Genomic DNA, 54088 nt, shown 5'->3' with positions numbered 1-54088 from the left:
ATCGCTGCCGCCAGCATCGAAGTGGTACCGGTGAGATGCGTCACGGCCTGGTGCTCAAAGCTCAGGAACCCCACCACATTCACCATGCCTGCCACCATCGCCAGTGCCCATGCACCGATGCCTGCCCATCGCGGGAGCCGGGAGATCATGACTTTGGATTTGGAAAGATCGGAAGAGGAGGGGAGCGAGGAAAGCGCGGACGAGGGACGGTAGAGAGGCTTGGCGCGGATGCAAGGGCGGGCGGAGACAGGGGGCGGATTGTCCTCACACAAAGACACGAAGGCACAAAGGGGGAGGGTTCTGGGGGCAGTCAACCCTGGCATGTCCTGAGACAGTGTTGGAGTTTCGTCCCGCATGCGGGACGGCCCCAGTAAGGGGGCAAACGGCCTTAGTGGACGCGATTGCTTGGAATGTGGTATGCCAAGTCTCTCGCCCGGCGCCTTTCTCGAGATCGATGAAACTACAGTCGGCGGCTTGACGCCGCTTTCGCCTGGTGTGCGGACACCACATCCCGAGGGTGGGTGCCAGCGAGGAATGCGCGCCTAGAAAGGCTTTCTTGCCGAGCCGAAATAGAGCCACGCCATTTTTTAATGTGCATTTAATGCGTATTTAATGTGCATTTATTGACGATTTAAAAATGTGTGCTATCCTGTATCGGTCATGGCATTTGATCCTCAGTACACCATCACAGCGCGTACTGCCAAGGCACTGATGGCTGCGGAGGCTGATCGCGTCTCAATCGAGGCTCTTCCAATTCTGCCAAGCCTCATCGCTTCCCTTCGGGAATCTGCGCGCCTGCTCTCGACCCATTATTCGACCCAGATAGAGGGGAATCGTCTGACTCTTCCTGAGGTTCAGCAAGTCATTGGCTCTAGGGCTCGTTTTCCTGGCCGAGAGCGAGATGAACGGGAAGTGAGGAACTACTATCGGGCCCTGGACAAGGCAGAAGAATTGGGCACTTCCACACCCGACCTAAGGCAACGAGATGTGCAAGTGCTTCATGGACTGGCGCTCGAAGGGAAGGCAGTCCCAACCCCCTATCGGGATGGGCAGAATGTCATTCGAAATGGCCTTGATGGAAGCATCGTTTACATGCCCCCGGAGGCGAAAGAAGTGGCCCCTCTTATGAAAGATCTCGTGGACTGGGTCAATCGTGAGATGGTTGCTCGTGAGTTGCCAGCACCTGTGATCGCCGCGCTGACACACTATCAGTTTGCAACGATTCACCCGTATTACGATGGCAATGGCCGTACGTCTCGCTTGCTGGCGACTGTTGTGATGCACCGATGCGGCTATGGCTTGAAAGGCATCTATGCTCTGGAGGAATACTATGCCCGCAATCTGGAGGCCTACTACGGCGCTCTGGCTGTCGGCCCCAGCCACAACTACCATCTTGGGCGTGCTGAGGCGGACGTCAGTGGATTTGTGCAGTACTTTTGTGAAGGTGTTGCAGAGGCGTTCTCAAAAGTCAGGTCACAAGCTGCCGCTCAACAAGCGCGGGTGGGCAGAAGCGACCAGGCTGCGATGACGTCGCACTTTAGGGAGCTACGCCCCCTGCAACGACAGGCGTGGAGTTTGTTTGCCAAACATCGTGTGGTGACTTCAGGCGAACTCGCTGTTCACTTGGGGCTGTCCGTCCAACAATCTCGCTTGCAATGCACAAAGTGGGTGGAAGAAGGCTTTTTAGCAGTTGAAGATCCGTCGAAGAAGAGTCGTACATACAGACTGGCAAGCAGGTATGAAGACGCGATCAAAGGCGGACCATAATGGGTTCCATATGGCCTGACTGTCGTTGGATAGCTCAATATCAAGGAAACTACGATTGGCAGACAAACGCGAGGTCAAGCGACCAGATCGCAAAGACACTGGCGTGAATTTGTCAAAATAGCAATCTACGGCATGCGTTAATCCTCCCTTCGCATTCCACCACGCGAAGCGTCTTGGAGTGCTGGCGGCTTGACGCCGCTTTCGCCTGGTGGAGCTGCGGCAATGACGAGATCTCGAGGTCAGCGAGGAAGGTATCGCAAAGTGTCAGGGGCGATTGCTGGTCGATCAACACCTCACGCCAAACACCGCAACATTGCCTGCTAAGGTGTTCCAGCCCCTTAACCCTCCACCTTTGCAGGCGTCTCCTCCCGCAACTCCGGATGCCGGATCTGTCCACCGGCCCGGGCGATCCACCCTCCTCCCAACATGGCCGCCGCACCCAGGGCCAGCGTGATGACGGCGAGGGGCACTGCGCAACGAGGCCATCGGAGCGGAAGAAAAATCGCCGCCAAGCCGAAGGCGGCCGCAGCATAGTAAACTGGTGCCACCAGGCCAGCCCTGCGGCTGTGCTCATCCAGCCATTCGGTGCCGGCATCGTCCGTCAGAGCGATCACCGCATCAAACGCCTGATTGCCGGTGTAGCTGACCAGCAGGACCATCGCCGAGCAAAAGACCGTCAGGGCCAGGGCGATCAATTGGGCGGGGCGTGACCGGATCACCATGGCCGCAGCCAGTGCCAGCAGCGCAATTGCCAACCCATGGATGGGCAGGTGGTTGATCATTACATGAACGTGCTCAAAGGTGAGTTTCATGGCGGTGCTTGTGGAAGTGGTATTGTCCGGCCGGATTGTCTACACCTGCTCCGTCCGGCAGGGCAGTGGTCTACCCTTGGAATCGTGATTGTGGCATTTTACCACAGAGTCCACCCATTCGACCAGCGTCAGCGTCCTGGGGCCGGTTTGTGGAACGGTACTTCCTGCTCTGGCTGCACAATTTTGGTTGTCCTCCGCCCTGTTCCGGCTATTGTCCGAGTTCCACGCCCGAGAGGGCAGTTCTGGACCTTCCCGTCTGGAGAGATTGCCGGTTTAGCTCAGTTGGTAGAGCAGCTGATTTGTAATCAGCAGGTCGTCGGTTCGAGTCCGACAACCGGCTCTCTTTAGGAATTCTGACGTTCCCGGAGAGCACACAGGATACTCCGATTTGGCAGGGGAGACCTCGCCTGAGGAAGCCCCTCGCCATTCTTTTTGTTCACACTCTGTGTTCTTTGTGACTCTGTGGTTGTTACCTCGTTCTCGATCCGCCACAGTTCATCATCAAGTCCCCGTCATTTGAGCCCCCGCCACACCGGGCCCAGCATGCTCCAGCTTGCGCCGTCCCAGTAAAACAGGTGATACTTCATACCCGACTCCGCACCGGGTTCGAGGAACTCTACCTCGAAGAACGTCACGCCGGGCTTGAGGATTCCGGCCTTCGCCAGATCCCGGGCGGCACTGGGAAACTCTGCAAACGCCACGGAACCCTCGGCGTACTGGGCAATCTCCTCTGTGGTGGCTCCGTGAACTTCGACCATCGTTTGAGCGGGCTTGGCCGCCAGGAGTTTGGCCAGAGCCGCGTCGCCGGCCTTTGGGAGTTGATCATGGAACGCCTTGATCTTCGCCCAGATCTCTGGAGTGGCTCCTCCTCCAATGGCCGATTGAAGCCGGGTCTCATCCGGCAGCAGGTCTCGCACGATGAGTGCTGCCGTCGCCGCATCCTGAGTCATGAGAGCGGCATGGTACTTCTCGAAGAGTGCCTTGAGAGAATTTGCGTTCCCAGGGGAGGCAGCCACCCCTTTGGGCGTCGTACCAGCTTGCGCTGCGGCTCCCGCCCAGGATCGAAGGGCTTCGGACGCGGATCTGTAGCCCTCACTTGATGGAGCATCCGCGACAGTGGTCACCGGCAGAAACTCCAGACTGTGGATCACTTTCTGGCTAAACCCCTTGGTCAGCAGATCTGCCTGCGTCTTGATCTCGCTAAGCTGCTTGTCTGCCATGAAGAAGGCCATCACGCCGTTTTCAGAATTCGCCGGCATCATCCCTACTGCCTTCACCCAGTAGGACTCGCTGCTGCCCGGTTTGACCATTTCCGCCACCAGACAGACCGCATCATTGCCCCGGATGCGGGTCACATAGAGGTCCAGCTGTCGCGCCTGCTCATAGTTGCTGGTGATCTGGGGGAACGCCTTGGTGGCAAGCAGGTTCGCACAAACTACCAAGCGATCTTCCGACGTGCGCTGAAGCGGGATGGTCATGGTCACAAAGCGAAGAATCTCCACCGCTTTCTTGTCTTCTGTGGCGATGCTCAACCTCGCCAGCTCCGGCACCCCGGTTTTATTGCCGCCCGGCAGGAAGTAGAGGTTGTTGTCCTTGGGCACGACCACCTTGAATGGTGCCTGCAGCGCGGGCAGGTCGTGCTTGGCAGCGTAAGCCTCGTCCAGCACAAGGGGAGTGCCCATGAAGACGCCTTCCGCCTTGAAGCCTGGTCCCCGCACCACTCCCACGGTCTCTTCTTTGAACGCCAGCTTGCCTGGTCGGCCAACCTCCACCGCCGGATCTGACTGGCCGCAGACCTGTGAAAAAGGAAGGATCAGGCACGCCAACAGGGAGCAGGTGACGGTTCGCTTCATGCCATAAAGGGTAGGCTGGAAGCGCTTTTTTGCAACGCTCTGTGGTTGGGGGGGCACCGGGTTGGGTGGAGGTGATGGCTCGCGATTTTGTGCCTCCGGCCACTTTTTGAAGAAAGTTGAATAACGATACAGCGCTCCCGTCTGATTGGCTGAAGCGCGAGTGATCCATCGAGGAAATCGGCTCCCAAGTGGGGCCAACCGACCGGAGTCGCGCGGCACACAAATCATTCTTTCAGCCACTCAGTCAACCGACCTTGCCCCCACTGCCATGAAATCCAAATTCCTCTTCGCCTTTGCCGGGATCGCCCTTGCCCTTGGAGCCCTGGCACCCACGACCGCCAAAGCCGACCACTACGATGGTGGGGGCTACTACACGACCCGCTTTGTCGGCTATGACCACTGCGGCCGCCCGGTTTACCAGCAGGTCTGGGTGCCTGTCTGCCGGCCCCGCCCTGTCTGTCCGCCCCCTGTCTACAATCCCCGTCCCATCTGCCCTCCGTCCTGGGGTGGTGGCAGCATCCACATCGACTTTGGCCATCGCAGGCACCACCACCACTGCCGCTAAGGGCAGGGGGTGAGAAGGTGCCTCTTTGAAGGCAACTTAAAAAAGGCCGCCAGCAACAGATGCTGGCGGCCTTTTTGTTCATTGAAAAGCCCTCTCGTGTTCAATCACAAGTCCACGCCAGCGGCCACAATCATCCGGAAATGATAGTTTCCTGATCCTCACGCAAACGCACCGAGGCGCAAACCATCCCTCTTCCCAATCTTGTAAATCCAATCTAATCTTGTTAATCCTGTCTCCAGAATCGTCCTCCCACCCTGACTCCGATCACAGCTTCGCCCGCCGCAGACGAAGCGCGTTGCTGATGACGGACACGGAGCTCAGGCTCATTGCCAGGCCGGCTAGCATGGGACTCAGCAGCAGGCCGAAGAAGGGGTACAACAGTCCGGCCGCCACCGGGATGCCGAGGGCGTTGTAAAGGAAGGCGAACACGAGGTTCTGCCGGATGTTCCGCATGGTGGCACGGCTGAGGTGCACCGCTTTGGCGATTGCCCGCAAGTCGCCCTTCACCAGCGTGACATCGGCACTCTGCATGGCGACGTCGGTGCCAGTACCCATGGCAATCCCCACGTTCGCCGCTGCCAGGGCTGGGGCATCATTCACCCCGTCTCCTGCCATGGCCACGGACTTGCCAGCTTTGGTGAGTTCGTTGACGTGTGAGCTCTTGCCTTCCGGCTCCACTTCGGCGTGGAACTTGTCCAGCCCCAGTTTTGCAGCCACGGCGGCGGCGGTGCGTTGATTGTCACCCGTCATCATCACGAGTTCTAGACCCAACGCATGCAGTTCCTTGATCGCCTCCGGAGTGGTTGACTTGATGGGGTCCGCCACGGCCAGAAGTCCGGCAGCGCGCCCGTCAACGGCGGCATACACGACGGTCTGTCCTTCCTCCTGAAGTTGGCGTGCCATTTCTTCCAGACTCTGGAGGTCCTGGATGCCTTCGTCTTTGAGGAACGCCGGCTTGCCCACGCGCACTTCGTGGCCATCTACGGAGCCTGCCACACCACCGCCCGTGGTGGAGCGGAACCCTGATACTGCGGGAGCAATCGCCCCTTCAGCCCGGCTTTTCCATCCTTCGACCACTGCTGCAGCCAGGGGGTGCTCGCTGCCTTGCTCCAGGGCAGCGGCCAGACGCAACACTTCGTTTTCCTCCAGCCCAGCTCCCTGGGCTGGCACTACTTTGGTCAATCGCGGGCGGCCTTCTGTGAGCGTGCCCGTCTTGTCCACCACCAGGGTGGTGATCTTCTCCAGTCGCTCCAGCGCCTCGGCATTCTTCACCAACACGCCTTCTTGTGCGCCTCTGCCGATCCCCACCATGATGGACATGGGGGTGGCCAGGCCTAATGCACAAGGGCAGGCGATGATGAGCACCGCGACCGCATTGATGATGGCATGTGCCAGGCGCGGCTCGGGACCCAGGAAGTACCACAGCACAAAGGTGAGCACGGCCACTGCCACAACCGCGGGCACAAAGATGGACGCCACCTTGTCCGCCAGTCCCTGGATGGGGGCCCGGCTGCGTTGGGCGTCCGCCACCAAGTTGACGATGCGGGCCAGCAGGGTATCACTGCCCACACGCTCGGCTTCCATCTCAAAGCCGCCCGTGCCGTTCACCGTTCCGCCGGTGACCTTGTCACCCGCTTGTTTTTCCACGGGCAGGGATTCCCCTGTGATCATGGATTCATTCACACTGGAGTGCCCGTTGAGCACACGGCCATCCACTGGCACCTTCTCACCGGGGCGCACGCGCAGGCGGTCGCCGGTCTTCACCTCATCCAGCGGTATTTCCTCGTCCCCCTGCGCAGTGATGCGTCTCGCCGTCGGCGGGGAGAGATTCAACAGCGCCTTGATGGCAGATCCCGTGCGGCTGCGGGCCCGCAGTTCCAGGACCTGTCCCAGAATCACCAGCACAATGATCACCGCGGCGGCTTCAAAGTAAACCCCCACACTGCCGTCGTGGCCGGTGCGCAGGGATTCGGGAAACCACCCAGGGGCCAGCATGGCCACCACGCTGTACATGTAGGCCGCCGCCACCCCCAGGGAAATGAGCGTCCACATGTTGAAGTTCAGGGTGATCAACGAGCGCCAGCCGCGCCGGAAGAACGGCCAGCCTGCCCACAGCACCACCGGCGTACTCAGGGCAAATTGCAGCCAGCGTGACGGTTCACTGTCGGCCCAGGATCCGTGACCTTGACCCGGCAGCAAGTGGGTCATCGCCAGGATGAACACCGGCAGGGACAGCACAGCGCTGATCCACATGCGGCGCGTCATGTCACGCAGTTCCGCGTTGTCATCCTCGGGCTCATCGGCTCCGGCCACCAACTTGGGTTCCAGGGCCATGCCGCACTTCGGGCAGTCGCCGGGATGGTCCTGCTGCACTTCCGGGTGCATGGGGCAGGTGTAGATCGTGCGCGACTCTGGCTTCCACGCCGGGTTGCGCTCCAGGGCCATGCCGCATTTGGGACAGTCGCCGGGTTTGTCCGACTCCACTCCCGGGCACATGGGGCAGAAGTACTTGGCCGAGGCGGACGGCTTCACGTCCGCGCTGGCATGATGGTGGCCATGCCCGCCACAGCATGAGGCCACCGGGGCCGGTGTCAACGGAGCCGGGGCGGACTGCTTGCCGCCACCACAGCAGGACTTGGCCGGGGCCGAGCTGGATTCGTGGTGTTGATGGCCCCTGTGGGTACCGTGGTCATGATGGCTTGGGATATGGAGTGCCGTGCCAACGAACTTCGTGCGGCAGTGCTCGCTGCAGAAGTGCCAGGTCTGGCCATCCTTCTCCGCGCTCAAGCTCGTCGCCGGATCCACCATCATGCCGCATACGGGGTCTTTCACCTTGTCCATCATTCAGTTCCTTCCATTGAGGTTGCGGTTGTCTTGGTCCCGGGCAGCAGAGTCGCACGTGCAATCCAGGCATCCGTGCGTCGCACAGCTTTGGCAGCTCAGCTCCAGTCGCTCCCTGAGTTGCTGGCGGGCACGATGATGTCGCACAACCAGGTTGTTTCTCGAAATCCCCAGTCGTGCCGAGGCTTCCTCAGTGCTTTCACCGCCCAGGTCCAGCCGCTCAATGAGCTCCGCATACTCCGGTTTCATGGTCGGGAGCAGGGCCTTCATGCACTGGCAGGTCACCCGTTCTTCATCCAGATCCGGGGATGCCTGCTGCTCCAGTTCCACCTTCAACTTCTCCACTGCGCGAGTGTGCACGTCATCCCGCCGGTACAGGTCAATGATCGTCCTGCGCAATATCCGGTAGAACCACGCCTTCGCGCTCTCGTCATCCCGCAGTTCCCCGCTGGATCGCAGTGCCTTCAGCAGGCTCTCCTGCACGGCATCCGCCGCCAGTTCAGGACTGGACAGGCGCTTCCGTGCAAAAGCGAGAAATTCGCTCAAGTGTTCCAGCAAAGAGGTTTCCAAAGTCTTCATTCACCAGGGCTGACGCAAAGGCAGGGCGCTCATTACAGTGTACGCGTCCCAAATTGCGAAAATGTGTGCACTGCGGGCAAAGGAGCTCAACCACAGAGGCACAGAGAACACAAAAATTATGAATGATGAATTAGGAATGATGAATGAGTTTCTCCTGGTCTTAATCAGGCTCAGATCGGGAGTTTCATTTCTAATTCCTAATTCCTAATTTTTTGAGGCTAGCCCGCCTTCTTCCACAGCAATCCCAGGAACAGCGGGAACTCCTTCCGTGCTTTGTTCTCCGCCTTGGCCCTAGGGCCGGGCTCGCTTTGTTTGTGGGAGTACCATTCCTGAAACCCGGCGAGCACGAGGCCGGCGGCGAAGCCTTTGGCGAGCAAGTCAGAGAGGCTGAGATGGAAGGATGTAGTCGTCTCGCTCTCCCGCTGGCCGGGATGCATGACGATGGGGATGGTCAGCGGGCTGCCGTAGGCGTCCAGTCGGCGGTACTGGATATTGGCCTCATCGTCGAAGCCCCAGCTCGTCTGGCGGGGGATGCGGAAGGTGGGGTGGTTCATGGCCCAGAGCATGCGGCCGCCCGGTTTCAACACCTTGGCCGTGGCCTGACAGACTTCGCCCAGATGTGCCATGTTCTGGATGCAGAGGATGGCGGAGATGGCGTCGAAGGTGCCCAGATCGTTGAGCTTCGCTGCATCCCGGGCCACGTAGCGGATCGGAGCGGGCGAGGGGTAAGTTTTCGCCCGTTTGATGAGGGAGGGGGCTGCATCCACCCCGGTGACCTTGGCTCCCTCAGCCGTCAGGGCGCGGGAGAAGACCCCCTGACCGCAGCCAAGATCGAGGATGGACTCGCCCGCCTGGGGCTTGAGCAGGGCAAGGGCTCCGGGGATCACCACTTGCTGGTACAACTCCGAGCCGTTTTCCCCCAATATCCGGTCGTACCATTGGGCTGACTGCTCCCAGGAGGTGGCGTGCTTCCTCAAGCCTGCAGGACCGTGACCAGATCGGTATCCCGGCCGCGCCGGACTCTGGCGGCCTTCTGTGCCTCCTTTTTGAGGTCGCGGTCCACGATAGGGTGCGGGAGAGGAGGAGCGTTCCTCCTGCTCTCCTCGACGACGACGGTTTTGGTTCTTGTCGCCATCACGGTCACGTTTCTGCCAAGCCATCGGTCAGAATAGCCGGATTGGAGAAGATCGAAACCGCAAAAGCAAGAGGGCTCCCAAAATCGGGAGCCCTCTTGAGAACAGAAGTTACGGGACGATCCGCGGGAAACGACTACTTCTTCCCGGAGGTAATGCGCTCGAAGAAGTAGGGGATGGAGATCTTCAGGCACTGGATGCCGTAGCGCAGGGCTTTCGAGAAGGGGATGGAGCTGCTGTCCTCCTCATACACCGTGGGGCAGGTTACTTCACTGGTGGCAAAGTCATGCCGCAACGCGCCGATGAGCATCTGGTTGTCGAAGATGAAATCGTTGCGGAACTCGTGGAAGGGCACCGTCTCGAGGAGCTTCCGGGTGTAGCCGCGGCAGCCCGTGTGGAACTCGCTATGGCTCACGCCAAAGCACCAGCCCATCACCATGGTGAGCAGGCGGTTGGGCAGGTAGCGCCAGAAGGGCATCGTGCCACGAGCCCCTTTACCGGAAGTGCGTGCGCCCAGCACCAGGTCATGGTAGCCCGTGGCCAGCATCGCCGCCATGGGCAGCGTCACCTTTGGCGGATACTGGTAGTCAGGATGGAGCTGGATCACGATGTCTGCGCCAGCGTCCAGAGCCAGTTGCAGGCAGCGCTTCACGTTGCCGCCGTAGTTCAGGTTTTTCTCGTTGCGGAAGACGGAGATCCCGAGGGCCTGTGCAGTGGCAAAGGTGTCGTCCTTGGAGGCGTCATCGACGAGGATCACGATGTCCACATACTCGCGTGGGATGTCTGCGACGGTCTTGCCCACGGTTTTGGCCGCGTAGTACGCGGGCATGGTGACGGCGATCTTTTTACCAAGAAGCATGTGTGAGTGTGGTGCGTTGAATGACGGGAGAACGCCACCCGGAAGCAGGCATCAAGCCAGTTCCAGGCTTTGTTGCCGGATGGAATCCCATGCCTTTTTGGCGAGGCTGTTGGGAATGTCCACATCGGAAGTCATCAAAGTCTGTCCCGCCGCAACGGAGTGCCGCAACCGGCTGCCGGAAAGGAGGCCGATTGGCGGCGCATCTGGAAGCTCTGAGATGCGGACCGTTTCACCGCGCAGCTCCACACTGCCGATCGCGGTTTCTATGAGCGTGCCAGCCGGAAGGTCCTTTTTGGCCACGGCTACCACATTGATCTTGGGCTGCGCGCTGTTGTTCAGCAACACCCCGCCACCAGCGATGATGCGGCGCAGCGTGCGCGGCAACTCCAGGTGACACAAGTGATACGGGCGCAGAAGCGTGTAATACGGCCCGTCGCCCAGCTTCAGGTAGCGCAGTACGTGAGGGCGTTCGGTGGGGTGTTCGCACGTCACGAAAACCCCGGCGGGCAGTTTTCGATTGAGTACGTAGTCGCTGAGCGAGGTGCCCAGTCGGGTGGCTTCGGCACCCAGCAAGGCGCCTGCTTCATCCAGCGTCAGGTCCTGCGGACCCAGCATGCCGCGCTGCGCGATGTCGGCACCCAGCCCATTGGCCACCAGTGCCTGCTCGATCTGCAGCTTTGTTCCGTCCGTGAAGCTCGTCACCTGCGTCCGGCTGATGCCGTTGCGGCTGGCCCAGTAGGCCATTTCTTCCTCTTTGGGATGATGGTTGAGGAAGCCCTTGATGTTGCCGTATACCAGCGGGTTGAAGCCCATCTGCACCGCCTCTTCATGCAGGGCGGCCAGGGATCCGGGTTGGTCACCTTCTGCCTCAGTCAGAAGACCACTGTTGCAGAAGTAGGAGCCCACGGTCACGTGGAACTCCGCGCCCATGGTCACCACCGGCAGCCCCGCCTCATGGGCAGCCTGCACGGCATTGCTGGCGTGAATGATGTCCCCGCTGCACTCCACGATCACGTCGGAGTTGGCCAGCAAGTCCTCCAAGGACCGTGTCAGCAGGTTCGAATCGATGTCCCGCACAGAATTGACCGGACGCCGGGTCAGGACGCGGGATACTGCCATGTCCGACGTGGTGCGCAGCATCAAACACAAGCCGACAGCGATGAAGCCCGTCCCCACAATCCCAATTCGAGTGGGAACTGTGCGAGTGATTCTGGGCGTCATAGGGCTTGGCATCCGGGGTAGTTTTGCGGGGAGTCGCGGATACTGCCGACAACTGCCGCGAAAGCAAACGAATCCAGCAAGAAGCGTGATAATCTTGCAGGGAAAAACAATTACTTATCGAGAATTTTGCCCTCGATACCGAAAGACATCGCGGGAGGTGAAAGGCATGAGTCCAGAAAAGTGCCCCACATGCTCAAATTGTGCGGGATCTTCCAAAACGGCGATTACTTCCGCCAAAGTAGGATTGGATTTCTGAAAGCCCACATCCCCTAGATTGAAGTAGAGCTGGCGTCCGCTGCGGTCCGCTTCTTCAAGCAGGACGCGGAACTCCGCCAGATTGTCCGCCCGGTACATTGCCGGATCATAGGCCTCTGTGAACATGGAGAGTGCCCCACCCATCACCTCCTTGTCAAAGTCCGGATGGCGGGGACTCATGATCTTGCGGTAGCTGGCCACCGACTCACGGGAGGGCTCGATGGGATGGTGTCGCATCCGGTCCCGGGGCACCGCAGTGATCAGGACAAAAAGGGTGGTCACGGCAAGGAGCAGGCCGTGCCGATGCTTGACCCGCCAGCGCGCCATTCCTGAGGCCGCGGCGGAGACCAGCATGAAGAGGCCTGGCAGGAAAGGCAGTAAGTACCATGGATAGGGCTTGTTCTGTCCGGCTGCCATATGAGCAAGCATCAATACTGGCGGCGCCAGGACGAAGATCAGCAGCAATCGGCGTGTCCGGTCTGTCACCAGGGCCCAGAGACCCATCAGCAAAGTCAGGAGCAGCGTGCCCATGCCCGCAGCGAAGAGGACTGGGTGATCGCCGAAAGCGGCCGAGAGGTGATGGTGCAGTGGATTGGTTTCCCGGCTCCATGAGTTCCACGGCTGGCCAAAGACCCAGCCGGAGAAGGAGTCCTGCCACCAGCGCAGGTCCATCGTACCGTGGATCTCCCCCTTTTTCATGAACTCCAGCAACTGGGGCCAGCAGGGGGTGAGGTAGCCCAGCACCAGGAAGCAGGTGACCAGCCCGCCAACGATCCAGCGGTAAGCGAGCAGAAATCGTGCGGACCAGGTGAGATTTGGGGACCAGAGAGCCACGGCCACCAGCAGGTTGAGCCCCGCCAGCAGGTACACGCTTTGGAAATTGCTCCAGAGGATAAAAAACTCCAGGATCCCCATCAGGACCCACCATCGCCAGAGCCCGGTCTGCAGGGCGCGACCCACCACTCCCACCAGCGCTGTGGCCCCCAGCATCACAAATCCGTAGCCGCGACCATCCACTGCGAACCGGATGAACCAAGGATGGGCTGCCATCAGCAGTACGGTCCACCATCCGCTAAGGCCCCAAACCCGCAGGGACCAGATCATGAGCGCCAGGGTGGCCAGTCCGCCCACAAACACCGGCGCGCGCAGAAGCGCTTCATTGAACCATGGCGCATCGGGGCCCGTGCCAGGGCGAAAAAAGGTCTCATGGGAGAGCCGCGCAAAGGCGCTGTACCCCAGGTGGTTCGTGGGCTTGCGCATGTTCCACAGGGTGGTCGCCCACGAGCGGGGCTCGATGGTGAGCGTTCCGTCTGGCTGGCGCTCCACCTTGTCTAGAATGAACCGGCTGGCGTTGAAGTCCTCGTCTCCCCACATGGAGAGAGTCAGCCGGGGGCTGTTCATCCACGCCCCCAGGCCCACCACTCCCACCAGTCCCAGCGTCTGCCACTTGGTCCAGCGGGGGCGGGGAGGGGAATCCACAAAGGTCATTCCATCCGGTCGCCGCCGCCCGAGCCAGGGGCTGGCAAGGAGCAGCAGGGCGGACAGGCCCAGGTTGAGCTTCAAGCCCTTGTAGAGCCACACCGGCACGTAGGCTTCTGGTGCCACCACCTTGCCTTCAGATTTCAGACGTTCGATCCGTCGCTCCTGCTTTACCGGTCGGTCGATGGTCAGGTAGGCCGTCAAAAAATCCGGCAAACAATAGCGCGCTCACCACGATGAGCACACGGGACTCACGCAGCGGCAAAAAGGAGGGCTCTCGAAACATCCGGCCGCGACCATGGCTTTGAGGCTCCGTCGAGGCAAGCAGCAACTCCATCTCCTTCCCCGGAGTGGGGTGGTGTCAATCCAACAACCAGGAACCAAGAACTTGCTCACTTTAAAACACCTGCTATCCTCCGCGCCTCATGTCGTCCGCGGCCTCCATCTGGCTCATTCGAATTATCTAGGGCTTCTGCCGCGCCTGAAAGGCGTCTTTTTGTGCAGACAGCCCGCATCCTCTCTTCTGACTGAGCGCCCGGACCCGGCGTCGAACTGGCGAAAGATTGACTTCGCCGTCCCCGGTCCGCCTTGCGCAAGCCTCTCTTCTTTGCTTTTCTCATAACCCTGCTTTTCCGCCACCTCCTCTCTGCTTCCTATGACCGCCGTATCGAAAGTTACCCTCTATGACACCACGCTCCGTGATGGGACGCAGGGTGAAGGCGTCAACTTCAGCTCCCTCGACAAACTGCGCATCGCTCACGAGCTGGACAGCTTTGGCATGCACTACATTGAGGGCGGGTGGCCTGGCTCCAACCCCAAGGATGTGGAGTTCTTCGAGCTGGCCAAGAAACAGACCTTCAAGCACGCCAAGATCGCCGCGTTTGGCAGCACGCGCCGTGCCGACCTGGCGGTGGATAAGGATCCCCAGGTGCGCACCCTCCTGGAGGCCGAGACCCCAGTCGTTACCTTCTATGGCAAGAGCTGGCTCCTTCATGTGACCGAGGTGCTCCGCACCACGCCTGAAGTGAACCGCGCCATGATTCGTGACACCGTGCGTCACTGCAAGGAGGCCGGTCGCGAAGTCTTCTACGACGCGGAGCACTTCTTTGATGGGTTCAAAGACGAGCCCGAGTATGCTCTTTCCACGCTGGAAGCAGCCTTGGAAGGTGGGGCCGATGTACTGGTACTGTGCGAGACCAACGGCGGGACGCTGCCGCATGAGATTGCGGAGATCGTCTCCAAGGTGCAGGCGCGCTTCCCAGAAGCCCGGCTCGGCATCCATAGTCATGACGACGGCGGGCTCGGTGTTGCCAATGCCCTCGCCGCCATCCGCGCGGGGGCCGTGCAGGTACAGGGTACCATGAACGGCTACGGGGAGCGCACCGGCAACTGCAACCTCACCACCGTCATCCCGAATTTGCAGCTCAAAATGGGGCTGCCGGTGGTGGCTGACCTGACTCGTCTGACGGGGCTTTCGAAGTTCGTGGATGACGTCGCCAATCTCCCGCACTTCAACCGTGCGCCGTTCGTTGGTAGCACGGCTTTCTCTCACAAGGGCGGTACGCATGTGAATGCCGTGCAAAAACTGGCCCGCAGCTATGAACACATCGAGCCAGCCACCGTAGGTAACCGCCAGGTGGTGCTGGTGAGCGACATGTCCGGCCAGGATAACATCCTGCACAAGGCCACTGAGCTGGGATTCCCACTCCAGCGCGGCTCGGCTGAGGTGAAGCGCATCCTTGATCATGTGAAGACCCAGGAGAACGATGGCTACGAATACGAGGCGGCCGATGCCTCCTTCGAACTCGTCCTGCGCAAGGACCTGGGTCAGTTCACCCCCAGCTTCAAGCTGCTGGAGTACCACGTGAGCCACCGCACCCATGGGGAGCGCGGCTTTGATACCTGCGAAGCCACCGTCAAAGTGGAGGTGAATGGCGAGCGGGTTTACACCGTGGAGGAGGGCGACGGCCCCGTGAACGCCCTTGACCGTGCGCTTCGTGTGGCGCTCTCCAGAGCCCATCCGGAAATCGCGAACGTCCAGCTCTGCGACTACAAAGTGCGTATCATCGACAGCCGCACCGGCACCGCCGCCAAGACTCGCGTGCTCATCGAGAGCACGGATGGCGTCAACCATTGGGGCACAGTCGGGGTGAACTCCAACATTATCGACGCTAGCTGGGAAGCCCTTGTGGACAGCCTCGAGTACTTCCTCTCAAAGAAGGCAAACTACGCGGAGTAGAGTCGTCTGGCTGGGGCAGTTGGGCGGCAGCGTGTGCTGTCGCTTTCCGCTGCCTTACGCCCAAGGAACCTTGGGAGACGGAGCATCTGCACAACTCTCTCAGAGTTGACGGATTTCTCCGTTTCCACCCAACGTGACTCGCTTGAGGCTCATCCAAACATTGGGCTGTGCTACACATCCCGTTTTGGGATGAGAGCTTCGGACGGAGGCTGGCAGGCCAGACGGGATTCCCTGGTAGTGTAGATGCTCAATCGATGCTCTTCCTCGAAGAGGATGGGGCTACAAGCCCTACGTTGACGAGTTTCCAGCGAGTCTACGTTGGGTAGGCGATCAGTATGACTGCGCTGAAGGAGTTGAGGCGGTCTGGCTGTCGTGCGGGCGCTTCGCGTGCGAGATGGTTTCACACTATTTTCCAGCAGGCTTCGTCGTCCCAACGAGCATTGATCTTGAATCGTGCTTTTGCAGCCGGTCAACCCATCGCCTGTGCCTTGTCCTTCTCGCCGGTGTGAATGTAGGCTCTGACGAGCTCCCATGAGAAACTCGCCACGGCCAGCACGTGAGATCCATCTTCGTAACCAGTTCGCTCAGGATCCTGGCCGCCTTCGTGCTTCGGAAGGTACTTCTGCCAGAACCCTTCCAGTCTTTTGATTTTTTCAGGCTATGCGTCCGTCGCGACGGCCCACTTGCTATGAGCCTGCATGTTGTCGGGAGGCGTGACTGACTCTGCTGCGTAGGCTTGGCCGCAGATCAATAGCATGCCTGTCACAAGGATCAGTGTTGGGGATTTCATGGGCAGACCCTTCGAGTTTCGGTTCCCGCCGTCATTGGCACTACTAGCTACACTTTCAGAACACCTGGTTTTGTGCAAGCGGCAGGTGGAGACAGTTGGCAACTGTATCAGAGATACATTCACCGCCAAATGGGCTGTTTCATCTGCAAGCCGTCGGCGAAGGGCTTGCGGGGGGCTCTGAACCGGGTAGCATAAAGTGCTAAACTTCGATCTCTCTTTCCGCTATGGATGTGTTGACTTGCATAGGGGGGGCGATCATGTTCCATCTGGTGCATCCTATGAATCCCGCCGTTTTTTGGATCTATGGCCTGTCTGGCGCTGGAAAAACCAGCATTGCGCAGAAGGTAGGCGAGCGTCTCAGAGCTCATGGTCAGGCGTGTCTGGTTTTGGATGGTGATGATTTGAGGGCGGGCGTTTGCTCGGATCTGGGTTTCTCAAGCAAGGGCAGGATGGAGAACATCCGGCGTGCGGCCCAGATTGCCAGGCTTGCGTGCCAACAGGGACTGCCGGTGATTGCCGCATTCATGACGCCTGAAAAGGCCATGCGTGATGCTGCCCGGAGCATCCTTCAGCCGCTCACGTTCTCGGAGATTTTTCTGAATTGCGACTACCAGACCTGCCGGCAACGCGACGTGAAAGGGCTGTATGCCCGGGTGGCGGAGAACCAGCTCACCAACTTTTGCGGGAGTGATCTCGGGTTCGACGTTCCTACCGCGCCCGATCTGACGGTCGACACCCGCATACTGACGTTGCAGCATTCCGTGCAGAGGGTCATGGAGTTCGTTGAGATGAAAATGAGCCTCCCTACAGGAAGTGCAGATGGGCAGAAGCGAAGCTGGAGCTCAACAAGCCTGCAGGCGTAGAATTTTGCGTCAGGATGGGGATGGCTGTGTTCCGTCACGCATCTTTTATTTCCTAGTTCCTGTCGTCAGTAACGGCAGGTCCTCTGGCGTGTCGTGTGTTGTGGGGAATCTATTGCACAAGAAATTGTTCGACACCCTGCTCGGTGAATTAGTGTGCAAGCTGGAATGGCGCGCCTGGATCAATGTTTTTGGGGGTTGATGGTCTGCCAAACACTGTTCTATGACATAAGGCATATGGCCGTTTGATTAGTTTCGCTTGCACATTGTTTGATCTGATGATGGGGCTTGGTTCGAGCAACTATCGGCTCTTTGCAGTTGCAAACTTGCCTGTGTTAAAAGATCGTTGCGAAAAATGGGCGGATCCCAGTCCGCTTATTCTCCCTGCGTCCCCCCGCAAGATCATGTCCATTCCCCAAATTGACCTTCCTGGTTGCACCTCAAGGCTGGTTGCGCCGACCGCCCCTTTTGACCCTGGTTCTATGGAACCATGGGCTGTTTTAGAGGAGTTGCGCATGGCATACAAGCATCTGGAGGCGCGCCACTTACAGCTCAAGTCGGAGCTCAATCTCCGGGGCAATGCCCTCTACTGGCATGCGGCGAGGGAGGTGGAGCTTGAGGCAACTGTCAAAGGGTTGCAGAAGATCATCGCCAAGCGGGAGCAGCAGATAGCTCACCTCAAGCAGGTGGAACGGTCCGCCAAACGTTGGCAGGAGGGGAGCTGGTTCAAGAGGGCATTCCGCCGATGGAGCGCTCCTCAATGGTCGGGTGCGAAGGGTCAGCAACTGTCGTCGTCTCCACCCTCTCATTGAGTAATGGCAATGCGAATGTCTAGCAGCAGCACGCTGGCTGCAATGCTTGTCAAGGAAACGGGCGCCCAGTCTGTGCTGATGGTGGATGCCGCGGCGTCGTGCCAGAGGGAATCCAACCTTGGTGCAGGAGGGGGTAAGTTTTTTCATGCCTGTGAAACAGATGTGTTGGCTGCAAGTGACAGTGCCTCTCCCCACCGTGGACATGGCTGTCTGGCTGACTGGTGCCCAACATCTGGCGTTGCCGGACTGTCTCCGCATGATTCAGCGGCTGGTTAGCTCCGCCCGCGTCATTGCCTTCGCGGCTGAGCCACCCCCATTCCGGCAGGACTCGGATGGAGTGGCTCTGTGGCCCGACCAATGGGCGCGCCTTTTTGAGGTCCACCAGTTTGTGCTCGTGGATGCCGTTCGCGACACTCTGTGCCGAGACCGGGCTTGTGCTGAAGAAATCGCCCAAAACATGGTTTTGTTCGTCGGCCGGGAGCTGTTGGATAAGAGGCCGGACTGGCGCGCCATAAGCGTGCCCTCGGCCAAGAGGATCGTCCACCCGGATCGGATCTGCCGCCATGCTGCCTCCTCCGGTGATCCAGAGGCGGGAAGCCCGGTGGCCACATACATTGATGAGCGGTGGAGGGCCGTGGGACGGCATCCGGAGTGCGGAGAGGTGACCATCGTGATGACGTTTCACCGGGAAGGGTTCCTGGCTCAAAGGTCTCTCAACGGGCTGGAGATGGTGGTTCAGGTGATGGCGGATGCAGGATTGAAATGTGACATTGTTTGCACGCTGGACAATGCTGATGCTGCCACGACAGACGTGGTGTCCCGTCATGAACTGGTGCGCCGTTTCGGCAGGGTGTTGGTGTTCAAGAACAGCGACCTGAGTAGTTCAAGGAATCACGCGGTGGACGCCGCCCGTGGGGACTATGTAGCGATCATGGACGGGGACGACTTTTATTCGCCCCGTTGGCTCCTTGGGGCCTACCATCGCTGCAGGCAGTTCACCCAGCCGGTCATTGTCCATCCAGAGTTCGTCGTCAACTTTGGGATCTATTCAGGGGTCGCCCAGGTGGTGGACACCAGCGAGACGGGGCTGGAGGGGACCACGCCGATCACGGAGAATCGCTGGGTGGCGGCTTCGTTTGCCCCACGGGTGGTCTATGAATCCATTCCCTACAGTCGCCCTGATCTGGCCATTTCAGGATTCGGCTATGAGGACTGGCATTGGAACTGCGAGACATTGGCCGCTGGCATTCATCACGTTTCTGCGCATGAGACAGCGCTGTTTTACCGGCGTCGGGCCAACTCGATGGTGATGGAGCATTCCACGAGTCACGCGATCATCCGCCCGACAGCGTTCCTCAGGAGCCCGCGACTGGCAAAAATGTGCCAGAAGGTCGGAGATTGAAGTGACTGCAGATTGTTAGTTTCCTTATCCTTTCGATGCAGCCGGAAAACATCACCAGCCCTTGGATTGTGGCAGACATGACCGCGCTGGCGGCCATTGAGCCAGAGTTGTTTCCTAATCCGCATGACCGGGGCCGCTTTTTCCGGCATTCCTTCGCATCGTCCAACGCCACAAGCCTGCTTTTTGAACTGCTCGGGACCATGCACCGTGCGGAACCAGAGGTGGTTTTGCTGGCTCCATGGATCAGACCGGGAGGTGCTGAGCTGACCTTGCTGAATCATGCGAAGGCGGCGATGGCGATGGGAGTGTCTTGCTTGATCATCACCACAGAACCTCATTCACCTGCGTGGCCGGCCCGCATGCCGGCGGGCGTGGGCATGGTTGATTTCGGCAGCCTGGCCGGTCATCTGAGCGGCGACGAGCAACGCGTGGTGCTGGCCCAGTTCCTGATCCATTGCGGGACAAGAGTGGTGCAGATCGTGAACTCCATGCTGGGATGGGAGGTGGTGCGCCTTCATGGCAAAGCCCTGAAGCAGGTGGGGATCAAGCTCGTCGCGAACCTCTTTTGTGATGAGGCTGACGCTCTGGGCAGGCGCATGGGGTATGCTACGAATTCCTTTCCCCAATGCTCCATCCATCTGGATGCGGTGTTGACGGACTCCAGGCAGTTTGCCGACATGGTGCATTTCCGTGATGGCTACGACAGGGCCCGGCTTATCCCGATGAACTGTCCCGTGAACATCTCATCCCGCTCGCCAAGAACGGGAGAGGGCGCCGGATCCAACCGCAAGATCCTCTGGGCCTCCCGCATCGCCAGGCAGAAGAATCCGGACATCCTGTTGGAGATTGTCCAGCGATGTCCGGAGCTTTCATTTCATATTCATGGAGAGGCGGACGAGACGGTGACGCCTGCCGTGATGAAAGCTCTGGAATCAGCGCCCAACGTGATGCTGCACGGGGCCTTTGCGTCATTTGATGATGTCTGCAACGAAGAGGAATATGCTGCCTTCCTCTACACTTCCGCGTGGGACGGCATGCCGAATGTGATTCTTGAGGCTGCCGCAAATGGTTTGCCCATCGTTGCTCCCGATGTTGGGGGCATTGCGGAGTTGATTGGAGATGATGCCGGATATCTGGTCGCTGACTGTCAGAATCCCGAGGAGTATGTGGAAAAGCTGGACCTGGTTTTTGCCTGCCCAGCTACGGCCGTCCGTCGGGCGGCCAGGGCGGCTTCGCTGGTGGAGAGTCGTCATAGTTTTGACGCTTTTGTCAAAAGCCATGGGCAAATTCCAGGCTATCTCAGATCGTGATGGCCCCTGGGAATTGAGAAAAGCGAGAGGTTGAAGACTGCGTGTCAGAAAGCACGAGATTGCCATCGTGCGTTCCTGGCCCCAGCTTCTGTGCCTGCAGGGGGCGCGTCAAATGGGGGGGGCGGTGCTGAAAAGGGCTAGTTTTTCCCCGCAGTCTCTGGCATCAGTCGTGACAACAGCTGCTCGTACCGTTGCCGATGGGGATGCCCTTCGGGGAAAATCTGGCGGGCGGTGTCCACGGCATGTTGCGCCAGGGTCACTGCCTCTTGGGGACGACGAAGCTGCACGCACAGCCGGGCGTAGTTATAGGATGTCATGGCCGTATCGGGATGGAGAGGGCCCAATACACGGAGTTGAGCCTCCAGCGTGCTCCGATACAGGGGCTCGGCCAGGGTGAATTCCCCTTTGTCCAGCAGCAGATTGGCCAGGTTCTTCGCGCTCACCAGGGTGTCCTGGTGCTCAGGGCCGAGGATGCGCACACGTCCTTCAAAGGAGGCCCGGTAGAGTGTTTCTGCACCATTCACGTCATGGCGGTCCGCCAGGACGTTGGCCATGTTGTTCTTGCTGCTCAGAGTGTCGGGATGGTCTGGGCCCAGGATCTTTTCTCTCAGTTGCAGTGTGTGCCGATAGAGAGGCTCCGCCGCACCCAGATCCCCCTTGCGATAGTGCAAGGTGGCCAGGTTGTTCATGCTGGAGAGTGTCTCTGGATGCTCCGGCCCATACAGGCTTTGGGACAGGGAGAGGAGTCGTTCCGAGAGTGGTTGGGCAGAGGCAAAACGTCCCAGCAGCCGGTGCAAAGCTGAAAGCCAGCGCAGCGCGGCCAGTAGATTGGGCGAGGAAATGCCCTCATTGCGCTCGATGGCGCGAAGCAACGCATGCAGATGCGGCTCCAGCACCTGGTAGCGTTCCGTGCCACCCACGACGCTCCGGGTCTTCCAGCACTGGCGGAGATAGGTGAGCACCCAGTCTCTCCAACGTTGATAAACGGAGCGCGGATCAAAGATCGAATGCTGCTGAATGGGGTCACGCCATTCCCACTGGAGCCGGGCTGCTTCCGCCAGACCCACGCTGGTGAGAGTCCAGGCCTTTTCTCTCGTTCCTGGTTCTGCGCCTGAAACGTCGTGTTCCGTGAGGAAGCCGCGCCGCATCAGGTGCTGCAGCGGCACCTCCACTTCGCTCGGGCGCACACCCAGAGCTGTGGCGATGGATAGAGTCGGCGCCGGGGTGGGTGCGTGCAGGGAGAGCGCATACCACGCGGGCAGGGCTGCGGCATCCAGCCCGCTGAAGGACTGGGCACACTGGGCCAGGATCCAGGGCACGTTCTTCTGCTCGGATGCGATGGTTTCGAGGAAATCAATGCCGTCCCGGCGCAGGCGTGCCAGGTACGAGGAGGGAACGATCTGCTCTGAGGCCAGGTGCTGGGCGGTGAGCTCCAGAATCAAAGGGTGGGATCCCATGCGGCCGGCAATTTCCTGCCAGACCGGATCGTTGAACTGCGGCAGCGAATGCGTGGGTGAGGGGGGCTCGTCGCCCCTTGGGCGACAGCGTTGGCAGACGCGCCGACACCTGCCAGTTCTGGTTGGGCCACAGCGGCGGCGACGGCGAGGTGTGGTTCCTTGCCCAAGCGAGAGCGATAGAGGCAGAATGCGCCATCCTCCAGAGACAGCGGATGCACGGTGACCGTCGGGACGCCGGGTAAGGCAAAAGGCTCAAGGGCCTCCACGACGAGGTGGGCGGGGCCAGCCAGTTGCAACAGGCGACCCAGATTCTCCGCGACCTCCGCACCTTCAAGGATCAGGCAGACGTCACGTTTGGAGAGAAGCTGTTTCACTGCCGCTTCATGCTTCGTGTCAGGGACGTCTCCCAGACCGGCTTGGGTGAGGATACCGGCCAGGGCGGAGTAGTGGCCTTGCGCCTCGTGGAAATTGTAGCGGAAGATCCCTCCGGGGTAGGCGCCGGGCGCATCTGGACCAGGGGCGATCTGCGCCAGGGAGGCCGCGATTAAGGAGCTCTTGCCGATGCCCCGGCTGCCTGTGACGCAGACTCGAAAAGAGCTTTTCAGCGCCTGCTGGATGGACTCCTTCTCCAAGGTTCGTCCCACGAAGTTCGGCGCTGGCTGCGGCGCGTGCCAGGGGGGCACGTTGCGGGGTGTCGGAGGCTTGACGAAAAGTTCGGTGCCAGCGGTCAGCACCGGGAGCGGCGGGGCCTGCGGGCTGGCTTGTGCCGGAGGCGGGGAGGGGTGCTGCGCGAGCTGCTGCCGCGTCTCATCTATCCAGCTCTTTAGCCGACGTATGCTGGTGCGCAGGGCTTCCATGTCCTGCACGCGGATTTCGGCCCCATTGTGGCGCACCAGTCTTTCCTGGTGAGAGTGTTGAAGCGCCGCTGCCTCCTCCTGCTCAGGAAGGTGGGAGAGAAAAGGGAACTCCGCATCGCAGACCACGGCGAAGACGTTTTTGCCCAGAGACCTCGCCATCGCATACTCCAGCTGCGCGTAGCTGCGACGAGGTTCTGCGGTCGGGCGATTGGCGGGCTCCGGTCCGAAGCAGCTTCCCGCCAGGTGGAGCATGGCATCGCACTTGCTGATGTGATGCTCCATGAGGCTCCATGCCGAGGCCCACTGGGCGGGGTAGTTGTCTACATGGACTGGCGTGGCGTCCATCTGAAGAATCTCCGCCCGCACCAAGTTGACCGCTATGCCCAGGTCAGGACTTGCCGCGCTGATGTAGATCTCCGGTCGCCTTATCACAATCAGAAGTTGGTAGATTCACTCTATGCGGAGATCTCTCTCTTTAACAAGCATGGGGATGGAAAAGAAATAATAATAGCAATAACGGACTCGTTTTGGGGGAAATAGCGGTTTTGGTGATTTTATTTCGTATGCGACCAAATGGTTGCGTGCATGGTCCGGTGAAAAGCTTGCGCACCCCTGGCAATTCGGCTTCGTTGGCACAATGCGCGGCGTTTCAAAACCCCAACTGGCAGCGTTGTTCGCCACGCTCACCGCCTGGTGGGAGCGGTTCCGTCGCGTGCCCATGGTGCAGCATTGGGGGCGGGAACTTGCCGCAGTGGGAGCCATCTTGGTAGTGCTGGCTGCCCCATTCCTCCTGAAGCCGGCGGAGGGCAGTGCTCCACGCGAGTACAATCGCCGGCTGGTGATCTACACCCCGCATCACGAGAAGATCCGCTACGAGTTTGGCAGGGCATTTGCCAAAAAGTGGAAAGATGAGCGCGGGGAGACACTCTACGTGGACTGGCGCGTGGCTGGGACATCGGAGATCGCGCTCATGATGCGGTCCGACTACGCTGCCGCCTTCGAGCGCTACTGGACGGAGTCCTTGAACCACCCCTGGTTGCCGGAGGTGGCCACGTCCTTTGGAAATTCCAAAGTGGCGCTGCCCAAACCGGGAGAAAAGGCGGGACTGACGGTCCAGCAGTCGGCGAGGAAGGAGTTTCTGGACTCCGCCGTCGGGATCGGCGTTGATCTTTTCTTTGGGGGAGGGGCGGTGGACTATGAGTCCCAGGCCAGGGCGGGGTTCCTGGTCGCAGCGGATGCCAGCGGTCAATTCGGTTTGAAGCCGGTGATGAAAAAGCACCCTGAGTGGTTCCAGCCCCAGTCCATTCCTCAGAGCTTGGGAGGGGAGAGCTACTATGACAAGGAGGCCCGCTGGGTGGGAACGTGCCTCTCCAGTCTCGGCATTTGTTTCAATCGGGATGTCTTGGCCCGGCTGGGGATCGAGAAGGAGCCTGTCCAGTGGCAGGATCTGGGAGACCCGCGCTATTTTGGACAGGTGGCGTTGGCGGACCCCAACAAGAGCGGCACCGTTACCAAGGCCTTTGAGCAACTCATCCAGCAGCAGATGCAGCAGGCCATCGATGAGCGGCGGGATGACCCGAATGCCGAGGGCGACCCGGAGAAACTCGGGATCGAGATCGGCTGGGAGCGGGGAGTGCACCTCATCCAAAGGATCAGTGCGAACTCCCGCTACTTCACGGACAACGCCACGAAGATCCCCCTTGAGGTGTCCCAAGGCGATGCTGCTGCTGGCATGTGTATCGATTTCTACGGTTGGACGTTTGAGGACATGGTACGTCGGCCAGATGGCACGTCACGGATGGGGTATATCACCCCGCTGGGAGGCACCTCCATGGGGGTGGACCCCATCGGCATGCTGCGGGGGGCACCAGAGCCGGAGGTTGCTGCGGCTTTCATGGAGTTCGTGCTCAGCGATGCCGGGCAGAAGCTCTGGAACTTCAGTCCCGGCACGGCCGGTGGACCCGTCCGCACCCCGCTCCGTCGCCTGCCCGTGCGGCTGGACTTCTACAATGCTGCCAACCGCGCCTCCATGACGGATCCCCATGCTGACCCGATGGAGACGTCCCGGGCCTTCACCTACCATCCCGAGTGGACGAATCACCTCTTTGGTGTGGTGCGCTATTTGGTGAAGGTCATGTGTGTGGATACCCACGAGGACCAGCGCCGCGCCTGGGAAATGCTGATCAGCCGCAACTTCCCGCCCCGGGCCACGGCAGTCTTTGAAGACACCCGGTTGCTCAACTACCAGAACGCCCAAGAGCTTGCCGCCCTCTTGCAAAAGAAGGACAAGATTCAGGAAGCCCGCAAAGCCACGGAACTGAGCGTCGCCTTTCGCAATCAATACCGGCGCGCCTACCAACTGGCCAAAGACGGATTCTAAGAGCGCCTCAGTGAACTGACTTTTCCCATGCCCCGCTCCTTCAGTTATGCCGTGTTCGTGGTGATGGCGTTGTTTTTCGCCTGTTTTTTCCTCATGCCCATCTGGAGCACGCTGGAGGTGGCGTTTCTAGGGGGGGAAGGGCAGTTTACGCTGGACTATCTGGCGGGTATCTTTCGCAATCCCATGTACCGGGAAGGGCTGGCGAATGCCTTCATCATCGGGGTGTGGACCACATTGGGTTGTTTGGTGGTCTCATTGCCGCTGGCCGTGCTTTACCACCGCTTTGAGTACCCAGGAAAGAACGTGCTGAACGGGTTGATGTTGCTGCCCATGATCCTCCCACCTTTTGTAGGAGCAGTGGGAGTGCGGGCCATGCTGGGGCAGGCAGGGGCCTTCAACAGCCTGCTCATGAAGTTGGGGCTCATGGATCCGGCGCAGCCGAAGGATTGGCTGGGGGAAGGGCAATTGGTTGGGGTCATCATCATGACGACGCTGCATCTTTTCCCCATCCTCTATCTCAATGTGACGGCGTCGCTGGCCAATCTGGACCCCGCCTTGGATGAGGCTGCGGCCAATCTGGGGTGCCCGCCCTGGCGGCGCTTCTGGCGCATCACCTTACCGCTCATCATGCCTGGGGTTTTCGCCGGAGGCACCATCGTCTTCATCTGGGCTTTCACCGAGCTGGGAGTGCCGCTGGTCTTTGATTACACCCGGGTCACCTCTGTCCAGATCTACAACTCCCTGCGGGATCTCAGTGACAACCCCCAGCCCTACGCGCTGGTGGTGGTGATGCTGCTTGCCACGGTGCTGATTTATCTTGTCAGCAAGTACCTCTTTGGGCGCAGTCATGTGCTTGGGGGCGGGCGCAATGTCGTTGCGCGGGAGCCAGTGCGGCTCGGCCCAGTATGGGCATGGGGTGTGACCGCACTTTTCGGCGGCATCATCTTCATCTCCATGGTGCCCCATATCGGCGTCATCCTGCTCTCTCTTTCCAAGGGGTGGTATCAGTCCGTGTTCCCAGAGGGGCTGACCCTGCAACACTATCGGGATGCGCTCAGCCATGAGATGACGCTCAACGCCGTCTCCAACAGCCTGAAGTACGCCTCACTGGCCACCCTGCTGGATGTCGTGTTGGGGCTGGGGATCGCCTATGTGAACGTGCGCTCCCGGCTGCCTGCCCGGCATCTGCTGGATGTGATGGCCATGCTGCCCCTGGCGGTGCCCGGCATCGTGCTTGCCTTTGGCTACCTCGCTATGGCCAGGGAAGGGGAGCCTTTTCACTGGCTCATGCTCGGGGAGGATCCGGTGTTGCTGATGGTGATTGCGTATTCCGTGCGCCGCCTGCCTTATGTGGTCCGGTCAGCCACCGCCGGGCTCCAGCAGGTGAATCCCGATCTGGAGGACGCCGCGCAAAATCTGGGGGCCCCGCCGTGGCGGGCTCTGCTCCGCGTGACCCTGCCGCTGATCACTCCGAATCTGATCGCGGGTGGGCTTCTGGCCTTCGCCTTTGCCATGCTGGAGGTGGCCGACTCGATGGTGCTTGCGCAGCAGGCCGGCCACTATCCGATTACCAAGGCCATCTACCTCCTCCTCCACTCGCTGGGGAACGGTCCGTACCTCTCGGCCGCCCTGGGCGTCTGGGCCATGATTTTCCTCGGGGTCACGCTGCTCGGGGCGGCGCTGGTGCTCGGGAAGAAGCTCGGCGCTCTTTTTAGAGTGTAGGAGTCCCGTTGGGGGCGCATGGGGTTGCAGAAGCTGAGTTTTCACAAGCCCAGTGACCGACACCGTCCAAAAATTTCTTGCAAGGTCGCAATCCTCGTGTTTCTTCCCCGCCCCTTGCGAGCCAGCCTATCCGCTGTTGGTCTTCGGGTTCCCTTTTCTTTAGATCTGGGAATAGCTCGCACCGAAGGCAACCCAGCTATTCTACTACATCATGTCCATCCGTCTTGCCCGCTTCGAGATGCCGAACCGCCTTGTGAAAAACGAGGCGACCGCCACCGATTATTACGCCCAGTTCGTCGCTGAACCCTTCGACCGTGGTTATGGCCACACGATCGGCAACAGCCTGCGCCGCGTGCTGCTTTCCTCCCTGGAAGGCGCTTCCATCACCAGCGTGCGTATCAAAGGGGCTGAACATGAGTTCACCACCCTCCCGGGCGTTCTCGAAGACGTGACCCAGATCGTTCTCAACCTGAAGAAGGTGAAGTTCCGCCACTTTGAGAACAAAGAAACCCGCCTCCTTCAGGTCTCCGTGGACAAAGAAGGCGTCGTGACCGCTGGCGACATCAAAGACGACACCAGCTACCAGGTCATCAACAAGGACCAGGTCATTTGCACCCTTGACCGCAAGGGCAAATTTGAAGCCGAACTCGAAGTCAAAGTCGGCCGTGGTTTCGCCACCAACGAAGACAACAAGCGTCCGGACATGCCCATTGGCGTGATCCCGATCGACTCCATCTTCTCCCCGGTGACCCGCGTGAAGTACGGCGTGGAAGCCACTCGTGTGGGCCAGAACACCGACTACGACAAGCTTCTGATCGACGTCTGGACCGACGGCCGCATCACCCCGCAGGACGCTCTCCTTCAGTCCTCGGCCATCCTTCGCAAGCATCTCGACGTGTTCGTCAACTACGACGACAACCAGGTCGAGTTCGAAGTGGCTCCGGAAGCCCAGAGCGAGGAAAACCTTGAGCTGCGCAAGCTGCTCAACATGTCCGTCAACGAGATCGAGCTCTCCGTCCGCGCTGCGAACTGCCTCAACAACGCGAATATCACCAGCGTGGGCCAGCTCGCCATGAAGAGCGAAGCCGAGATGCTCCGCTACCGCAACTTCGGCAAGAAGTCCCTCACCGAGATCAAGGAAAAGCTCTCCGAGCTGGGCCTTACTCTTGGCATGAAGCTTGACCCCTCGCTGCTTGAGCCGCTGCCTGGTGGCGTCTCCATGCTGCGTGCCGGTGGCTTCCGTCGCGATGACGATGATGAGGCTGATGCCGACAGCTTCTCCCGCTTGATCAGCGCCAACCTGGGCGATGATGACGATGAAGAATAATCGCCTGCGCCCCGCCCAAGGTAAGGTTAATTGACTAACAGGAAATTGAGACAATGAGACATCAACGCAAAACCGTCAAACTGCAGCGCAAGGCCAGCCATCGCGATGCATTGCTGAAGAACCTCTGCAAGAGCCTGATCGAGCACCGCCGTATCCGCACGACCCTGGCCAAGGCCAAGGCCCTGCGCCCCGTGGTTGAGAAGCTTGTGACCCTTGGCAAGCGTGACACCGTGCACGCCCGCCGCCAGGCCTTCGCCGTGCTTCGCAGCAAGAACCTTGTCAGCAAGCTCTTCGGTGAGATCGCCGTGGCTTCCAAGGAGCGCCAGGGTGGTTACACCCGCATCACCAAGCTCGGCCAGCGCCAGAGCGACTCCGCTCCGATGGCTTTCATCGAGTGGGTTGATGCCTTCGCCTCCGCTGCTGCTGCTTCTTCCGTCAAGGAAGTGGAAGCCGAAGTGGTCGGCAAAGAATAAGGTCGTCCAGCACGATTGATCCAATTTCAGGAACGCGGTGGTCGCTAGGCCTCCGCGTTCCTTTGTCTGTTTATTGGGGGGAGTTTAAGCGGCTCTTCGGTGATGCTCAGCTATAGCCCCTGACCGACGCGCCAGCGTCTTGGAGTACGGTGGCGCGACGCCGCTTTCTGACCGCGTGGGGGATGGCCAAGTCATTCCAGCGAAGCCAATCGCCGGCTCGTTACTCCCGGCGGGCGTCTGCCGTGGTCCTGCCAATTCCTGTTTGGCAGTGAGCCGTGGCCACATCCTGCGTGACATTCACCTCGATACACGCAATCCTCTCGAAAAATGTCCCCCATGCATTCTTCCAGCCCCATCCCAATCGACCCGAAGGACGCTGAGCATCTCAAGCTCCTCTCAATCTTCCACTACGTCTCGGCTGGCCTGTCCCTGGCGGGTTTGGGGTTCATGTTCCTGCACTTCCTCTTCTTCAAATCCATAATGTCCGACCCCGGCATGTGGAGCGGAGCCAAGGGAGGTGCGCCGCCTCAGGCGTTTTTCACATTCATGAAGTTCACCTACGGTTTCATGGGAATCTTCTTCGTTGGCTATGCCGTTGCCAACTTCCTCTCCGCCAAATACTTGGTGCAGCGCCGCCGGCGAATGTTCTCCTATGTCGTGGCCGCTCTGAACTGCTTGCATGTCCCGATTGGAACCACTTTGGGGGTGTTTACCATCATCGTTCTCTCTCGGGACTCAGTTCTGAGGGCGTATGGTGACGACTGACTGTCGTGAATCTCGACTGGCAGCGAAGAAAGCTCCTCAAATCGGGCGTTACACTCCCTGCTCCTGAACCTGATGGTCAGGCTCGTTCTTATGAGTGCGTTCCCGTTTCCGTTCCCATTCTTGATTTTGTTGGCGATTGCTGCTGGCAGTGCCAGTGCGGCAGAGCGTGGTCCCTCTGTTCCGCCCACCGGTCAGGAGCGTGCTGATGACCGTGGTTGGCAAAAACACGGCCTGATGTTCAAAATGGAGCCGGGTGTGTTGGTACAGAATTTCACCAGCCCCGCTGAACCCTTGGAAGGCGATCGCTGGCGAATCTGGTGCAGCCTTTCAGGGCCCGCTCGGGAGAAAAACCTCGCGTTCGCCGAGGGTAAACCCGGTGGAGAGTGGAAAATCACGGAGGCGGTGTTGTCTCCCGGTGAGCCGGATGCTTCGGCACCGTTTGCCATCGGCGGTCTGCCGGACGGGTGGCATCCGGTGCAAGGGGTGCGTGTCGAGCTTCCAAAGGGTGGCCAGAGACTGTACTTCTGGGCTCATGGCCCCGGTGTGGTGAGGTATGTGGCGGCAGATCGCATGGGCGCTCAAGGGGATCGCTACCAGGTGGTGAATGCCGCCTCGCCCTGTCTCTATCATCCTGCCGACCGGGCGGTGGGCGGCGCGGCGGCAGTGGAGGCGAACCTGCCTAAGTGGGCCAAGAAGGTAGCAGCCCCGGCGGAGGGGGAAGGGCTCGCGCCAGCGAGGCTGATCTCCAACGACGCGACCAATGTGTACTCCCTGCCAGATGGCACCTTTGAGATGTACACGGTCGGCCTCGTCCAAGTGCCCAAAGAAGATCCCCGGTACCAGCCGCAGGACAACGTCCCCGGCCTGTTGCGTGTGATTGACCGGTTTACCAGCACCGATGGTCTCCAGTGGGGCAATCGGACGCGGGTCATCGAGCGCGATGAAAAAGACCCCGTTGATCAGCAGTTCTATTTCCTCTCCGTGACCCACGCCGACAAGGGGAGGGTGGGGCTGCTGGGACACTATCGGCTGGGAGCGCAGACGATTGATCTGGAGCGTTGCTATTCTGCAGATGGCATCAAATGGGACCGGCCAGCGCGCGAGCCATGGATTTCACGGGGAGGAGAGGGAGCGTTGGATGGCTATCTCCTGCATGCACCTCATGCGATGGTGAAGCACGAGGGGAAGTGGTGGCTTTTCTACACCGGGGGAAACTTCACCCACAATCACAAGCAGGCCTACGGACCTGAGCATCGGGGCATCTTTCTCGCTACCCGGGAGAGTGTGGAGTAGGTAGAGTCGATTTGTCACGGGGGCGCTTCAGGAGCGGGGGCCACTTTGCCCCGATCAAACCAAATCACTCCCTGAACGGTTCCATCCGGGTTAAAATCCTTCATGACCCCGTGACGTGCATGGTTCTTGTAGTGCATCGTTCTCGTCACCTTGCCATGTAGGTCGAGCATCATGTAGTCCCAATTGCCGTCACCAAGGTAGGCGAGGTTTTCGATGTACCGCGGATCGATGGCCCGGCTGTACTCTCCTTTCACCAAGGAACCGGATAGCAACCTTGCCTCGCTGGTTCCCAGGTTGGCAATGCGGGCGATTTCCTTTCGATCTTTGAAGTAAACCGTCAGCGGAAAACTGGGCGAGGGGACCGCAGACCAGACGAGGCCGTCTTGCCGGGGCTGATACAGAGAGAGATCGCTTCCTTGAACTTCAACGGCGATCACCGTTCGGGCGGGATCCTCGGGCTGGAAGAAAAAGCCGACATCGTCATACCATGCGACGCTCACAGCTGTTGTGTCGGAGCGGTCCTTGGCCGTCAGCTGGATTGCCGAGATGTCTTTGGCGGAGAGGACGAGGCAGGGGCTCCGTGGCGCTGGGTGATGGCCGCAAGATGCGGGCCGCGCAACGCTGGCCGGTCCGGCAGGGGGTGTCCCGATGGGCCGTGTATTTTCTCCTCACGAATGGAGGCAATCATCGCCCCCACCTTCTCTCGGCCGAAAGCGGCTGGGAAAAGGTGGTGATCCAGCAGGATCCGGCCTCCGCGGGATTTCAGGACGGCCACGCTTTCCTCTGGAGTGCCGGGCAGCAACTGGAGCTCCTTTTCGAAGGTCTCCCAATGCCAGTATTCGGCGAAATGGCTTCTTTTCTCCGGGGTAAAAGTTACCCGCGCTTTCAGGGTGAATGGATCGGGAGAGGGCAGGGGATTGATCAAGCCGAGGAGGTATTCTTGATCGGGCTGCAGGCTTCGGGCGGCAAACGACTGGAAGCGGACGATGCTCCCAGAGGCGGTGGGAAGGTTTCCATAGGCGCGATCCGCCTCCAGCCAGCTGATCGAATCAATTTTGGCCCCGTTTTTGGTGCCAAAATAGAACGGACGCCAATCCCTAGGGGCGGTGAAGGCCCAGGCGAAATCCTGGAGAGGGGCCTTGGGGGTCCGGATCCGGACTGCTACTGCCGCGCCTCGATTGGGGGCGGGGACCAGAATTTGCCCGAGATTGACTTCGACTGGCTCAGGCGTGCCGCTCTTCTCGCCGAGAGTGACGAAGGGGAAGTGATCCGCCTGGGCGTGAAGAAGGAGTTCGGGATGTGCAGGGACCGCAGTGGCAGAGGGGGGCGGGTCTGCTGCCCGGAGGACCGAGGTGGCGGCAAGCAGACTGCTCAGCAGAAAAACTGATGAGCCATGGATTTTCTTGCCCATAAGTGAGACGCACAAGACCTTGAAACTACCTGAATTCACTGGTCAGGAGAAGGAACTTTTGAGCTGATTCTCCATCCGGCATAAAAGCTGCGCCAGTCCCACACCACAAGGGGTGTACAGGGACATCAGGGGTTGCCAAAAAGTTCAAAATTCTTCATTTCCATTCTTGCAAACAACTGCCAGCATCCTACAGTGAATCCCCTTGTGAAATTTTTCACAAGCGCAGACTCTGAACCTTATGGGCAATTTTTTTCCTCGCTGGACCAACTGGGTGCCGTTGAAGATTGCGGTGTGCCTTGGATTTGTACTGGTGGGCGTGACCGTGGGTGCCTCCTACTATTTCACCCCCAAGTACACCCGGGTGGGCTATGAGCCGACGCAACCGGTGGCATTCTCTCACAAACAACACGTGGGGGAGCTCGGCCTCGACTGTCGCTACTGTCACTCCTATGTGGAGCAGTCCAGCCACTCGAACGTGCCGACCAACCAGACCTGTTACAACTGTCACGGTCCAGACAAGGGTCAGGTGAAGAAGGACAGCCCGAAGCTGGCCCAGGTTCGTGAAGCCAACATCACCGGCAAGCCCATTGAGTGGGTGAAGGTGCACAAGGCCCCCGACTACGTTTACTTCAACCACAGCGTGCACGTGAACCGCGGCGTTTCCTGCGTCAGCTGCCATGGCAAGATCAACGAGATGGAAGTGGTGAAGCACGCTGAACCCCAGAGCATGGGCTGGTGCCTCGACTGCCACCGCCAGCCGGAGAAGAACCTCCGCCCGCTCGACCAGATCACCAATCTGAACTACAAGCCCGAACAGCTGAACCGTGATGCCTTCTATCAAGGCCTGGCTGACAAGGGTGCCAAGTTCGAAGACCTCGCCAAGACGGTCCTCAACGGCAAAGCGGTGGAGAAGCTTCCCACCGACCTGAACGCTCTTGTGGCCCTCGCCACGGATACCTACGGCCCAACGGTCACGCAGCAGGAGGTCGGCAGCCAGCTCAAGCACAACTGGCGCATCCATGCTCCCGAGGATTGCACCACCTGTCACCGCTAACCTTTCGCGCCAAGTCCACGCATGAAACGCATCTGGCAACATCCTGAAGTCAAGTCTGAGCGTCGCTACTGGCGCAGTCTTGGTGAGTACTCCAACACACCGGAGTTCACCGAGAAAGTGGGCCGTGAGTTCGACCCCTCCATCGGCCTGGAATCGGCTGAAGAGCGCGAAAACTCGCGCCGTGACTTCATGAAGATCATGGGCGGCATCGCCGCCGTGGCCGGTCTGGCAAGCTGCCGCCGTCCCCAGCAGAAGATCCTTCCTTTCACCAAGCACGTCGAATGGATCGTGCCGGGCAAGTCGCTTCTCTACGCGACCGTGATGCCCCGTCCGTATGGTTCGACCCCGATGGTGGCTGTGACCCATGAAGGTCGCCCGACCCACCTTCAAGGCAACCCGCTTCACCCGACCAATGGTGGTCTGGATATCTTTGCCCAGGCTTCCGTGCTGGACCTCTACAGTGAGGCCCGCGTCAAGAAAGTCGTCGGCAAGGGTGCTCCTACCTCTTGGAGCAAGTTTGAGCGCGAATTGCGCGGTTGGTGGGAACACAGCTGGTCTAAGAACGGTGGCGAAGGTCTCGCCCTTCTTCTGAGCCCCAGTACTTCGCCCACCCGTGCTGGACTCTTGACGGAGTTCGCCAAGACCTATCCGAAAGCTGCCGTCTACAGCTACGCACCGGTAAGCCGGGCCAATGAGCTCAATGCCGTGAAGGCGCTCTTCGGTGAAGGTGTGTCCCTCCTTCCGAACTACGACAAGGCCAAGGTCGTTTTCTCTCTGGATGCCGACTTCCTCGGCGTGGACTCCACCACCGAGTTCCACACCAAGTCATTCATGAAGAACCGTGGTCCTGAGAAGGGCACGGATGGCATGAGCCGGCTCTACGTGTTGGAAAACCGTTACACCCTTACGGGTGGCATTTCTGACCATCGCAAGCCCATTGCAGCCAGCCTCATTCCTGCCGCAGCCGCTGTGCTCGCGCAGGAAGTGGCCAAGCTCACGAAAGACAGCGCTCTGGCTCAGGCCGCCGCGCCGCTTGCGCAGGGGCTCAGTGATAATCTCCGCCAGTGGATCGCCGTTGCCGCCGCTGACCTCTTTGAAGACAAAGACAAGGATGGCAAAGTGCTTGGCAGCAACCTCGGCAAATCCATTGTGGTTGCAGGTTCCGGTCAGAGCGAAGCGGTGCACGCCCTTGTGCTCGCCATCAACGACTCTCTCAAGGCATTTGGTGCGGTGATTGACACCGTGACCGTCCCGGTGAGCAAGTCCGGCCGCATCGAGCAACTCACTGCCGACCTCACGGCCAAGAAGGTGAAGCAGCTCTTCATTCTTGCTGACACCGACCCGGTCTATGACGCCGTCGGTTTCGCTGACGCCGCCAAGGCCAGCGAGGCGAAAATCGTGACGTTGGCTCTCCGGGCCAACCAAACGGCGAAACACTCCCATTGGATTCTCCCTGCCGCCCACTATTTGGAAGCATGGGATGACGTCCGCTCCGCCGAAGGCGTGTACTCCGTGGTGCAGCCGATGATTCAGCCGCTCTTTGACGGTGCTTCCGTCAACGACATGCTGCTGGCTCTCCTTGGCCGCAAACACCCCGGCCCGGCTCGTGCCAAAGCGGTGGAGCCCTCCAAGGATCCCGCCGCTCCGGTACCCGCCCCAGTGTTCGAAGTGGACCCCGCCTATGTGGCCGTGAAGGACAGCTTCACGAAGACCGCGGGAGCCTGGGATGAGGAGAAGTGGAATCACGTGTTGCGTGATGGATTCCTTCCCAAGACCTATTATCCAAAGGCTTCAGTTTCCCTGAACCGCGGTGCAGTCGCTGGCTTGGTGGCCAAGGCTCCCAAGCTCTCCGCCCCGACAGAGCAGGCCCTGGAAATCGTGCTGGCACCTGATGCCAGCGTGTTCGACGGCCGCTACATCGACAACCCTTGGTTGCAGGAAGCTCCAGACCCAATAACGAAGCTGACCTGGGATAACGCCGCCTGGCTGAGCCCGCGCACTTTCAAGCGCCTTGGTCTTAAGACCGACGGTGACTTCATCGAAGTCAAAGTAGGGGACAAGACCCTCAAGATCGCCGCGATCGCCTGCCCAGGCCATGCGCATGATTCTGTGACCATCCCTCTCGGCTACGGCCAGAAGGTGACCACGTATGTGGGCAAGGGGACCGGGTTCAACGCCTACCCATTGCGCTCTGCCGTCACTGATTACATCATCAGCGGTGCGACGGTGGCCAAGGTCGAGGGGAATTACGAGCTCGCCATCACGCAGGAGACTTACACGATGGAAGCCCGCTCGCAGGTGCGCGAAGCGACGCTCGAGACGTTCAAAAACGACGAGCATTTCGCCTCCCACCAGGGCATGGACTCCCACATCCCGCCGGAGATGAGCATCTACAAGGGGCGCATCGGCGTGAAGTCCGAGGAGAACCCCAACGGCTTCGACTACGAAAACCTCCCGCAGTGGGGGATGGTGATTGACCTTTCCAAGTGCCTCGGTTGTTCCGCGTGTATCGTGGCCTGCCAGAGCGAAAACAACATCGCTGTTGTGGGCAAGGACCAGGTCCGCAAGGGTCGTGTCATGCAGTGGATCCGTATGGACCGCTACTTCGCCACGCCGGACAACGTGGACTCCGATCCAACATTGGAAGATCTGGACAACCCGGAAATGGTGAGCCAGCCGGTGTCCTGCCAGCAGTGTGAATCGGCTCCGTGCGAAGCGGTCTGCCCTGTGAACGCGACCGTGCACACGGAAGACGGCTTGAACGCCATGGCGTACAACCGCTGCATCGGCACCCGTTACTGTGCCAACAACTGCCCGTACACCGCCCGTCGCTTCAACTACTTCGATTACAACAAGCGCAACCCGCTGATCGAAACCAAGGTGCTGGGTCTGAAGACGAACAACGTCTATGCCGGCCCGCTCGGAGAGAAGAAGCCCCAGGAAATGGAGCAGCTTCAGAAGAATCCGAACGTCACCGTCCGCATGCGTGGTGTGATCGAGAAGTGCACGTATTGCGTGCAGCGTCTCGAAGAGGCCAAGATCAATCAGCGCCGTATTGCCCGTGACGACTCCAGCAAGCTGCTGGTGAAGAGCGAGAGCCTCAAGGTGGCCTGCCAGGCATCCTGTGCCGCCGACGCCATCGTCTTCGGCAACCTGGCTGAGAAAGACGGCCCCGTGGCGAAGATGAAAGAACACCCGCGCAACTACCAGGTGCTCAAGTACCTCGGCACCCGCCCGCGCACCAGCTATCTGGCCAGGATTCGCAATGTGAATCCCATGATGGCGAAATTGGAGCTCGAAAAAGACCGCACGGTGCCAACGGGTACCTCCAGCAGCATGGAACGCTCATTCTAATTTGTCATGGCCCAGCAAACGGCGACCGCCTCCCACTCATCCTCAAGCCAGCCGCGCATCCTTGATCGCGAACCGCTGGTCCTGAACAACCGCAGCTACAGCTGGATCACGAACCGCATTTGCGGCATCGTGGAAAACCGGCAGCCCAAGCTGTGGTGGATCCTCTTCATCCCGTCAGTGATCCTGACGGGCATCATGGCCTTCTGTTTTGTGTACCTCATCTCCACCGGGGTGGGTGTCTGGGGCCAGAAGCAGCCAGTTGCCTGGGCATGGGACATCACGAACTTCGTGTTCTGGATCGGTATCGGTCACGCCGGTACCCTCATCTCAGCCATTCTCTTCCTCACCCGACAGAAATGGCGTACGGCGGTGAACCGGGCGTCTGAGGCCATGACCCTCTTCGCGGTGATGTGCGCCGGTCTCTTCCCGGCCTTCCACGTCGGTCGTGTCTGGATGGTGTGGTTCCTCGCACCGGTGCCGAACGCGAACGCGATCTGGCAGAACTTCAAGTCGCCCCTGCTTTGGGACGTGTTCGCGGTGTCCACCTACTTCACGGTGTCCGTGATGTTCTGGTTCATCGGTCTTGTGCCTGACCTCGCGACCCTTCGCGACCGTTGCAAGCCCGGTCTTCGCCGCACTCTTTACGGGATCTTCGCCCTCGGCTGGCGCGGCGGCAACCGCCAGTGGAACCACTATGAAATGGCCTACCTCCTCCTGGCGGCTCTTTCGACTCCGCTGGTGCTCTCCGTGCACTCCGTTGTGTCGTTCGACTTCGCCACTTCGGTGGTTCCCGGCTGGCACACCACCATCTTCCCGCCCTACTTCGTCGCGGGTGCTATCTTCGGCGGCTTCGCCATGGTGCTTACCCTCATGATCCCCGCCCGGCGGATCTACGGTCTCTATGACCTGATCACGGAGAAGCACATCGATAACATGGCCAAGATCATCCTGCTGACCGGCACCATCGTCGGTTACGGCTACAGCATGGAGTTCTTCATGGCCTACTACTCAGGCAACCAGTACGAACTTCAAACCTTCCAGCTGCGTGGTCTCTACGGTCCCTCCGTCTGGTACTACTACTGCATGTTCGGCTTCAACGTCTTCGTGCCGCAGCTGTTCTGGTTCAAGTGGTGCCGGAAGAACCTGTTTGTCGTCCTCTTCGTCTGCATGTGCGTGAACGCAGGCATGTGGTATGAGCGCTACGTCATCATCGTGACGACGCTGGAGCGCCACTTCATGCCGGGCTCCTGGCGTGTGTTCGATGCCACCTGGGTGGACAACTGGACCTTCATTGGCACGTTCGGCTTCTTCATGATGAACTTCCTGCTCTTCCTGCGCTTCCTGCCGGTGATCGCCGTGGCAGAAGTGAAGGCGGTGCTCCCTGAGGCCAACCCCCATCATGATGACCATCACGAGAAGGGTGTTCACGAACTGGAGATCGAGTACGGAAAGGTCAAGGTCTCCTAACCCCTCGCTGGAGGATTTTTCACATGGCACGAACCACTCTCAAACGAGTCCACGGCTACCTGGCTGAATTTGACAGCGCCAGCGACGTTTATCACGCATCCGAGCAGATCCGCGACGCTGGCTTCCAGCGCTGGGATGTCCATTCGCCTTTCCCAATCCACGGATTGAACGAGGCAATGGGGCTGAAGCGTTCGATTCTTCCCTGGTTTGTCTTTTTTGGCGGCGCAGCGGGTATCACCACGGCATTCTGTCTGGCGTACATCACCCAGGTCGGCATCTACCCTACGGTGGTGCAGTCCAAGCCGGCGAACATCTTCACGACGGCGGCCTTCTTCCCGATCATGTTCGAGCTGACGATTCTGTTCTCGGCATTCACGACGGTGTTTGGTTGCTTCGCCCTCATGGGCCTGCCACGTCTGAACCACCCGCTCTTTGCAGCCAAGACCTTCAAGAAGTTCTCTGACGACGGGTTCTTCATCTGCATCGAGGCCCGCGATCCGAAGTTCCACCAGGCTGAAACCAGGGCTCTTCTCGAAGGGCTCGGTGGAAAGAACATCGAACTCGTTGAGGACGAACTGTAAGCATCACGACTGTCCATGAAATACTTCTTTCTCAGTTACTTTCTCGTCGTGGTGACGGTGGTGAGCTTTGCGGGTTTCCGCGGCCACAAGTTTGAAAAGCCTCCGATCCAGGTCTTCCCGGACATGGATGACCAGGCGAAGGTCAAGGCCCAGGTGAAGAGTCATTTCTTCGCTGATGGCGTGGGCATGCGTCACCCTGTGACGGGCACCGTGCCCATGGGTTTTGAACTGCCCAGCAAGCCGGCGAGCGAAGGCTACACGCCCCAGACGCTGGAGTTCACCCATGGATCCACGTACTACTACACCGGCAAGGTGGGTGACTACTACGGCGACGGCTTCCCAGAGGAATTGAAGGTTTCCACCGAGCTCCTCAAGCGCGGTCAGGAACGCTACAACATCCAGTGCGCCATCTGCCACGGCACCTCCGGCAACGGCAAGGGTGTGTTCACCAAGTACTCGACCGTCGTTCCTGCCGACCTGACCGGCCCTGGCTTTGATGATGCCTCGAACCCGGCCTACCGTCCCGACGGCAAGATCTACGACACCATCACGAATGGCTGGAACCAGATGGGCGGCTACGGCGCCAACATCAACGTGCAGGACCGCTGGGCGATTGTCGCCTACGTTCGCGCCCTCCAGCATGCGGCAAAAAATCCGGCCAAGTAATTTCCTTTCAAGCAAAGCATGAGCGCCCATCCCATCACTCTTGACGACCTGCCGCGCGACGGAGAACGGCTAGACCTCACGAAGGTCAGCAAGCTGAACGGCTTGTTCCTCGTGGTCGGCGGCCTTGGCCTGGTGGCCTCGCTGGCCTACCTCTTCGGCTTCCTTGGCAAGGACAAGCAGGCGGAATTCGCCTACAGCTGGCTCTTTGCCTTCTTCTTCTTCTTCACGATCACCTGCGGCGGCATCTTCTGGACCATGCTTCAGCATGCTTCCAACTCCGGCTGGAGTGTGGTGGTGCGCCGGTTGTTTGAGAACCTGGGTTCCAGCATTGGCTGGATGGCAGTGTTCGTGCTTCCCTTCGTGTTCATCCCCGCGGTTCAGGACGCCCTTTGGGAGTGGATTCCGATTCACCGCGAGGCTGCCCACCATGCCCACCAGGAGCACATCAGCACCTATGAAGCTCTCCACCACATGGCGGAGAAGGATCACTCCAAGCACATCCTGACTTCCAAGTACGGCTACCTGAACATGAGCTTCTGGTACGTCCGAGTGGTGGTGTACTTCGCCATTCTTGGAGCCCTCGCATACTTCCTGCGCAAATGGTCCATCCAACAGGACAAGGACGGCAGCTTCAAACACACCTTCCGTTCCCGTGCCTTCTGCTGCATCTTGCTGTTCCCGTTCGCCCTTGCCGTGACCTTCTCGGCAGTGGATTGGGTGATGGCGATGGACTACACCTGGTTCTCCACGATGTGGGGTGTTTACATCTTTGCCGGTGGCGCCTGGGGTGCCATGGCAGTCTCGATTCTTGCGCTGACGTATGTCCGCAGCAACGGCTACCTGCACAAGGTGACCAGTGGCGAACACTACCACCTCATGGGCAAGCTGCTCTTCGCGTTCACGGTGTTCTGGGCTTACATCGCCTTCAGCCAGTTCTTCCTGATCTGGTACGCAAACATCACGGAAGAAACCCGCTTCTACATCCTTCGTAACACCGGTGGTTGGTGGTACCTCAGCCACGTGCTGGTCTGGCTTCACTTCGCCGTGTCCTTCGTGCTGCTGCTTTCCGCTGGCCGCAAGAAGCGGACTGCGGTCATGAATGCCCTTTGCTTCTGGGTGTTGCTCATGCACGTGGTGGATTGGTACTGGCTCATCATTCCTGAGCGTGGGCCTTCCCTTTCCAAGGGCACGGTCTTCTGGATCGACGGAGCCTGGGTGGGGGATGTGATCGCCCTGCTCACGATGGGTGGCCTTGTCGGCTGGGCCTACCTGCGCCGTCTCTCCAAAGCCAGCTTGTATCCCTGCCGTGACCCCCGTTTGCTGGAGTCCGTCACCGCCACCAACTAAGAGTTTCCCATGTCGTCTCCCACGCCACCCACACCCTCCCGAGCGCTCTCTGTCTTTTTGGGCACGCTGGCGGCATTTGCCAGCTTCGCCGTCGTGGCCGCCTTGCTGCAGGCCATCGCTGGCGGTACGCCCGAGTACCGGGATCATGATGCTCGCGTCAAAGTCAAAGAAGGCATTGCGGCCGAACAGGACGCCCTTGTTGAGAAGTACGGTTTGAAGCATGATGCGACTCCTGTGCTTGCCAAAGCGGCTGAACTTGTGAAGGAGCGCAAGCCCTCCACCTCCACCCAGGTGGTGCCAGGTTCTCCCACCGCGTTGAAGGCAGCCGCTGCACCTGCAGCCGCTCCTGCTCCAGCTGCTGCCAAGAAGGAGGAGGAAAAGCCTGCTGCTGCCCCAACTCCAGTTCCGGCCCCAGCACCTGCGCCAGCGCCAGCACCCGCACCGGAAGCGCCGAAGGTTGAGGCTCCTGCTCCGACACCACCCGTGCCAACGCCGATGCCTGCACCAGCCCCGGCTCCTGAGGCACCTAAAACGGATGCCCCCGCGCCAGTTCCAGCACCTGCTCCTGTTCCTGCTCCTCCAGCACCAGCGCCCGTTCCCGCTCCAGAGGCACCGAAGCCCACACCGGCTCCTGCACCTGAAGCTCCGAAGACGGAAACGCCTGCTCCTGAGGCTCCCAAGCCCGCGCCAGCCCCCGCGCCGGAAGCCCCGGTTCCTGCACCTGCTCCCGCCCCCGAGGCTCCCAAGACGGAGGCTCCTTCTCCCGCCCCGGCCCCTACCACTCCTGCTCCTGAGGCTCCGGCTCCGCCTGCCGCTCCGGAAACTCCCGCACCCCAACCTCAGTAAGCATCTTTTTTTCTTTTACCTGACCTGCCATGGAGACAACTGACACGACCGTCTCAAACAGCGACAGCCTACGCCGCGCGGCCATCGACCGCTCAGTGAAGGGGCCGGTGCTCTTCCTGTTTGCCAATGCCGCCCTTTGGCTGCTTGCATCCACCATCATGGGCTTGATCGCCTCCGTGAAGCTCGTCAAGCCGGGCTTCCTGGACTACGACTGGCTCTGGTTCCTCAACTACGGGCGCCTCCAGCCCGCCCACCTCACCGCCTTGGTCTACGGCTGGGCCATCCAGTCCGGCCTGGGTGCCAGTGTCTGGCTCCTTGCCCGCCGCTCCGGTGTGGCGCTGGAGCGCGGTGCAGGTTCCATGGTGACCGCTGGCGTCTTCTGGAACATCGGTGTGACTCTTGGCATCATCGGTATCCTTTTCGGTGGCAGCACCTCGCTGACCTGGTTGGAGTTCCCAGCGTTCGTCTGGCCTCTTTTCCTGGTGGCCTTCCTGATTATCGCAGGTCGCATGGTGTTGCACTACAATGCCGTGCAGCGTGAGAACTGGTTCTTCCTTTCCTCCTGGTACATCCTCGCGGGTCTCTTCTGCTTCCCATGGATCTTCGCCACGGTGAACTTGCTGCTCAATCACTACGCTCCGGCTTCTCCGCTTGGCGCGATTGGCGCTGGCATCAACGCTTGGTATGTGAGCAACGTCATCTGGTTGTTCTTCACCCCGATTGGCCTGGGTGCTAGCTACTACTTCATCCCGAAAATCACCGGCAAGCCGGTTTTCAGTGGCCAGCTCGCGCAACTTGGTTTCTGGGGCCTGGTGGTCCTTGGTGGCTGGACTGGCTACCAGAAGTACATGGGTGGCCCACTTCCCGCCTGGATGTCCGCAGTCGGCGGCACCGCGGCTCTATTGTTGCTCGTTCCTGCTGGGATCGTGGCCTTGAACAACCACCTCACCACCGAGGGCAAACGCGGTCTCATCGAGACCAGCCCCACGCTTCGGTTCGTGTTTGTCGGTTCCTTCTGCTATGTGCTCATGAGCGGTGTGAGCGCACTCCTGGGAACGTTCTGGACGGGTTCAAACACCCAGTTCACCTACGCCGAGTACGGCTTCCAGCTCCTCGCAGTGTATGGCTTCTTCAGCATGACCATGTTCGGCGCGATCTACTACATCGTTCCCCGCCTGGCCAACTGTGAGTGGCTGAGCGCCCGCTTGATTCGCCAGCACTTCTGGTTCTCGGTTTACGGCATCAGCGCCATGGTGGTCTGCATGCTCGTCGGTGGTCTGTTCCAAGGCGCAAGCATCAACAGCCCCGACAACTGGAATCAGCCCATGGTCGGCAGCGTCATCAACGCCCGTGGTTATCTTGTCGGCCGTTCCCTGGCCTGGGTTTTCATCCTGTGGTCGAACTTCTGGTTCTTTGTCCACCTTGTATTCATGGTGCTGGGTCTTGGACGTCGTAGCACGACGCCGACCCTGCTTGTGCATGACCGCCACCACGACTACGTCCCCGGAACTTTAACATCGGTTACCACCAAAGAAGCATGACCAGCTTGCGCAAACTCGTGATTGGATTGGGTGTCAGTTTTGGAGCTCCGTGGCTCCTGCTGGTCGTCATTCCTGCCCTGAAAGCCCAGAAGACCGTTCCTATCCCGTACGACAAGGATCGTGATGGATTGACCGGCTTCTACCCGGCCGACGGTGTGTACCGCCAAGGTCAGCTGGTGTATCTCAAAGAGGGATGCGTGCAGTGCCACACCCAGGTCATCCGCACCACCTTCAACAACATCTCCGATGGCTGGAAAAAGGGGTGGGGGAGTGATCAAAGCGATGTTCCTAAGCATGTCGTGCGCGCCAGCACCATGCGTGACTACCTCGGTGAGCCGGTAGCTCCTCTCGGTGTCCAGCGGAATGGTCCGGATCTCGCCAACTTCGGCTACCGCGTCGTGGGTGAAGCTGGCCATGCAGCTCTTCACGTGAAGCTCTATGCTCCGCGTTCCCAGAATGAGTGGAGCATCATGCCGTCCTATCGCCACCTGTACAAGGTGCAGAAGATTCAAGGCGCGGGTTCCCCGGATGCCCTGAAGCTTCCGAAGGATCTGGCTCCCAAGAAAGGCTACGAAGTGGTGCCGACCGCTGAAGCCGTGGAACTGGTGAACTACCTTAGCTCCCTGAAAAAAGACGCCCCCGAGCCCGGCAAGGTGGTGGCTGACAGCAAGTAACGACGAGCCATGAACGAGAATCAGCCCCAGAACTTTGACAATACTGACCTCGACCGCCTTCACGCTGCTGTGAAGCGCGAGAAGCCTGACGCCCAGCCTGGTCGCGAACCTGCCCCCTTGTGGGTATTCGTCGCCAGCATGGCCGCCATGGTGCTCGCCGGTGGCTACGCCGGAGCTTACGTCGGTGGATTTGATTTCGAGCAGAACTCGCCCTACCTCGGGAAGGTGACGGATACTCGTCCAATCAAGATTGATGTCGCAGACACTCTCGATCCCTTCGCCCTCGCGATGAAAAAGGGTGCCGACTCCTACAACAGCTGCCAGGGCTGTCACGGTGCAACTGGTGGTGGTCAGCCAGGCCTGATCCCGCCGCTCGCTGGTTCGGAATGGGTTGCAGGTGGAACCGAGCGTATCGCTCGTATCGCCCTTCACGGCCTGAGCGGTAGCGTCACTGTCAAAGGTGCAAACTACAATGGCGTGATGCCTCCTCAGTCCGGCCTGTCCGACAAGGAACTTTCCTACGTGATCACCTACATCCGCAACTCCTGGGGCAACAAGGGTTCCTTGGTGACGCCGGACATGGTGAAGAAAGTCCGGGCTGAAACCAAAGCCCATTTGGGTCCTTGGACGGCAGCCACACTCTCGGAATTTGCCGAAAAGGACATTCCGGGCGAAGCTCCCGCCGCCGCAGCCGCCACGCCAGCTGCCGCCCCCGCAGCCAAGTAATAGCAATCAACCGGCATCCTGACTCTCTGAGCTTGAGCACCGCACCTTTCCAATCCCCCGTTTTCCGAACCACCTGCTTTTATTCATGAGCGCTGTTACCGCCCACCACGATCACTCGCATGCGGATCATGCTCACGAGCACGATCACCCGAAGCAGAGCTTCCTCTACAAGTACATCTTCAGCACTGACCACAAGGTCATCGGGATCCAGTACGGTCTCACTGCGATGTGCTTCCTCCTGTGGGGCTTCTTCCTCATGATGGTGATGCGTTGGAGCATCGCCTTCCCTGGTACGGAAATGCCCCTCTTCGGCCATTTGATGGGCGAACGCTGGGCTCCTGGTGGGGTGGTCAGCCCTGAGCTCTACAACATGTTTGGAGCCATGCACGGCACTATCATGGTGTTCTTGGGCGTGGTGCCTCTCGGTTTCGCCGCTTTCGGCAACTACATCATGCCGCTGCAGATTGGTGCAGTGGATATGGCGTTCCCCAAGCTCAACGCCTGGAGCTACTGGCTCTACTTCATCGGTGGCGTGCTCATGATGCTCAGCTTCTTCCTTCCCACGGGTGCTGCCCAGGTGGGTTGGACGAACTACTCCCCGCTGGCCACCACGGCGCAGATTGACGTGAAGAACATCTTCTTCACCGGCCAGACGCAGTGGTTGTTCTCGATGGTGTTCCTGATCTCGTCCTCACTGCTGGGTTCAGTGAACTTCATCACCACGATCCTCAACCTGCGCTGCAAAGGGATGACCTGGATGCGCCTGCCCTTCTTCTGCTGGGCCATGCTGGTTGTTGGTTTCCTGCTGCTCCTTGCCTTCCCGCCGCTTGAAGTTGCTGCTGTGATGCAGCTTGCGGACCGTCTCTTCGGTTCCAGCTTCTTCCTTCCGACCGGCCTTGTGGAAGGCAACAAGCACCTCGATATCGCCGGTGGTGGCAGCCCGCTGCTCTACCAGCACTTGTTCTGGTTCCTCGGTCACCCGGAAGTGTACGTGCTCATTCTTCCGGCCATCGCCATCGTTTCGGACGTCATTCCCGCGAACATCCGCCGTCCTCTCTGGGGCTATAAATCGATGATCTACGGCGTCCTTACGCTGGGCTTCCTGAGCTTCATCGTGTGGGCTCACCACATGTACCTCACTGGCATGGGCCCGGTGGTTTCCACCTTCTTCCAGATCACCACGGTACTGATCTCCGTGCCTTCTGTGATCCTCCTGACATGCTTGATGATTTCGCTCTGGGGCGGTTCCATCCGGTTCAACTCGGCGATGCTCTTCGCCTGTGCGTTCCTGCCAATGTTCGGTATTGGGGGTCTCACTGGCCTGCCCCTGGCCTTCAGCACGATCGACCTCTATCTGCACGACACTTACTATGTGATTGGTCACTTCCACTACGTGGTGGCGCCCGGCACAATCTTTGGTCTTTTCGCCGGTATCTATCACTGGTACCCGAAGATGACGGGCCGTTTCATGAACGAGACGCTGGGTCGCTTGCACTTCTGGCCCTCCTTGGTGTGCATGAACCTGCTGTTCTCCCCGATGTTGATTCAGGGTATGGCAGGCTTCCACCGCCGCTGGCATGACGGTGGTGTCGCATTCGCTGGTACGTCCAGTGGCGATTGGATGGGCATCCCGCTGCTGCGGCTCAACGAAGTGATGTCGTTCGCGGCATGGGGCTTGGCTATTGCCCAGGTGCCCTTCATCCTGAACTTGTTCTTCAGCATCAAGGGTGGCAAAAAGGTGAAGTCTGACAACCCCTGGCAGGCCACGACTCTGGAGTGGGCTACCCCCACACCTCCCGGACATGGCAACTTCCTGCAGGAGCCCGTGGTCTATCGCGATGCCTATGACTACAGCGTTCCTGGTGCCGAGACGGACTACTCTCCGCAGTGGCTGCCGGAAGGCGTGAAGCCCGAGGAAAAGCTCACCCACATGCATTGATCCCCGGGGCCTCAACTCCAGTTCCAGTCAATCATTTCTCCCAACTGACAACTTTTTCGCTCTGATGGAAATTCCATACACCGTCAAACCCCGGCCGGATACCGGACTGTTCAATGCGAAGATCGGCATCTGGCTGTTCCTTGCCTCTGAGGTGATGCTCTTCGGCGGTCTGTTCTCTGCTTACATCTTCCTGCGCATCGCTCCTGAAGGCCCTTGGCCGGTCCAGGTGCTCACCGTGAAGTGGGGCTTTATCAACACCCTCGTGCTCATCTTCTCCAGCGTCACCGTGCTGCAAGCGTGGGTGGCTCTGAAGTTGAGGAAGTTCCGATTGTTCCAGGTTTGGATGACTCTCACCATCCTCTGCGCTGGCGGCTTCATGGTCATCAAGTCCATTGAGTACGCTGACAAGTTCCATCACTTTGGCGTCTTGCTTAAGGATGGCAGCTCAGTCGAAGGTCACTTCCCAGCCGATCATCCCTATCATATCAAGTTTGATGAGGTGAAGACGGTGACGCTCGCTGTGAAACCTCATGACAAAGGTCTCTTCGGCATTGCCTTGTTCCGCCACGGTTCTGACACAGAGTTCCTCAAGTACCTTGAAAAGGACAGCAAACCTGAGTTCAAGGATGCCGAGGGGAATGTGATCACCCTGGATGATAAGACCCTTGATGCGTTGCGTGCCAAGGCCCTCAACAAGTGGGGTTGGGACGACGTGAAGAAGAAGAGCAAGTGGACTCCTGACGAATTCATCACGCTGACCGCAACCAGCCCGCTCAAGTTTGACATCCCGCCGTCGAAGCTCTTCGACAACGCCTACGATGCGCACAAGGCCCATTTCCGTGACGGCACAGTGATCGACGGCAAGCTGGCCTACGACTCGATGCACCTTGAAGTGGACCGTATCGACCTGCGTCGCCTTTTCGCTGCTGATGAGAAGAGCGACCAGAAGGCCTTGGAAAGTGTGCAGAACGCTGACGTGTGGCGCATTCTCGGTGGTGACTGGAAGAAGAAGTTCAACGAGCACCATGACGTTGAGCACAATAAGTTCGTTGAGAAGCACAAGAGCCAGAAGAAGCCCCAACAGCCCATGGACAACAGCGACTACGTTCGCCACGTCTATGCGATGAAGATCAGCCTGGATGACGCCCACGGTCACGCCAGCGCCGCCAAAACGGGCGGGGAAGGCCTGGCCGCTGAAGCAGCCGGTGATTCCCATGGTGCTCACGCCGCAGAAGCTCACGCTGGCAGCCACGGCCATCCCCTGGTGGTGATCGAGAAAAAGGATATCTCCTTCTGGTCCAACTTTACTCCCAAGTATGGCAACTACTTCGCCATCTACTTCACGCTGACAGGCCTGCACGGTTTGCACGTGATCGGCGGTGCTCTGGTGCTGAGTCACATGCTGCTGTTCGGCAAGAGGATCTACGACAAGGACCCTGATCACCTGGCAAACCGTGTGGAAGTGGGCGGCCTTTTCTGGCACTTTGTGGATCTGGTCTGGATCTTCCTGTTCCCGCTGCTGTATCTCCTCTAACCCGATTCTCCGGGGCTGCGGCCCCGGGATTTGATTCCCAGCTTTTTACCATCATGGCTCACGACCATCACGACCACGACAGTCCGGAATACTACAAGAAGCAGTCCAAGATCATCTGGGCGGTCGGTGGCGTTCTTGTCCTAGGCACCCTCATCACCGTCGGCGTGATGGATTGGGACATGGGCTCCCGCGCCGCCAACATTGCCTTTGGCATGTTCATCGCCCTGGTGAAAGCCAGCTTTGTGGCACTCATCTTCATGCACTTGAAGAGTGAACGCGGCCTCATCTACAAGGTCCTCTTCTTCACGGTGCTCTTTGCGATCGGCCTCTTCGTGCTGACTTACCTCGGCTACGCTGATCCGCTGCACTCCAAGTTTATTGGTTACTGAATTCCTGCCATGTCCCTCAAAGGCTTCCACATTCTTTTCATTGTTCTGGCGTTTCTCTGCACGGCGGGGTTCTGGGCCTGGACAGTGGTGGAGGTGGACCAGGCGAGGGAGGCCCGGGCAGTGGTTGCCGGGAATCTGAGCGGTTCCTTGGCGATTCTTCTGCTCGGTTACGGAATTTGGTTTGTCGCCAAAAAGAGCAAGACCATCAAGGTTTGAGATCCTGATCCCATCACACCATGAGCCTCTTCCATCTGCACCAGCTTGCCTGCTCCGTCTGCCTTCCGGACCAATCGTCCGAGGTGGCCAAGGCTTCGAACACGGCCATTCTATTCATGGTCATCGTGGTCTTCTGCATGCTGGGTCTGCTCGTCAAAATCATGTTCAACTTTGCACGCAAGCAGCGTGAGTTCGAAAATTCGTCCCTGTAATTTCCCATGACTCCTGATTCGTTGATCACCCTTGCCACCCTGAACAAGCTTTTGGGGATTCCTGCCCTTGCTTCTGAACATGGCGAGATGGTGGACCACATGCTTGAGCTGGTGCACTGGTTCATGTTGCTCCTTTTCATTGGCTGGTCTGCTTTCCTGGTGGTGGTTTTCACCAAGTTCCGCCAGGGCAAGAATCCCAAAGCCGACTATCACGGTGTGCGCGGTCATGCCTCCACCCACATTGAAATTGGCGTGGTCATCGTGGAAGCCATACTGTTGCTTGGTTTTGCCTTCCCGCTCTGGGGTCAGCAATCTGAAAAGTATCCCTCCGGCAACAACGTGCTGAAGGTGCGTGCTGTAGGCGAGAAATTCCTCTGGAGCTTCCAGTACGGTGGTACCGACAACACCCTGGGCCGCACTGCGCTCAAGCTGATCGACATTGGCACCAACCCTCCGAACACGATCGGTCGTGACATGAAGGATCCGAACGGCAAGGACGACTTCGTGAAGGTCGGGGTGATGACTCTGCCAGTGAACCGCCCCGTGATCGTGGACGTGACCAGCAAGGACGTGATTCACAACTTGGCGCTCGTGCCGATGCGCATGGCGCAGGACGCCACCCCCGGTGTTCGCAGCCACGCCTGGTTCAAGCCTACTAAGACTGGTTCCTGGGACATTATCTGCGGTCAGCTTTGTGGTCCCGGCCACTCTGGCATGAAGGCGACACTCAACGTGATTCCTGAGAAAGAGTTCGACGAATTCGTGAAAGAGGCCAGCGACACTGCGAAGGCCGCCGTGGAAGCTACTCCGGCCCCTGCAGCAGGCGCTGCCCCTGCCGCCCATTGATCCCTGGCGGGCTTGTCCTGCACGTGAGCGACAGAACACTGTTCCGACCTTGATCCCACTTTGATCTTCTGCGAACGGCAAAGCCCAGGCTTTGCCGTTCGTTGTTTTTAGCCCCCCCCTCTGCCCAACTCTGACTCCATTCCCGGCATGATCTGGACGCGATTTCAAAAGCTGGCCCTGATAGCATTTATCTCAGTGGAGGTGCTGATCTTCGTGGGTGCGGTGGTGCGGGCGACGGGTTCTGGGCTTGGATGTCCGGACTGGCCCTTGTGTTATGGGTGCTGGACGCCTCCCACCAAGGCGGAAGACATCGATTTCAAAAAACTGAACATCGAGAAATTCCGGGCGAAGGCAGCGCGATTGGGGCGGGATCCCGCTTCCATCACCCCCGAAACTCTGCGGGCGGAATTTGATCCAGTCGCTACTTGGGTCGAGTACATCAACCGCCTTACCAGCCTGCCAGTGGGGCTCTCCGTGACAGCTCTTCTCATTGCGTCATTCTGGCAGATCTGGGCGGGACGCTTTCGGGTGTTTGTTGGGGCGCTGGGCTCATTTGCCCTCGTGTTGATCAATGCCTGGCTGGGAGCCCGGGTGGTCTTGAGCGGCCTCAAGCCGGGCATCATCACGTTGCACATGGCCCTGGCGATCCTGTTGCAGTGTTTTCTGGTGTACACAGCCTGGCGAGGGGCTGCCCAGCCATGGAAGCTTCCGGTGATCGGGGATGGGGGCAAGGCGTTGCATCGCATTGGCTTGCTGCTCTTCGCCCTTGTGGTGCTGGAAGGCGTGATGGGCTCCCAAGTTCGTGAAATGACCGACCATCTTGCCATGGTCCATGCCGGGGAGAAACGGGAACTGTGGGTCAAGGAACTGGATCAGACCGTGGTTTACCTGCTCCATCGAAGCTTTTCGTGGATCATTTTGGGTGTGGCTTTCCTGTTCCATTGGAAGTCGGGCCAAGTTCTTGGCCGGGTGAAGTGGTTGGAGCGGGGGATTGTGGGGCTGGTGTGCGCCCAGATGGTGCTTGGAGTGGTGCTGTCGCAGGTGGGAATCGTTCGGATCGCACAGATTCTCCACATTGGCTTGTCTTCGCTGCTGGTGAGTGGATTGTTCCTCTGGCTGCTCGGCAGCCATCGGGCAACGCGGGCCAAGGCGGTGCCTGACCCAGTAGAACCCGTCGATTCCAACCCTGTCGCCTGAGTTTCCTTGCCACGTTTTTCCAGAGAAGTCCGATGCAGAGCCCCGTCATGTCTGAGACCGCCACCTCGTCGAATCCCCAATCCAGCGTCATGATGAAGGACTTCATGTCGCTGACGAAGTTCCGGCTCAGCGTGCTCGTTTTGGTCACCACCTTTGTGGGCTACTGGCTGGGGCGGAGCGGAAAGGATCTGAATCTGGCGCTGATGTTTCACACCCTGCTAGGCAGCGCCCTCGCTGCCTTTGGCGCGGCGGTGTTCAATCAGCTGATGGAAATCGAGCCGGACAAGCGCATGGAGCGCACCGCCGATCGCCCGCTGCCTTCCCGGCGCATGGAGCCGGGGCTGGCCTTTGGGGTGGGGTGGTTGCTCAGTGCCTTCGCTTTGTTGCACTTGGGCAAGATGGTGAATCTCGAAGCGGCCGCGCTGTGTGCCATGACTTTGGGAGTGTATCTCTTCATCTACACCCCGATGAAGCAGCAGTCGGCGTGGAATACGATCGTCGGAGCGGTGTCGGGAGCACTGCCGCCGCTTATTGGATGGGCCGGAGCCGCCGGTCCTCCGGTCAACAATGACGCCTACTTCCGTCTGGAGCTCATCTCCTCCAGCGGGGCCATCTACCTTTTTTCCCTTCTCTTCCTCTGGCAGCTCCCTCACTTCCTGGCGATCAACTGGATGTACCGCGACGAGTACCGCAAGGGCGGGTTTGTCATGTGGGCGAACGAGGATGACACGGGCGGCAAGACCTCCAAGCTGGCCCTGCTATTCTCATTCTGCGCCGTGGTGCTCATGTTCCTGCCTCCGTTGGCGGGCGATACCAGCTACTGGTTCCTTCCTTTTGCCCTGCTGGCGAACCTCATGCTGGTCTGGCTGGCCTGGAAGTTCTACAAGATCCGCGACCGGGCCAGCGCACGGAAGTTGTTCTTTTTCACCCTTATGTACCTGCCGTTGTTGCTGGGCATCAGTATGGTGTTCTGGAAACCCTGAGCCTTCTGCCAGCAGGTGCCCAATGTGGCATTTTGCCGCGCAGTGGCCTCGCCGTTCGTAAGCGTACTGGTTCCTGTTACCATCCAAGTCTTCCCATTTCGCCCCTGATTATCCCGTGTCTGATCAACCCATGAGCACCCCCCCGCCGCCCGCCACTCCGACCCCGCCTTCAGCGGATGAGGCACCCAAGGGCATCAACCCCCTGACTGTCTGGGTGCCCATCATCGTCATTGTCTGTGGCATCGTGATCGGGTGGAACTACATGATGATCCAGATCAAGAAAGAGCGGGAGGAGGCCGCTGGCATGGTAGAGCAGCGGCTGCCCATGCTGTCCCGACTGGAGAAGAACATTGGCTTCGTAGAGCGCAATGGTCAGAAAGTGGAACTCGCCACGCTGAAGGGGAAGATCATCGTGGCGTGCTGGGTGTACACGCATTGCCCGCGGGGTTGTTCCGGAGTAGTGGGTGAGCTTCTCAGTCTGCACAATGACCTTGAGGCCAATCCTGATGTCCACTTCCTCTCGGTGAGCGTGGATCCTGCGGATGGCCCGGAGCAACTCAGCAAGTTCGCTGAAGGACTCAAGATCAAGGGCGACAACTGGTGGTTTGTGAATGGCGAGACCAAGGAAGTGCGCTCCTACATGACCCGCTACTTCGGCTTTCAGGGGGTACAAGATGTGCCCGAGAAAGACCGCCTCTCCCCGGATGACAAGTACATCCACGATATGAAAGTGGCCTTGGTGGACCATAAGGGGCATGTGCGCGGTATGTACGATGTCGCCAGCTTCGACCCCGAGTTTAAGGCGTTCTGGAAAGACAAGATCCGCAAGGACATCAGCACTCTTCTCAAAGAGAAGGCCGAGGACGAGGGCAAGAACGGCAAGTAGGAGCCTCCAGTGACTGCACGCTTCTGATTCTGGATTGTCAGTTGCCCGGTGCCAGCTTCTCCCAGACCGATTCTGCCTGGAATTGCATGATTTGTTTGATTGAGAGGCAAATGAGGCTGAAAGGCAGTCGCGCTCTCGTCCGCCCGCTCTTCTTTCACGATTGATTGATCTACTACCATGGAAGTTTACGAACTCCCTGCGCTCAACGCCACCCTCAACGCCGCCGCGGCCGTTCTGCTGCTGTCGGGCTGGATTTGCATCAAGCTGGGCAAGCGCTCTGCCCACATCACCCTGATGTCTCTGGCACTGGTGGTGTCCGCAGCCTTCCTTACAAGCTACCTGATCTACCACTTTCATGTGCCCAGCATGAAGTTCCAGGGCAAGGGCGTGGTCCGGTGGGTGTACTACACCATCCTGATCACCCACGTCTTTCTCGCGATCGTCAACCTGCCCATGATCATCTTGACCGTGGTGCCCGCGCTGAAGCGGAAGTTTGACAAGCACAAGCGTCTCGCCCGCTGGACCTTTCCCGTGTGGATGTATGTCTCAGTGACGGGCGTGTTGGTGTACCTGATGTGTTACCATTGGTACGCGCTGGGGTGATGGGGGGGAGAGTTGGAGAGCTTGCGATGTTGTAAGCCGGGGGCAGATACTTTCGGCCTCGGAGGCACACTACCTGGCGGCGCAGCCGCTTTGGGAGTGCGTGCGAGAATCGCCGCTTTTGAGAGGCCTGTGTGGAGCGAGGGAGGATGAGAGGGGAGCGGAGGAAGGGGATGTGCTTCGGTGGCAGGGGAAGGGTTCAAGCCTATCACAATGCGGGGCCAAAGCGGTGATTCTCACCGCAGTCCCTAAAGCGCTGCGCGCTCAAGTGGTGGGAGATCGAACTCTTGTATAGCTGATGAAGCTTGTTTGGCTTCGCTCAGTAGTCGTCCTCGATGTTGAGCTTGTCGGTCTTGAAGGCATAGACGCTCTTGATCCACGCCGGCGCGGCTACGCGTTCAAACCAGGCGGCAGGACACCAAGGGTACTGGTTCGCACTTGGCACCAGACGATGTTTGATCGGGTTCTGGTGGACGTAGTTTAGGCGGGCCATGTAGGACTTTTCAAAGGTGAGGCGCTTGTCCCAGAAGTTGTGCCACACTTTCCGTCCCGGTGTTTGGTCCAGTTG

The 54088-nt window shown here is 59.3% G+C and carries 46 protein-coding genes, 1 tRNA gene and 1 pseudogene; 34 read left to right on the top strand and 14 right to left on the bottom strand.

The genetic code is table 11. The annotated features are described in order from the left end of the window. The coding region (locus tag BV034_RS36875) for a DUF1275 family protein (protein WP_343123298.1) at positions 1 to 149 on the bottom strand (149 nt) is incomplete at its 3' end. A 511-nt stretch (positions 150 to 660) separates the two neighbouring features. Between BV034_RS36875 and BV034_RS23590 the strand changes: the two genes are divergently transcribed. Next, on the top strand, positions 661 to 1767 hold the full coding sequence (locus tag BV034_RS23590) for a Fic family protein (protein ID WP_050029427.1): 1107 nt from the start codon (positions 661 to 663) through the stop codon (positions 1765 to 1767). Between the two features lie 338 nt (positions 1768 to 2105). Here the strand turns inward: BV034_RS23590 and BV034_RS23585 are convergent, their stop codons facing one another. Next, a complete protein-coding gene (locus BV034_RS23585; protein ID WP_050029426.1) occupies positions 2106 to 2579 on the bottom strand; it encodes a hypothetical protein in 474 nt (157 codons plus the stop codon). Positions 2580 to 2846: 267 nt separating this feature from the next. Here BV034_RS23585 and BV034_RS23580 point away from each other — a divergent pair. After that, positions 2847 to 2919 (top strand) — tRNA-Thr (locus BV034_RS23580). A gap of 172 nt (positions 2920 to 3091) precedes the next feature. Here the strand turns inward: BV034_RS23580 and BV034_RS23575 are convergent. After that, on the bottom strand, positions 3092 to 4432 hold the full coding sequence (locus BV034_RS23575) for a hypothetical protein (protein ID WP_050029425.1): 1341 nt from the start codon (positions 4430 to 4432) through the stop codon (positions 3092 to 3094). Between the two features lie 268 nt (positions 4433 to 4700). Between BV034_RS23575 and BV034_RS23570 the strand changes: the two genes are divergently transcribed. Continuing rightward, a complete protein-coding gene (locus BV034_RS23570; protein WP_050029424.1) occupies positions 4701 to 4997 on the top strand; it encodes a hypothetical protein in 297 nt (98 codons plus the stop codon). 264 nt (positions 4998 to 5261) lie between these two features. Here BV034_RS23570 and BV034_RS23565 read toward each other — a convergent pair whose 3' ends face one another. From BV034_RS23565 to BV034_RS23540, 6 genes are all read right to left on the bottom strand, one after another. Then, entirely contained in the window at positions 5262 to 7841 is a 2580-nt protein-coding gene (locus BV034_RS23565; RefSeq protein WP_050029423.1) for a heavy metal translocating P-type ATPase, read from the bottom strand. Beyond that, positions 7842 to 8417: an RNA polymerase sigma factor gene (locus BV034_RS23560; protein ID WP_050029422.1), complete on the bottom strand. Its 576-nt coding sequence runs from the start codon at positions 8415 to 8417 to the stop codon at positions 7842 to 7844. It abuts the gene before it with no gap. A gap of 218 nt (positions 8418 to 8635) precedes the next feature. Further along, the gene (locus tag BV034_RS23555) at positions 8636 to 9577 is read right to left on the bottom strand and encodes a class I SAM-dependent methyltransferase (RefSeq protein ID WP_081888061.1); all 942 of its coding nucleotides are present in this window, start codon (positions 9575 to 9577) and stop codon (positions 8636 to 8638) included. A gap of 109 nt (positions 9578 to 9686) precedes the next feature. Next, positions 9687 to 10409: a glycosyltransferase family 2 protein gene (locus tag BV034_RS23550; RefSeq protein ID WP_063768880.1), complete on the bottom strand. Its 723-nt coding sequence runs from the start codon at positions 10407 to 10409 to the stop codon at positions 9687 to 9689. A gap of 51 nt (positions 10410 to 10460) precedes the next feature. Beyond that, positions 10461 to 11528 (bottom strand): SAF domain-containing protein, encoded by a 1068-nt coding sequence (locus tag BV034_RS23545; RefSeq protein WP_265593380.1) that lies wholly within the window; start codon positions 11526 to 11528, stop codon positions 10461 to 10463. Between the two features lie 216 nt (positions 11529 to 11744). Continuing rightward, positions 11745 to 13580 (bottom strand): hypothetical protein, encoded by a 1836-nt coding sequence (locus BV034_RS23540; protein WP_265593379.1) that lies wholly within the window; start codon positions 13578 to 13580, stop codon positions 11745 to 11747. A 439-nt stretch (positions 13581 to 14019) separates the two neighbouring features. Here BV034_RS23540 and cimA point away from each other — a divergent pair, with 439 nt between their 5' ends. The 5 genes from cimA (at position 14020) to BV034_RS23515 (ending at position 20777) form a co-directional block, all read left to right on the top strand. Further along, positions 14020 to 15603 (top strand): citramalate synthase, encoded by a 1584-nt coding sequence (gene cimA / locus BV034_RS23535; protein WP_050029418.1) that lies wholly within the window; start codon positions 14020 to 14022, stop codon positions 15601 to 15603. A gap of 1068 nt (positions 15604 to 16671) precedes the next feature. After that, complete coding sequence (gene cysC / locus BV034_RS23530) at positions 16672 to 17256, top strand: adenylyl-sulfate kinase (protein ID WP_265593378.1); 585 nt, start codon at positions 16672 to 16674, stop codon at positions 17254 to 17256. A 512-nt stretch (positions 17257 to 17768) separates the two neighbouring features. Further along, complete coding sequence (locus tag BV034_RS23525; protein ID WP_265593377.1) at positions 17769 to 18065, top strand: hypothetical protein; 297 nt, start codon at positions 17769 to 17771, stop codon at positions 18063 to 18065. Between the two features lie 145 nt (positions 18066 to 18210). After that, on the top strand, positions 18211 to 19467 hold the full coding sequence (locus BV034_RS23520; protein WP_050029415.1) for a glycosyltransferase: 1257 nt from the start codon (positions 18211 to 18213) through the stop codon (positions 19465 to 19467). A gap of 35 nt (positions 19468 to 19502) precedes the next feature. Then, a complete protein-coding gene (locus BV034_RS23515) occupies positions 19503 to 20777 on the top strand; it encodes a glycosyltransferase (RefSeq protein ID WP_050029414.1) in 1275 nt (424 codons plus the stop codon). 137 nt (positions 20778 to 20914) lie between these two features. Here BV034_RS23515 and BV034_RS23510 read toward each other — a convergent pair whose 3' ends face one another. Together BV034_RS23510 and BV034_RS23505 are read right to left on the bottom strand one after the other, a co-directional pair. Next, positions 20915 to 22234 (bottom strand): tetratricopeptide repeat protein, encoded by a 1320-nt coding sequence (locus tag BV034_RS23510; RefSeq protein ID WP_050029413.1) that lies wholly within the window; start codon positions 22232 to 22234, stop codon positions 20915 to 20917. Further along, positions 22216 to 23523: a DUF4062 domain-containing protein gene (locus tag BV034_RS23505; protein ID WP_265593376.1), complete on the bottom strand. Its 1308-nt coding sequence runs from the start codon at positions 23521 to 23523 to the stop codon at positions 22216 to 22218. Before BV034_RS23505 ends, BV034_RS23510 begins: the two co-directional genes overlap by 19 nt. Positions 23524 to 23728: 205 nt before the next feature. On the opposite strand from BV034_RS23505, the gene BV034_RS23500 reads away from it, so the two are divergent. The 6 genes from BV034_RS23500 to BV034_RS23475 all read left to right on the top strand — a co-directional run bounded on the left by BV034_RS23500 (position 23729) and on the right by BV034_RS23475 (position 31051). Then, positions 23729 to 25471 carry an extracellular solute-binding protein gene (locus tag BV034_RS23500; protein WP_050029411.1) on the top strand — a complete coding sequence of 581 codons (1743 nt, stop codon included), beginning with the start codon at positions 23729 to 23731 and terminating at the stop codon, positions 25469 to 25471. 27 nt (positions 25472 to 25498) lie between these two features. Next, a complete protein-coding gene (locus BV034_RS23495) occupies positions 25499 to 27193 on the top strand; it encodes an iron ABC transporter permease (RefSeq protein ID WP_265593375.1) in 1695 nt (564 codons plus the stop codon). Between the two features lie 211 nt (positions 27194 to 27404). Next, a complete protein-coding gene (locus BV034_RS23490) occupies positions 27405 to 28520 on the top strand; it encodes a DNA-directed RNA polymerase subunit alpha (RefSeq protein WP_009960622.1) in 1116 nt (371 codons plus the stop codon). A gap of 53 nt (positions 28521 to 28573) precedes the next feature. Further along, on the top strand, positions 28574 to 28993 hold the full coding sequence (gene rplQ / locus BV034_RS23485) for a 50S ribosomal protein L17 (protein ID WP_050029410.1): 420 nt from the start codon (positions 28574 to 28576) through the stop codon (positions 28991 to 28993). Positions 28994 to 29329: 336 nt separating this feature from the next. Next, positions 29330 to 29758 carry a hypothetical protein gene (locus BV034_RS23480; protein WP_063768883.1) on the top strand — a complete coding sequence of 143 codons (429 nt, stop codon included), beginning with the start codon at positions 29330 to 29332 and terminating at the stop codon, positions 29756 to 29758. A 90-nt stretch (positions 29759 to 29848) separates the two neighbouring features. Next, entirely contained in the window at positions 29849 to 31051 is a 1203-nt protein-coding gene (locus BV034_RS23475; protein WP_050029408.1) for a hypothetical protein, read from the top strand. Positions 31052 to 31065: 14 nt separating this feature from the next. On the opposite strand, the gene BV034_RS23470 is transcribed toward BV034_RS23475, so the two are convergent. Together BV034_RS23470 and BV034_RS23465 are read right to left on the bottom strand one after the other, a co-directional pair. Beyond that, the gene (locus BV034_RS23470) at positions 31066 to 31551 is read right to left on the bottom strand and encodes a hypothetical protein (protein WP_050029407.1); all 486 of its coding nucleotides are present in this window, start codon (positions 31549 to 31551) and stop codon (positions 31066 to 31068) included. A 29-nt stretch (positions 31552 to 31580) separates the two neighbouring features. After that, positions 31581 to 32462, bottom strand: a complete 882-nt coding sequence (locus tag BV034_RS23465) for a hypothetical protein (protein ID WP_050029406.1) — start codon at positions 32460 to 32462, stop codon at positions 31581 to 31583. A gap of 238 nt (positions 32463 to 32700) precedes the next feature. On the opposite strand from BV034_RS23465, the gene BV034_RS23460 reads away from it, so the two are divergent. The 20 genes from BV034_RS23460 to BV034_RS23365 all read left to right on the top strand — a co-directional run bounded on the left by BV034_RS23460 (position 32701) and on the right by BV034_RS23365 (position 53523). Beyond that, on the top strand, positions 32701 to 33516 hold the full coding sequence (locus tag BV034_RS23460; RefSeq protein WP_050029405.1) for a cytochrome c3 family protein: 816 nt from the start codon (positions 32701 to 32703) through the stop codon (positions 33514 to 33516). A gap of 21 nt (positions 33517 to 33537) precedes the next feature. Continuing rightward, positions 33538 to 36870, top strand: a complete 3333-nt coding sequence (locus BV034_RS23455) for a TAT-variant-translocated molybdopterin oxidoreductase (RefSeq protein ID WP_050029404.1) — start codon at positions 33538 to 33540, stop codon at positions 36868 to 36870. Between the two features lie 6 nt (positions 36871 to 36876). After that, positions 36877 to 38337: an NrfD/PsrC family molybdoenzyme membrane anchor subunit gene (gene nrfD / locus BV034_RS23450; protein ID WP_050029403.1), complete on the top strand. Its 1461-nt coding sequence runs from the start codon at positions 36877 to 36879 to the stop codon at positions 38335 to 38337. 23 nt (positions 38338 to 38360) lie between these two features. Next, positions 38361 to 38918 (top strand): DUF3341 domain-containing protein, encoded by a 558-nt coding sequence (locus tag BV034_RS23445; RefSeq protein ID WP_038166712.1) that lies wholly within the window; start codon positions 38361 to 38363, stop codon positions 38916 to 38918. Positions 38919 to 38933: 15 nt separating this feature from the next. Next, the gene (locus BV034_RS23440; protein WP_050029402.1) at positions 38934 to 39584 is read left to right on the top strand and encodes a cytochrome c; all 651 of its coding nucleotides are present in this window, start codon (positions 38934 to 38936) and stop codon (positions 39582 to 39584) included. A gap of 18 nt (positions 39585 to 39602) precedes the next feature. Further along, entirely contained in the window at positions 39603 to 40931 is a 1329-nt protein-coding gene (locus tag BV034_RS23435) for a hypothetical protein (RefSeq protein WP_050029401.1), read from the top strand. Positions 40932 to 40940: 9 nt separating this feature from the next. Then, a complete protein-coding gene (locus BV034_RS36375) occupies positions 40941 to 41777 on the top strand; it encodes a hypothetical protein (RefSeq protein ID WP_265593374.1) in 837 nt (278 codons plus the stop codon). A 29-nt stretch (positions 41778 to 41806) separates the two neighbouring features. Continuing rightward, positions 41807 to 43318, top strand: a complete 1512-nt coding sequence (locus tag BV034_RS23425) for a cbb3-type cytochrome c oxidase subunit I (protein ID WP_050029399.1) — start codon at positions 41807 to 41809, stop codon at positions 43316 to 43318. Continuing rightward, positions 43315 to 43992, top strand: a complete 678-nt coding sequence (locus BV034_RS23420; protein ID WP_050029398.1) for a cbb3-type cytochrome c oxidase subunit II — start codon at positions 43315 to 43317, stop codon at positions 43990 to 43992. Before BV034_RS23425 ends, BV034_RS23420 begins: the two co-directional genes overlap by 4 nt. 9 nt (positions 43993 to 44001) lie before the next feature. Continuing rightward, complete coding sequence (locus BV034_RS35170) at positions 44002 to 44718, top strand: cytochrome c (protein ID WP_050029397.1); 717 nt, start codon at positions 44002 to 44004, stop codon at positions 44716 to 44718. 85 nt (positions 44719 to 44803) lie between these two features. Next, on the top strand, positions 44804 to 46657 hold the full coding sequence (locus BV034_RS23410; protein ID WP_050029396.1) for a cbb3-type cytochrome c oxidase subunit I: 1854 nt from the start codon (positions 44804 to 44806) through the stop codon (positions 46655 to 46657). Positions 46658 to 46721: 64 nt separating this feature from the next. Continuing rightward, positions 46722 to 48191 carry a cytochrome c oxidase subunit 3 gene (locus tag BV034_RS36370; RefSeq protein ID WP_050029395.1) on the top strand — a complete coding sequence of 490 codons (1470 nt, stop codon included), beginning with the start codon at positions 46722 to 46724 and terminating at the stop codon, positions 48189 to 48191. Positions 48192 to 48244: 53 nt separating this feature from the next. Then, positions 48245 to 48580 (top strand): cytochrome C oxidase subunit IV family protein, encoded by a 336-nt coding sequence (locus BV034_RS23400; protein ID WP_038166720.1) that lies wholly within the window; start codon positions 48245 to 48247, stop codon positions 48578 to 48580. 9 nt (positions 48581 to 48589) lie between these two features. Then, on the top strand, positions 48590 to 48796 hold the full coding sequence (locus BV034_RS23395; RefSeq protein ID WP_050029394.1) for a hypothetical protein: 207 nt from the start codon (positions 48590 to 48592) through the stop codon (positions 48794 to 48796). A 20-nt stretch (positions 48797 to 48816) separates the two neighbouring features. Beyond that, positions 48817 to 49008 (top strand): hypothetical protein, encoded by a 192-nt coding sequence (locus BV034_RS23390; RefSeq protein ID WP_050029393.1) that lies wholly within the window; start codon positions 48817 to 48819, stop codon positions 49006 to 49008. A gap of 6 nt (positions 49009 to 49014) precedes the next feature. After that, on the top strand, positions 49015 to 49854 hold the full coding sequence (locus BV034_RS23385) for a cytochrome c oxidase subunit II (protein ID WP_050029392.1): 840 nt from the start codon (positions 49015 to 49017) through the stop codon (positions 49852 to 49854). 147 nt (positions 49855 to 50001) lie between these two features. Beyond that, on the top strand, positions 50002 to 51051 hold the full coding sequence (locus tag BV034_RS23380; RefSeq protein WP_050029391.1) for a COX15/CtaA family protein: 1050 nt from the start codon (positions 50002 to 50004) through the stop codon (positions 51049 to 51051). A gap of 47 nt (positions 51052 to 51098) precedes the next feature. Then, entirely contained in the window at positions 51099 to 52034 is a 936-nt protein-coding gene (gene cyoE / locus BV034_RS23375; RefSeq protein ID WP_081888062.1) for a heme o synthase, read from the top strand. Between the two features lie 130 nt (positions 52035 to 52164). Continuing rightward, positions 52165 to 52920: an SCO family protein gene (locus BV034_RS23370; RefSeq protein ID WP_050029389.1), complete on the top strand. Its 756-nt coding sequence runs from the start codon at positions 52165 to 52167 to the stop codon at positions 52918 to 52920. A gap of 177 nt (positions 52921 to 53097) precedes the next feature. Beyond that, positions 53098 to 53523, top strand: a complete 426-nt coding sequence (locus tag BV034_RS23365) for a DUF420 domain-containing protein (protein WP_050029388.1) — start codon at positions 53098 to 53100, stop codon at positions 53521 to 53523. A 316-nt stretch (positions 53524 to 53839) separates the two neighbouring features. Here BV034_RS23365 and BV034_RS23360 read toward each other — a convergent pair. Beyond that, positions 53840 to 54088, bottom strand: a pseudogene (locus BV034_RS23360) (hypothetical protein); the annotation flags it as partial.

The sequence above is a fragment of the Verrucomicrobium sp. BvORR034 genome (genome assembly GCF_000739635.1).
Lineage (GTDB): Bacteria > Verrucomicrobiota > Verrucomicrobiia > Verrucomicrobiales > Verrucomicrobiaceae > Verrucomicrobium.
The sequence above is the reverse complement of the archived record's forward strand: the minus strand, read 5'-3'. Positions and strand labels throughout refer to the sequence as shown.

Excerpts from the sequence above, each read along its gene's own strand:
- BV034_RS23590 (WP_050029427.1), top strand. The coding sequence starts at position 661 with ATGGCATTTGATCCTCAGTACACCATCACAGCGCGTACTGCCAAGGCA.
- BV034_RS23585 (WP_050029426.1), bottom strand. The coding sequence starts at position 2,579 with ATGAAACTCACCTTTGAGCACGTTCATGTAATGATCAACCACCTGCCC.
- BV034_RS23575 (WP_050029425.1), bottom strand. The coding sequence starts at position 4,432 with ATGAAGCGAACCGTCACCTGCTCCCTGTTGGCGTGCCTGATCCTTCCT.
- BV034_RS23570 (WP_050029424.1), top strand. The coding sequence starts at position 4,701 with ATGAAATCCAAATTCCTCTTCGCCTTTGCCGGGATCGCCCTTGCCCTT.
- BV034_RS23565 (WP_050029423.1), bottom strand. The coding sequence starts at position 7,841 with ATGATGGACAAGGTGAAAGACCCCGTATGCGGCATGATGGTGGATCCG.
- BV034_RS23560 (WP_050029422.1), bottom strand. The coding sequence starts at position 8,417 with ATGAAGACTTTGGAAACCTCTTTGCTGGAACACTTGAGCGAATTTCTC.
- BV034_RS23555 (WP_081888061.1), bottom strand. The coding sequence starts at position 9,577 with ATGGCTTGGCAGAAACGTGACCGTGATGGCGACAAGAACCAAAACCGT.
- BV034_RS23550 (WP_063768880.1), bottom strand. The coding sequence starts at position 10,409 with ATGCTTCTTGGTAAAAAGATCGCCGTCACCATGCCCGCGTACTACGCG.
- BV034_RS23545 (WP_265593380.1), bottom strand. The coding sequence starts at position 11,528 with ATGGCAGTATCCCGCGTCCTGACCCGGCGTCCGGTCAATTCTGTGCGG.
- cimA (WP_050029418.1), top strand. The coding sequence starts at position 14,020 with ATGACCGCCGTATCGAAAGTTACCCTCTATGACACCACGCTCCGTGAT.
- cysC (WP_265593378.1), top strand. The coding sequence starts at position 16,672 with ATGAATCCCGCCGTTTTTTGGATCTATGGCCTGTCTGGCGCTGGAAAA.
- BV034_RS23525 (WP_265593377.1), top strand. The coding sequence starts at position 17,769 with ATGGCATACAAGCATCTGGAGGCGCGCCACTTACAGCTCAAGTCGGAG.
- BV034_RS23520 (WP_050029415.1), top strand. The coding sequence starts at position 18,211 with ATGCCTGTGAAACAGATGTGTTGGCTGCAAGTGACAGTGCCTCTCCCC.
- BV034_RS23515 (WP_050029414.1), top strand. The coding sequence starts at position 19,503 with ATGCAGCCGGAAAACATCACCAGCCCTTGGATTGTGGCAGACATGACC.
- BV034_RS23510 (WP_050029413.1), bottom strand. The coding sequence starts at position 22,234 with ATGGGATCCCACCCTTTGATTCTGGAGCTCACCGCCCAGCACCTGGCC.
- BV034_RS23500 (WP_050029411.1), top strand. The coding sequence starts at position 23,729 with ATGCGCGGCGTTTCAAAACCCCAACTGGCAGCGTTGTTCGCCACGCTC.
- BV034_RS23495 (WP_265593375.1), top strand. The coding sequence starts at position 25,499 with ATGCCCCGCTCCTTCAGTTATGCCGTGTTCGTGGTGATGGCGTTGTTT.
- BV034_RS23490 (WP_009960622.1), top strand. The coding sequence starts at position 27,405 with ATGTCCATCCGTCTTGCCCGCTTCGAGATGCCGAACCGCCTTGTGAAA.
- rplQ (WP_050029410.1), top strand. The coding sequence starts at position 28,574 with ATGAGACATCAACGCAAAACCGTCAAACTGCAGCGCAAGGCCAGCCAT.
- BV034_RS23480 (WP_063768883.1), top strand. The coding sequence starts at position 29,330 with ATGCATTCTTCCAGCCCCATCCCAATCGACCCGAAGGACGCTGAGCAT.
- BV034_RS23475 (WP_050029408.1), top strand. The coding sequence starts at position 29,849 with ATGAGTGCGTTCCCGTTTCCGTTCCCATTCTTGATTTTGTTGGCGATT.
- BV034_RS23465 (WP_050029406.1), bottom strand. The coding sequence starts at position 32,462 with ATGGGCAAGAAAATCCATGGCTCATCAGTTTTTCTGCTGAGCAGTCTG.
- BV034_RS23460 (WP_050029405.1), top strand. The coding sequence starts at position 32,701 with ATGGGCAATTTTTTTCCTCGCTGGACCAACTGGGTGCCGTTGAAGATT.
- BV034_RS23455 (WP_050029404.1), top strand. The coding sequence starts at position 33,538 with ATGAAACGCATCTGGCAACATCCTGAAGTCAAGTCTGAGCGTCGCTAC.
- nrfD (WP_050029403.1), top strand. The coding sequence starts at position 36,877 with ATGGCCCAGCAAACGGCGACCGCCTCCCACTCATCCTCAAGCCAGCCG.
- BV034_RS23445 (WP_038166712.1), top strand. The coding sequence starts at position 38,361 with ATGGCACGAACCACTCTCAAACGAGTCCACGGCTACCTGGCTGAATTT.
- BV034_RS23440 (WP_050029402.1), top strand. The coding sequence starts at position 38,934 with ATGAAATACTTCTTTCTCAGTTACTTTCTCGTCGTGGTGACGGTGGTG.
- BV034_RS23435 (WP_050029401.1), top strand. The coding sequence starts at position 39,603 with ATGAGCGCCCATCCCATCACTCTTGACGACCTGCCGCGCGACGGAGAA.
- BV034_RS36375 (WP_265593374.1), top strand. The coding sequence starts at position 40,941 with ATGTCGTCTCCCACGCCACCCACACCCTCCCGAGCGCTCTCTGTCTTT.
- BV034_RS23425 (WP_050029399.1), top strand. The coding sequence starts at position 41,807 with ATGGAGACAACTGACACGACCGTCTCAAACAGCGACAGCCTACGCCGC.
- BV034_RS23420 (WP_050029398.1), top strand. The coding sequence starts at position 43,315 with ATGACCAGCTTGCGCAAACTCGTGATTGGATTGGGTGTCAGTTTTGGA.
- BV034_RS35170 (WP_050029397.1), top strand. The coding sequence starts at position 44,002 with ATGAACGAGAATCAGCCCCAGAACTTTGACAATACTGACCTCGACCGC.
- BV034_RS23410 (WP_050029396.1), top strand. The coding sequence starts at position 44,804 with ATGAGCGCTGTTACCGCCCACCACGATCACTCGCATGCGGATCATGCT.
- BV034_RS36370 (WP_050029395.1), top strand. The coding sequence starts at position 46,722 with ATGGAAATTCCATACACCGTCAAACCCCGGCCGGATACCGGACTGTTC.
- BV034_RS23400 (WP_038166720.1), top strand. The coding sequence starts at position 48,245 with ATGGCTCACGACCATCACGACCACGACAGTCCGGAATACTACAAGAAG.
- BV034_RS23395 (WP_050029394.1), top strand. The coding sequence starts at position 48,590 with ATGTCCCTCAAAGGCTTCCACATTCTTTTCATTGTTCTGGCGTTTCTC.
- BV034_RS23390 (WP_050029393.1), top strand. The coding sequence starts at position 48,817 with ATGAGCCTCTTCCATCTGCACCAGCTTGCCTGCTCCGTCTGCCTTCCG.
- BV034_RS23385 (WP_050029392.1), top strand. The coding sequence starts at position 49,015 with ATGACTCCTGATTCGTTGATCACCCTTGCCACCCTGAACAAGCTTTTG.
- BV034_RS23380 (WP_050029391.1), top strand. The coding sequence starts at position 50,002 with ATGATCTGGACGCGATTTCAAAAGCTGGCCCTGATAGCATTTATCTCA.
- cyoE (WP_081888062.1), top strand. The coding sequence starts at position 51,099 with ATGTCTGAGACCGCCACCTCGTCGAATCCCCAATCCAGCGTCATGATG.
- BV034_RS23370 (WP_050029389.1), top strand. The coding sequence starts at position 52,165 with ATGAGCACCCCCCCGCCGCCCGCCACTCCGACCCCGCCTTCAGCGGAT.
- BV034_RS23365 (WP_050029388.1), top strand. The coding sequence starts at position 53,098 with ATGGAAGTTTACGAACTCCCTGCGCTCAACGCCACCCTCAACGCCGCC.